51 protein-coding genes, 4 tRNA genes, 5 pseudogenes and 2 riboswitches (2 of these 62 only partly in view) are annotated in these 55919 nt (G+C 65.1%); of the genes and pseudogenes, 26 read left to right on the top strand and 34 right to left on the bottom strand.

Annotated features, from left to right (window positions below; genetic code table 11):
- The 11 genes and pseudogenes from rpoC to A7A08_RS00530 form a co-directional block, all read right to left on the bottom strand.
- A pseudogene (rpoC, locus tag A7A08_RS00580) lies at window positions 1-1067 on the bottom strand (DNA-directed RNA polymerase subunit beta') (it extends 3147 nt beyond the left edge of the window).
- Between the two features lie 116 nt (window positions 1068-1183).
- Window positions 1184-5322: pseudogene (gene rpoB, locus A7A08_RS00575) on the bottom strand (DNA-directed RNA polymerase subunit beta).
- Window positions 5323-5472: 150 nt separating this feature from the next.
- The gene (gene rplL / locus A7A08_RS00570) at window positions 5473-5853 is read right to left on the bottom strand and encodes a 50S ribosomal protein L7/L12 (protein WP_069093627.1); all 381 of its coding nucleotides are present in this window, start codon (window positions 5851-5853) and stop codon (window positions 5473-5475) included.
- Between the two features lie 62 nt (window positions 5854-5915).
- Window positions 5916-6434, bottom strand: coding sequence for a 50S ribosomal protein L10 (gene rplJ / locus A7A08_RS00565; RefSeq protein WP_069093626.1), 519 nt, complete (start codon window positions 6432-6434; stop codon window positions 5916-5918).
- A gap of 380 nt (window positions 6435-6814) precedes the next feature.
- Window positions 6815-7512, bottom strand: a pseudogene (gene rplA / locus A7A08_RS00560) (50S ribosomal protein L1).
- Window positions 7513-7517: 5 nt separating this feature from the next.
- A complete protein-coding gene (gene rplK, locus A7A08_RS00555; RefSeq protein WP_069093624.1) occupies window positions 7518-7943 on the bottom strand; it encodes a 50S ribosomal protein L11 in 426 nt (141 codons plus the stop codon).
- 47 nt (window positions 7944-7990) lie between these two features.
- A complete protein-coding gene (gene nusG, locus A7A08_RS00550; protein ID WP_069093623.1) occupies window positions 7991-8521 on the bottom strand; it encodes a transcription termination/antitermination protein NusG in 531 nt (176 codons plus the stop codon).
- A gap of 7 nt (window positions 8522-8528) precedes the next feature.
- Complete coding sequence (gene secE, locus A7A08_RS00545; RefSeq protein ID WP_069093622.1) at window positions 8529-8726, bottom strand: preprotein translocase subunit SecE; 198 nt, start codon at window positions 8724-8726, stop codon at window positions 8529-8531.
- A gap of 178 nt (window positions 8727-8904) precedes the next feature.
- A tRNA-Trp gene (locus tag A7A08_RS00540) sits at window positions 8905-8981 on the bottom strand.
- A gap of 146 nt (window positions 8982-9127) precedes the next feature.
- Window positions 9128-9201 (bottom strand) — tRNA-Gly (locus A7A08_RS00535).
- Window positions 9202-9223: 22 nt separating this feature from the next.
- Window positions 9224-9308, bottom strand: a tRNA-Tyr gene (locus tag A7A08_RS00530).
- A gap of 297 nt (window positions 9309-9605) precedes the next feature.
- On the opposite strand from A7A08_RS00530, the gene rlmB reads away from it, so the two are divergent.
- Window positions 9606-10445, top strand: a complete 840-nt coding sequence (gene rlmB / locus A7A08_RS00525) for a 23S rRNA (guanosine(2251)-2'-O)-methyltransferase RlmB (RefSeq protein ID WP_069093621.1) — start codon at window positions 9606-9608, stop codon at window positions 10443-10445.
- A 50-nt stretch (window positions 10446-10495) separates the two neighbouring features.
- On the opposite strand, the gene A7A08_RS16090 is transcribed toward rlmB, so the two are convergent.
- Both A7A08_RS16090 and A7A08_RS00515 read right to left on the bottom strand, forming a co-directional pair.
- On the bottom strand, window positions 10496-10885 hold the full coding sequence (locus tag A7A08_RS16090) for a hypothetical protein (protein ID WP_169822878.1): 390 nt from the start codon (window positions 10883-10885) through the stop codon (window positions 10496-10498).
- 178 nt (window positions 10886-11063) lie between these two features.
- Window positions 11064-11405, bottom strand: a complete 342-nt coding sequence (locus A7A08_RS00515; protein ID WP_069093619.1) for a hypothetical protein — start codon at window positions 11403-11405, stop codon at window positions 11064-11066.
- A gap of 253 nt (window positions 11406-11658) precedes the next feature.
- Here A7A08_RS00515 and A7A08_RS15805 point away from each other — a divergent pair, with 253 nt between their 5' ends.
- The 3 genes from A7A08_RS15805 (at window position 11659) to A7A08_RS00500 (ending at window position 13621) form a co-directional block, all read left to right on the top strand.
- Window positions 11659-11946, top strand: coding sequence for an ElaB/YgaM/YqjD family protein (locus A7A08_RS15805; RefSeq protein WP_069093618.1), 288 nt, complete (start codon window positions 11659-11661; stop codon window positions 11944-11946).
- 11 nt (window positions 11947-11957) lie between these two features.
- Window positions 11958-12380: a hypothetical protein gene (locus A7A08_RS00505; protein ID WP_069093617.1), complete on the top strand. Its 423-nt coding sequence runs from the start codon at window positions 11958-11960 to the stop codon at window positions 12378-12380.
- Between the two features lie 206 nt (window positions 12381-12586).
- Complete coding sequence (locus tag A7A08_RS00500; RefSeq protein ID WP_141693784.1) at window positions 12587-13621, top strand: outer membrane protein; 1035 nt, start codon at window positions 12587-12589, stop codon at window positions 13619-13621.
- A gap of 26 nt (window positions 13622-13647) precedes the next feature.
- On the opposite strand, the gene A7A08_RS16085 is transcribed toward A7A08_RS00500, so the two are convergent.
- Complete coding sequence (locus tag A7A08_RS16085; protein ID WP_245290797.1) at window positions 13648-13875, bottom strand: invasion associated locus B family protein; 228 nt, start codon at window positions 13873-13875, stop codon at window positions 13648-13650.
- Between the two features lie 8 nt (window positions 13876-13883).
- Window positions 13884-14147, bottom strand: a complete 264-nt coding sequence (locus A7A08_RS00490) for an invasion associated locus B family protein (protein WP_069093614.1) — start codon at window positions 14145-14147, stop codon at window positions 13884-13886.
- Between the two features lie 537 nt (window positions 14148-14684).
- On the opposite strand from A7A08_RS00490, the gene A7A08_RS00485 reads away from it, so the two are divergent.
- Window positions 14685-14760, top strand: a tRNA-Thr gene (locus A7A08_RS00485).
- A 28-nt stretch (window positions 14761-14788) separates the two neighbouring features.
- Here the strand turns inward: A7A08_RS00485 and cobF are convergent.
- Window positions 14789-15571, bottom strand: coding sequence for a precorrin-6A synthase (deacetylating) (gene cobF, locus A7A08_RS00480; protein WP_069093613.1), 783 nt, complete (start codon window positions 15569-15571; stop codon window positions 14789-14791).
- 175 nt (window positions 15572-15746) lie between these two features.
- Between cobF and cobT the strand changes: the two genes are divergently transcribed.
- The 3 genes and pseudogenes from cobT to cobS form a co-directional block, all read left to right on the top strand.
- Window positions 15747-16805: a nicotinate-nucleotide--dimethylbenzimidazole phosphoribosyltransferase gene (cobT, locus tag A7A08_RS00475; protein ID WP_069093612.1), complete on the top strand. Its 1059-nt coding sequence runs from the start codon at window positions 15747-15749 to the stop codon at window positions 16803-16805.
- Window positions 16799-17410 carry a histidine phosphatase family protein gene (locus tag A7A08_RS00470; RefSeq protein ID WP_069093611.1) on the top strand — a complete coding sequence of 204 codons (612 nt, stop codon included), beginning with the start codon at window positions 16799-16801 and terminating at the stop codon, window positions 17408-17410. The genes cobT and A7A08_RS00470 overlap by 7 nt, the downstream gene beginning before the upstream one ends.
- A gap of 41 nt (window positions 17411-17451) precedes the next feature.
- Window positions 17452-18195 (top strand): annotated as a pseudogene (cobS, locus tag A7A08_RS00465) (adenosylcobinamide-GDP ribazoletransferase); the annotation flags it as partial.
- 39 nt (window positions 18196-18234) lie between these two features.
- On the opposite strand, the gene A7A08_RS17235 reads toward cobS, so the two are convergent.
- Window positions 18235-19125, bottom strand: coding sequence for a DUF1289 domain-containing protein (locus A7A08_RS17235; RefSeq protein ID WP_083226334.1), 891 nt, complete (start codon window positions 19123-19125; stop codon window positions 18235-18237).
- A gap of 57 nt (window positions 19126-19182) precedes the next feature.
- Window positions 19183-20217, bottom strand: a complete 1035-nt coding sequence (cobD, locus tag A7A08_RS00455; RefSeq protein ID WP_069093608.1) for a threonine-phosphate decarboxylase CobD — start codon at window positions 20215-20217, stop codon at window positions 19183-19185.
- Between the two features lie 39 nt (window positions 20218-20256).
- Here cobD and cbiB point away from each other — a divergent pair, with 39 nt between their 5' ends.
- A complete protein-coding gene (cbiB, locus tag A7A08_RS00450) occupies window positions 20257-21231 on the top strand; it encodes an adenosylcobinamide-phosphate synthase CbiB (RefSeq protein ID WP_069093607.1) in 975 nt (324 codons plus the stop codon).
- Here cbiB and A7A08_RS00445 read toward each other — a convergent pair.
- From A7A08_RS00445 to cobU, 3 genes are read right to left on the bottom strand one after another with little or no spacing between them, the layout of a single operon-like run.
- Window positions 21221-22696 carry a cobyric acid synthase gene (locus tag A7A08_RS00445; protein ID WP_069093606.1) on the bottom strand — a complete coding sequence of 492 codons (1476 nt, stop codon included), beginning with the start codon at window positions 22694-22696 and terminating at the stop codon, window positions 21221-21223. The genes cbiB and A7A08_RS00445 overlap by 11 nt on opposite strands.
- A gap of 16 nt (window positions 22697-22712) precedes the next feature.
- Window positions 22713-23324 (bottom strand): cob(I)yrinic acid a,c-diamide adenosyltransferase, encoded by a 612-nt coding sequence (gene cobO, locus A7A08_RS00440; RefSeq protein WP_069093605.1) that lies wholly within the window; start codon window positions 23322-23324, stop codon window positions 22713-22715.
- The gene (gene cobU / locus A7A08_RS00435; protein WP_069093604.1) at window positions 23321-23863 is read right to left on the bottom strand and encodes a bifunctional adenosylcobinamide kinase/adenosylcobinamide-phosphate guanylyltransferase; all 543 of its coding nucleotides are present in this window, start codon (window positions 23861-23863) and stop codon (window positions 23321-23323) included. The genes cobO and cobU overlap by 4 nt, the downstream gene beginning before the upstream one ends.
- A 53-nt stretch (window positions 23864-23916) precedes the next feature.
- A riboswitch (cobalamin riboswitch) is annotated at window positions 23917-24110 on the top strand.
- 35 nt (window positions 24111-24145) lie between these two features.
- Between cobU and A7A08_RS00430 the strand changes: the two genes are divergently transcribed.
- The 8 genes and pseudogenes from A7A08_RS00430 (at window position 24146) to cobJ (ending at window position 33130) form a co-directional block, all read left to right on the top strand.
- The gene (locus tag A7A08_RS00430; protein ID WP_069093603.1) at window positions 24146-24343 is read left to right on the top strand and encodes a CbtB domain-containing protein; all 198 of its coding nucleotides are present in this window, start codon (window positions 24146-24148) and stop codon (window positions 24341-24343) included.
- Window positions 24344-24352: 9 nt separating this feature from the next.
- Window positions 24353-25119, top strand: a pseudogene (locus A7A08_RS00425) (CbtA family protein).
- 48 nt (window positions 25120-25167) lie between these two features.
- On the top strand, window positions 25168-26205 hold the full coding sequence (gene cobW, locus A7A08_RS00420) for a cobalamin biosynthesis protein CobW (protein WP_069093602.1): 1038 nt from the start codon (window positions 25168-25170) through the stop codon (window positions 26203-26205).
- A 10-nt stretch (window positions 26206-26215) separates the two neighbouring features.
- Window positions 26216-29650 carry a cobaltochelatase subunit CobN gene (cobN, locus tag A7A08_RS00415; RefSeq protein WP_069093601.1) on the top strand — a complete coding sequence of 1145 codons (3435 nt, stop codon included), beginning with the start codon at window positions 26216-26218 and terminating at the stop codon, window positions 29648-29650.
- Window positions 29647-30954 (top strand): precorrin-3B synthase, encoded by a 1308-nt coding sequence (cobG, locus tag A7A08_RS00410; RefSeq protein ID WP_069093600.1) that lies wholly within the window; start codon window positions 29647-29649, stop codon window positions 30952-30954. Before cobN ends, cobG begins: the two co-directional genes overlap by 4 nt.
- A 12-nt stretch (window positions 30955-30966) precedes the next feature.
- The gene (locus tag A7A08_RS00405; RefSeq protein WP_069093599.1) at window positions 30967-31599 is read left to right on the top strand and encodes a precorrin-8X methylmutase; all 633 of its coding nucleotides are present in this window, start codon (window positions 30967-30969) and stop codon (window positions 31597-31599) included.
- A complete protein-coding gene (locus A7A08_RS00400) occupies window positions 31596-32354 on the top strand; it encodes a precorrin-2 C(20)-methyltransferase (RefSeq protein ID WP_069093598.1) in 759 nt (252 codons plus the stop codon). Before A7A08_RS00405 ends, A7A08_RS00400 begins: the two co-directional genes overlap by 4 nt.
- 11 nt (window positions 32355-32365) lie before the next feature.
- Window positions 32366-33130 carry a precorrin-3B C(17)-methyltransferase gene (cobJ, locus tag A7A08_RS00395; protein ID WP_069094244.1) on the top strand — a complete coding sequence of 255 codons (765 nt, stop codon included), beginning with the start codon at window positions 32366-32368 and terminating at the stop codon, window positions 33128-33130.
- Here cobJ and A7A08_RS00390 read toward each other — a convergent pair.
- Window positions 33097-33870, bottom strand: a complete 774-nt coding sequence (locus A7A08_RS00390; protein WP_069094245.1) for a cobalt-precorrin-6A reductase — start codon at window positions 33868-33870, stop codon at window positions 33097-33099. The two genes, cobJ and A7A08_RS00390, sit on opposite strands and share 34 nt — an antisense overlap.
- On the opposite strand from A7A08_RS00390, the gene cbiE reads away from it, so the two are divergent.
- Genes cbiE through A7A08_RS00365 form a run of 5 tightly spaced genes read left to right on the top strand, consistent with a single transcriptional unit; the run spans window position 33869 to window position 38427 of the window.
- Complete coding sequence (gene cbiE, locus A7A08_RS00385; RefSeq protein WP_245290764.1) at window positions 33869-35131, top strand: precorrin-6y C5,15-methyltransferase (decarboxylating) subunit CbiE; 1263 nt, start codon at window positions 33869-33871, stop codon at window positions 35129-35131. The genes A7A08_RS00390 and cbiE overlap by 2 nt on opposite strands.
- On the top strand, window positions 35128-35511 hold the full coding sequence (locus A7A08_RS00380; protein ID WP_069093596.1) for a cobalamin biosynthesis protein: 384 nt from the start codon (window positions 35128-35130) through the stop codon (window positions 35509-35511). The genes cbiE and A7A08_RS00380 overlap by 4 nt, the downstream gene beginning before the upstream one ends.
- The gene (cobM, locus tag A7A08_RS00375; RefSeq protein ID WP_069093595.1) at window positions 35508-36272 is read left to right on the top strand and encodes a precorrin-4 C(11)-methyltransferase; all 765 of its coding nucleotides are present in this window, start codon (window positions 35508-35510) and stop codon (window positions 36270-36272) included. The genes A7A08_RS00380 and cobM overlap by 4 nt, the downstream gene beginning before the upstream one ends.
- On the top strand, window positions 36269-37084 hold the full coding sequence (gene cobA, locus A7A08_RS00370; protein ID WP_069093594.1) for a uroporphyrinogen-III C-methyltransferase: 816 nt from the start codon (window positions 36269-36271) through the stop codon (window positions 37082-37084). The genes cobM and cobA overlap by 4 nt, the downstream gene beginning before the upstream one ends.
- Window positions 37081-38427, top strand: a complete 1347-nt coding sequence (locus A7A08_RS00365) for a cobyrinic acid a,c-diamide synthase CobB (protein ID WP_069093593.1) — start codon at window positions 37081-37083, stop codon at window positions 38425-38427. Before cobA ends, A7A08_RS00365 begins: the two co-directional genes overlap by 4 nt.
- 19 nt (window positions 38428-38446) lie before the next feature.
- Here the strand turns inward: A7A08_RS00365 and A7A08_RS00360 are convergent, their stop codons facing one another.
- Window positions 38447-40762 (bottom strand): TonB-dependent receptor, encoded by a 2316-nt coding sequence (locus A7A08_RS00360; RefSeq protein WP_245290763.1) that lies wholly within the window; start codon window positions 40760-40762, stop codon window positions 38447-38449.
- Window positions 40763-40878: 116 nt separating this feature from the next.
- A riboswitch (cobalamin riboswitch) is annotated at window positions 40879-41071 on the bottom strand.
- A gap of 165 nt (window positions 41072-41236) precedes the next feature.
- Here A7A08_RS00360 and A7A08_RS00355 point away from each other — a divergent pair.
- Both A7A08_RS00355 and A7A08_RS00350 read left to right on the top strand, forming a co-directional pair.
- Window positions 41237-41614, top strand: a complete 378-nt coding sequence (locus A7A08_RS00355; protein WP_083226333.1) for a PRC-barrel domain-containing protein — start codon at window positions 41237-41239, stop codon at window positions 41612-41614.
- Window positions 41615-41805: 191 nt separating this feature from the next.
- The gene (locus A7A08_RS00350; RefSeq protein WP_069093591.1) at window positions 41806-42216 is read left to right on the top strand and encodes a hypothetical protein; all 411 of its coding nucleotides are present in this window, start codon (window positions 41806-41808) and stop codon (window positions 42214-42216) included.
- A 28-nt stretch (window positions 42217-42244) separates the two neighbouring features.
- Here the strand turns inward: A7A08_RS00350 and A7A08_RS00345 are convergent, their stop codons facing one another.
- From A7A08_RS00345 to A7A08_RS00320, 6 genes are all read right to left on the bottom strand, one after another.
- Window positions 42245-42604 (bottom strand): c-type cytochrome, encoded by a 360-nt coding sequence (locus A7A08_RS00345; protein WP_069093590.1) that lies wholly within the window; start codon window positions 42602-42604, stop codon window positions 42245-42247.
- A 12-nt stretch (window positions 42605-42616) separates the two neighbouring features.
- Window positions 42617-43063, bottom strand: coding sequence for a c-type cytochrome (locus A7A08_RS17510; RefSeq protein ID WP_425348973.1), 447 nt, complete (start codon window positions 43061-43063; stop codon window positions 42617-42619).
- Window positions 43064-43228: 165 nt separating this feature from the next.
- Window positions 43229-45733 carry an ATP-binding protein gene (locus tag A7A08_RS00335; RefSeq protein WP_083226332.1) on the bottom strand — a complete coding sequence of 835 codons (2505 nt, stop codon included), beginning with the start codon at window positions 45731-45733 and terminating at the stop codon, window positions 43229-43231.
- Window positions 45730-46767 carry an HlyD family secretion protein gene (locus A7A08_RS00330; protein ID WP_069093588.1) on the bottom strand — a complete coding sequence of 346 codons (1038 nt, stop codon included), beginning with the start codon at window positions 46765-46767 and terminating at the stop codon, window positions 45730-45732. The genes A7A08_RS00335 and A7A08_RS00330 overlap by 4 nt, the downstream gene beginning before the upstream one ends.
- Before the next feature lie 4 nt (window positions 46768-46771).
- Entirely contained in the window at window positions 46772-48061 is a 1290-nt protein-coding gene (locus A7A08_RS00325; RefSeq protein WP_069093587.1) for a glycosyltransferase family 2 protein, read from the bottom strand.
- The gene (locus A7A08_RS00320; protein WP_141693782.1) at window positions 48058-49830 is read right to left on the bottom strand and encodes a TackOD1 domain-containing metal-binding protein; all 1773 of its coding nucleotides are present in this window, start codon (window positions 49828-49830) and stop codon (window positions 48058-48060) included. Before A7A08_RS00320 ends, A7A08_RS00325 begins: the two co-directional genes overlap by 4 nt.
- 247 nt (window positions 49831-50077) lie before the next feature.
- Here A7A08_RS00320 and A7A08_RS00315 point away from each other — a divergent pair, with 247 nt between their 5' ends.
- On the top strand, window positions 50078-50371 hold the full coding sequence (locus A7A08_RS00315) for a hypothetical protein (protein ID WP_141693781.1): 294 nt from the start codon (window positions 50078-50080) through the stop codon (window positions 50369-50371).
- Window positions 50372-50437: 66 nt separating this feature from the next.
- Here the strand turns inward: A7A08_RS00315 and glsA are convergent, their stop codons facing one another.
- Together glsA and A7A08_RS00305 are read right to left on the bottom strand one after the other, a co-directional pair.
- Window positions 50438-52321 carry a glutaminase A gene (gene glsA / locus A7A08_RS00310; protein WP_083226331.1) on the bottom strand — a complete coding sequence of 628 codons (1884 nt, stop codon included), beginning with the start codon at window positions 52319-52321 and terminating at the stop codon, window positions 50438-50440.
- Window positions 52322-52444: 123 nt separating this feature from the next.
- The gene (locus A7A08_RS00305) at window positions 52445-53161 is read right to left on the bottom strand and encodes a metallophosphoesterase family protein (RefSeq protein WP_208430552.1); all 717 of its coding nucleotides are present in this window, start codon (window positions 53159-53161) and stop codon (window positions 52445-52447) included.
- Window positions 53162-53309: 148 nt separating this feature from the next.
- Between A7A08_RS00305 and A7A08_RS00300 the strand changes: the two genes are divergently transcribed.
- On the top strand, window positions 53310-53789 hold the full coding sequence (locus A7A08_RS00300; RefSeq protein WP_083226330.1) for a hypothetical protein: 480 nt from the start codon (window positions 53310-53312) through the stop codon (window positions 53787-53789).
- Between the two features lie 48 nt (window positions 53790-53837).
- Here A7A08_RS00300 and A7A08_RS00295 read toward each other — a convergent pair whose 3' ends face one another.
- The 3 genes in view from A7A08_RS00295 to A7A08_RS00285 are tightly spaced (each overlapping or abutting the next) and all read right to left on the bottom strand, a layout consistent with a single transcriptional unit that may run on beyond the window.
- Window positions 53838-54581 carry a TVP38/TMEM64 family protein gene (locus tag A7A08_RS00295; RefSeq protein ID WP_069093584.1) on the bottom strand — a complete coding sequence of 248 codons (744 nt, stop codon included), beginning with the start codon at window positions 54579-54581 and terminating at the stop codon, window positions 53838-53840.
- Window positions 54578-55309: a gamma-glutamyl-gamma-aminobutyrate hydrolase family protein gene (locus A7A08_RS00290; RefSeq protein WP_069093583.1), complete on the bottom strand. Its 732-nt coding sequence runs from the start codon at window positions 55307-55309 to the stop codon at window positions 54578-54580. Before A7A08_RS00290 ends, A7A08_RS00295 begins: the two co-directional genes overlap by 4 nt.
- Window positions 55306-55919: the 3' portion of an amidoligase family protein gene (locus A7A08_RS00285; protein ID WP_169822881.1), read on the bottom strand. The gene runs 295 nt beyond the window's last position; the window shows 614 of its 909 coding nt (coding positions 296-909); the start codon falls outside the window, past its right edge; the stop codon is at window positions 55306-55308. Before A7A08_RS00285 ends, A7A08_RS00290 begins: the two co-directional genes overlap by 4 nt.

Here is a 55919-nt window from a genome sequence, read left to right as displayed (position 1 = left end):
ACCGAACGGCCCGAGTAGTCGACGCGCTTGCCGAGCAGGTTCTGGCGGAAACGTCCCTGCTTGCCCTTCAGCATGTCGGCCAGCGACTTCAGCGGACGCTTGTTGGCGCCCGTGATGACGCGGCCGCGGCGGCCATTGTCGAACAGCGCATCGACGGCCTCCTGCAGCATGCGCTTCTCGTTCCGGATGATGATATCCGGAGCGCGCAGCTCCATGAGGCGCTTCAGGCGGTTGTTACGGTTGATGACGCGCCGGTAGAGATCGTTCAGGTCGGAGGTCGCGAAGCGGCCGCCATCCAGCGGAACCAGCGGACGCAGCTCCGGCGGAATCACCGGAATCTGGGTCATGATCATCCACTCGGGCCGGTTGCCCGACATGATGAAGGCCTCGACGACCTTCAGCCGCTTGGCGAGCTTCTTCGGTTTGAGCTCGGACGTGGTCTCCGCGATCTCCTCGCGGAGGTCCACGGCGATCTTCTCTAGATCGAGATCCTTCAGGAGGTCGCGAATCGCCTCCGCGCCGATCCCGGCCGTGAAACTGTCCTCGCCGAACTCGTCCTGGGCCTCCATGTACTGCTCTTCGGTGAGCAGCTCCATCGGCTTGAGCGTGGTCAGACCCGGCTCCAGCACGATGTAGTTCTCGAAATAGAGGACGCGCTCCAGATCCTTCAGCGTCATGTCGAGCAGCAGACCGATGCGCGACGGAAGCGACTTCAGGAACCAGATATGGGCGACGGGAGCTGCGAGCTCGATATGGCCCATGCGCTCGCGCCGAACCTTGGCGAGCGTCACCTCGACGCCGCACTTCTCGCAGATGACGCCCTTGTACTTCATCCGCTTGTACTTGCCGCACAAGCACTCGTAATCCTTCGTCGGACCGAAGATGCGCGCGCAGAACAGGCCGTCCCGCTCCGGCTTGAAGGTCCGGTAGTTGATCGTCTCAGGCTTCTTGATCTCGCCGTAGGACCAGGAGAGAATTTTCTCAGGGGACGAGATCCCGATCTGGATCTGGTCGAAATTCTGCTGCTGGGTCTGCGGGTTGAAGAGATTGACGATATCCTGATTCATGCTTTTGGTTCTCCCGAATGCCCTGGGGTTAAGGGCATTGCTGCGTCGCCGCCGACGTCGTCTCTCTAACAGTCACGCACCGTTCAACTACGCCTGAACGGCGAAAGGGCGCCCGGCTATTCCGCCGCCGGGCGCTGGGTAATCTGGGGCCGGTCCGAAGCCTCGTCCTGAGGCTTGGGCTGCACGAGATCCACATTGAGGCCGAGGGCCCGCATCTCCTTGATGAGAACGTTGAAGCTCTCCGGGATGCCGGCTTCGAACGTGTCGTCGCCGCGCACGATGGCCTCGTAGACCTTCGTACGGCCAGCCACGTCGTCGGACTTGACCGTAAGCATCTCCTGCAAGGTGTACGCTGCGCCATAAGCCTCCAGCGCCCACACCTCCATTTCGCCGAAGCGCTGACCGCCGAACTGCGCCTTGCCGCCCAGCGGCTGCTGGGTGACCAAGCTGTACGGTCCGATGGACCGGGCGTGGATCTTGTCGTCGACCAGGTGGTGGAGCTTCAACATATAGATGTAGCCCACCGTGACCTTACGTTCAAATTCCTCGCCCGAACGGCCGTCATAGAGGGTCACCTGTCCGGAGCCGTCGAGACCCGCCTGCTCCAGCAGCGCGGTCACGTCGCTCTCATGGGCCCCGTCGAACACCGGCGTCCCGACCGGAACGCCCGGCCGCAGCAGCTCGGCCGCTTCCACGATGTCGTCGTCGTCCAGCGCCGCCAGCTTCTGGTCGTCGCCGTAGATCTCCTTCATCGTGTCCTTGAGCGGCTTCACCTTCTGGGACTCGTGATAGTCGTCCAGGGCCTGGCCGATCTTGTGACCCAGGCCGCGGCACGCCCAGCCGAGATGGGTCTCGAGAATCTGACCCACATTCATTCGGCTCGGCACACCCAGCGGGTTGAGCACGATATCGACCGGCGTGCCGTCCTCAAGGTAAGGCATGTCCTCGACGGGCAGGATCTGCGAGATCACGCCCTTGTTGCCGTGACGGCCAGCCATCTTATCGCCCGGCTGGATCTTCCGCTTCACCGCGACGAAGACCTTGACCATCTTCATCACGCCAGGCGGGAGCTCGTCGCCGCGCTGCAGCTTATCGACCTTGTCCACGAAGCGCTGCTCGAGACGCTTGCGCGCCTCGTCATACTGCCGGCGGAGGCCTTCGACCTCCTCCATGGCCTTCTCGTTCTTCAGCGCGACTTCCCACCACTGGTGCTGCTCGACATCGTCGAGCATGGCCTCGGTGATCTTGGCGTCCTTGGCGAAGCCCTTCGGACCCTTGGCGACCTGCTTGTGCAGCAGCACGTCGCGCAGACGGCCGAACACGTTGCGGTCGAGGATCGCCAGTTCGTCGTCGCGGTCCTTGGCGAGACGCTCGATCTCTTCGCGCTCGATCGCCATGGCGCGCTCGTCCTTCTCCACGCCGTGGCGGTTGAAGACGCGCACCTCGACCACCGTGCCGGACACGCCGGGCGGCAGCTTCAGGGACGTATCGCGGACGCGGACGCCTTCTCGCCGAAGATGGCGCGCAGAAGCTTCTCTTCCGGCGTCATCGGGCTCTCGCCCTTCGGCGTGATCTTGCCGACCAGAATGTCGCCCGGATGCACCTCGGCGCCGATATAGACGATACCGGCCTCGTCGAGATTGCGAAGTGCCTCCTCGGAGACGTTCGGAATGTCGCGGGTGATCTCCTCCGGCCCGAGCTTCGTGTCGCGGGCCATCACCTCGAACTCTTCCAGATGGATCGAGGTGAAGACGTCCTCGCGCACCGTGCGCTCGGAGATCAGGATGGAGTCCTCGAAGTTGTAGCCCATCCAAGGCATGAACGCGACGAGCACGTTCCGGCCCAGAGCCAGCTCGCCCAGATCCGTCGAGGGACCGTCGGCGATGATGGTGCCCTTCCCGACCTGCTCGCCCACGCGCACCAGAGGCCGCTGGTTGATGCAGGTGTTCTGGTTTGAGCGCTGGAACTTCCGCAGATTGTAGATGTCGACGCCCGACTTGGACGGATCGGTCTCTTCCGTCGCCCGGATGACGATACGGGTGGCATCCACCTGATCGATCACGCCGGCGCGGCGGGCCGCGATGGCCGCACCCGAATCCCGCGCGACGACCGCTTCCATGCCGGTGCCGACGAACGGCGCTTCCGCCGTGATCAGCGGCACGGCCTGACGCTGCATGTTGGAGCCCATCAGCGCACGGTTCGCGTCGTCGTTCTCGAGGAACGGAATAAGTGCCGCGGCGACAGACACCAGCTGCTTCGGAGACACGTCGATCAGGTCCACCTGCTCCGACGGAGTCAGCTCCACGTCGCCCGCGTGACGCGTGGTCACCAGCTCGTTGGCGAAGGTGCCGTCCTCGTTCAGGTCGGCGTTCGCCTGGGCGATGATGTACCGGGCCTCTTCCATGGCGGAGAGATAGACGACCTCGTCGGTCACCTTGCCGTTATCGACCTTGCGATACGGGCTCTCGATGAAGCCGTACTTGTTCACCCGCGCGAACGTGGCGAGCGAGTTGATGAGGCCGATATTCGGACCTTCCGGCGTCTCGATCGGGCAGATGCGGCCGTAATGGGTCGGATGCACGTCGCGCACCTCGAAGCCGGCGCGCTCGCGGGTCAGACCGCCCGGGCCAAGCGCCGACAGGCGCCGCTTGTGGGTGATCTCCGACAGCGGGTTGGTCTGGTCCATGAACTGGGACAGCTGCGAGGAGCCGAAGAACTCGCGCACCGCGGCAGCCGCGGGCTTCGCGTTGATCAGATCCTGCGGCATCACCGTGTCGATATCGACGGAGCTCATGCGCTCCTTGATGGCGCGCTCCATGCGCAGCAGACCCAGACGGTACTGGTTCTCCATCAGCTCGCCGACCGAACGCACGCGCCGGTTGCCGAGATGGTCGATATCGTCGATTTCGCCACGCCCGTCGCGCAGGCCCACCAGGGTCTTGATGACCGCGAGGATGTCTTCCTTGCGGAGCGTGCGGACCGTATCCGGACACTCCAGATCCAGGCGCATGTTCATCTTCACGCGGCCCACCGCGGAAAGATCGTAGCGCTCGGCATCGAAGAACAGGCCTTCGAACAGGGTCTTGGCGGCTTCCGGCGTGGGCGGCTCGCCCGGACGCATCACGCGATAGATATCGAGCAGCGCCTCTTCCGGGTTGGAGTTCTTGTCGGCCGCCAGGGTGTTGCGGATGAACCCGCCGATGTTGACGTGGTCGATGTCGAGGATCGGAATCTCCTTCATGCCCTGGTCCTTCAGGGTCTGAAGCAGCTTCTCGTCGATCTCCTCGCCGGCCTCGCCGTAGATCTCGCCGGTCTCGGTGTTGAGAACCTCTTCTGCCAGATAGCGGCCGTAGAGCTCCTCATCCGTGATCTGGAGCTCCTTGAGCCCCTCCTCGGCCAGCTTGTTGGCCAGGCGCGCCGTGATCTTGCGGCCGGCCTCCACCGCGACCTTGCCCGTCTTGGCGTCGATCAGGTCGGTCATCGGCTTGATGCCGCGCATGCGGTCGGGACGGAACGGCATCTTCCAGCCGTCCTTGGTCGCCTTGAACTGGATCGTGTCGTAGAAGGTGGAGAGGATCTCCTCGCCTTCCAGCCCCAGCGCATAAAGCAGCGTCGTCACCGGCAGCTTGCGGCGACGGTCGATGCGAACGTGCACGATGTCCTTGGCGTCGAACTCGAAGTCCAGCCAGGAACCGCGATAAGGAATGATGCGGGCAGCGAAGAGCAGCTTGCCCGACGAATGGGTCTTGCCCCGGTCGTGATCGAAGAAGACGCCCGGCGAACGATGCATCTGTGAAACAATCACGCGCTCGGTGCCGTTGATCACGAACGTGCCGTTCGAGGTCATGAACGGCATGTCGCCCATATAGACGTCCTGCTCCTTGATGTCCTTGACGGACCGGGCCCCGGTCTCCTCGTTGACATCGAACACGATCAGACGAAGCGTCACCTTGAGCGGCGCGGCGAAGGTCATGTCGCGCTGCTGGCACTCGTCCACGTCGTATTTGGGCTGCTCGAAGGCGTAGCCGACGAATTCGAGCTGCGCCCGATCGCCGAAATCCTTGATGGGGAAGACGGAGCGGAACACCGCTTCCAGCCCCTCGTCGGCCCGGCCGCCTTCGGGCTCGTCGACCATCAGAAACTGATCGTATGATTGCTTCTGAACCTCGATGAGGTTCGGCATTTCGGCCACTTCGTTGATGCGGCCGAACATTTTTCTCAAGCGCTTATGACCATTCGTCAGCTTCTGGGCCATGAAGTCCTCTTCCCTTAAGCTCGCAAAGACGGCTCGCCGGAACCCCCGCAACGGTGGCGGAGGCTCAGGTGAGTCGTCTCAAAAACATTCATTTCGATGGGTTGACCGGGCGAGCACATATGGCGCTCGCCCGGACGGGTTTCAACCCAACTATTTGAGCTCGACTGTCGCACCCGCGTCTTCGAGCTTCTTCTTGATCTCCTCGGCTTCGGCCTTCGGAGCGCCTTCCTTCACCGGCTTGGGCGCACCCTCGACCAGATCCTTGGCTTCCTTCAGACCAAGACCCGTGATGGCACGGACCTCCTTGATCACGTTGATCTTCTGGGCGCCGGCCGCGGTCAGGACGACGTCGAACTCGTCCTTCTCCTCAGCCGCAGCAGCTTCGCCGCCGCCGCCAGCGGCAACGCCCGCAACTGCGACCGGCGCAGCGGCGGAAACGCCCCACTTCTCTTCCAGCATCTTGGCCAGGTCGGCGGCCTCGAGCACGGTCAGCTCGGACAGCTGGTCAGCAATCTTTTCCAAATCAGCCATAACTCTTGTCCTTGTCGGTTCGAATCTCGATCAGTGTTTCAAGTCGCCTTTGCGTAACGGCATCAAGCGGCTTCACCTTTCTGCGCATATGCGCTGAGAACCCGGGCCATCTTGCCGGCCGGTGCATTGACCACCTGGGCGATCTTGGTGCCAGGTGCCTGCACGAGGCCGACCAGCTTGCCGCGAAGCTCGTCGAGCGAAGGCAGAGAGGCGAGCGAGTCCACGCCCTGGGGATCCAGCGCCGTGGCGCCCATCGTGCCGCCCAGGATCACGAACTTGTCGTGGGCCTTGGCGAACTTGACGGCCACTTTCGGCGCCGCCACCGGATCGTCGGAATAGGCGATGCAGGTCGGACCCTGCATCAGTTCCGTGATCGCCGTGGCGTCGGTTCCTTCGAGCGCAAGCTTGACCAGCCTGTTCTTCGCCACCTTGACCGTGCCCCCTGCTTCGCGCATTTGGCGACGCAGAGCGGTCATGTCGGCGACGGACAAGCCGGAGTAGTGAGCCACGACGACCACGCCTGTATTGGCGAAGACATCGTGAAGCGCCGTTACGACTTCGCGCTTCTCAGCTCTATCCACTGCTCACTCCGTAATTTAGCCGAAGGCCTAAAACCTTCAGCCGCTTCACACCTGCCGCCTGGAAAACGCAAAAAGCGGCCCATGCAAAGAAGCCGCCCCGCTCTTCCAAGCGACGCTCCAATGCCTGTCCGCTTTACGCCCAAGATGGACGTTGAAGCCGTTTCCGAGGTTCAAACCGATCTCCCGGCGCGCCGGAGACAATCCGCACGCGCCATAGAACCGTTCGTTTCCCCGTCTCATGCAGGCCCTTGAGGTCTCCAAACCGAGCACTCAAGCTCTTAAGCGGTCACCCGCACCTGCAATCTCGGACAGGTTTGGCCCGCCTCGATCAATCGAGCGACGGGCCACTCCCGGGGCCGAAGCCCCGAAACTCAAATCTCTTACGCGCTACCGGCCTTCGACGTCTCAACCTTGACGCCCGGCCCCATGGTCGACGTCACGGCGATCCGCTTCAGGAACGTGCCCTTGGCACCCGTCGCTTCGCCTTGATCACCGCGTCGATGAACGCCTGGATATTCTCCTGCAGGGCCGACTCGGTGAAGCTCGCCTTGCCGACGCCGGCATGCACGATGCCCGCCTTCTCGACGCGGAACTCCACGGCGCCGCCCTTGGCGGCCGCGACGGCCTCGGCGACATCGGTTGTCACCGTGCCGACCTTCGGGTTCGGCATCAGGCCACGCGGGCCGAGCACCTTACCGAGACGGCCGACGAGCGGCATCATGTCCGGCGTGGCGATGCAGCGGTCGAAATTGATATTGCCCTTCTGCACCTCCTCGACGAGGTCTTCGGCACCGACCACATCCGCACCGGCGGCCTTGGCCTCGTCGGCCTTGTCGCCTTTCGCGAAGACGCCGACGCGAAGCGTGCGGCCGGACCCGTTGGGCAGCTGGCAGACGCCGCGCACCATCTGGTCCGCATGGCGCGGATCGACACCGAGATTCATCGCCACCTCGACGGTCTCGTCGAACTTGGCCTTGGCGCGGTCCTTGATCATCTTGACCGCTTCTTCAAGCGAATAGGTCGCCTCGCGGTCGATGTTCTCGCTCGCCGCGCGGTAGCGTTTGCCGGGCTTGCTCATTCTTCCTACTCCACCGTGAGACCCATCGAGCGGGCGGACCCCTCGACGATCTTCATCGCTTGTTCAACGCTGTTGGCGTTGAGATCCTTCATCTTCGCTTCGGCGATCTCCCGAAGCTGATCCTGATTCACCTTGCCGGCGCTCTCCTGCCCGGGAGCCTTCGAGCCCTTGCCGATCTTCGCCGCCTTCTTCAGGAGATAGGACGCCGGCGGCGTCTTCGTCTCGAAGGTGAAGGAGCGGTCGGCATAGACCGTGATAACTGTCGGCAGGGGCGAGCCCGGCTCGCTGTCCTGGGTCGCTGCGTTGAACTGCTTGCAGAACTCCGCGATATTCACGCCGCGCTGACCCAGCGCAGGGCCGATCGGCGGGGCGGGGTTCGCCTGTCCCGCGGGGACCTGCAGCTTGATGTAGCCATCGATCTTCTTTGCCATCTTCGTCTCTTTCTACGCTTGTCCTACGCGGACCGCCCGCTGCGGCCCTAGAGCTTCTCGACTTGCCCGTATTCCAGCTCGACCGGCGTCGCGCGCCCAAAGATCGAAACCGCAACCTTGAGCCGCGCGCGCTCCTCGTCGACCTCTTCCACCAAACCGTTGAACGAGGCGAACGGCCCATCGGCCACCCGCACCTGCTCGCCGATCTCGAAGCTGACCGACGGCTTCGGCCGGTCCACACCCTCCTGCACCTGCTGCAGGATACGGGTCGCTTCCGCCTCGCTGATCGGCACCGGCTTATTGTCCGTGCCGAGGAAGCCCGTCACCTTCGGCGTGTTCTTGATCAGATGGTAGGTCTCGTCGGTGAGCTCCATCTTGACCAGCACATAGCCCGGGAAGAACTTCCGCTCCGAGGCCACCTTCCGGCCGCGGCGGACTTCAACCACTTCTTCCATCGGCACCAGCACCTGCTCGAACTTCTCTTCGAGCCCGGAGGACACCGCGTGTTCCTTGATAGACTCCGCGACCTTCCGCTCGAAATTCGAGTAGGCGTGAACGATGTACCAGCGCATTGCCATATCAGCTCTACGCTCCAAGTCCGAGGATGAAGCTGACAGCCGTGCCCATGACATAATCGGCGGCAAGGAAGAACAGCGACGCCAGGATCGACATGATCACCACCATGATCGTGGTGATGATGGTCTCCCGCCGCGTGGGCCAGGTGACCTTCGAAACCTCGGTCCGCACTTCCTGCAGAAACTCGAATGGGTTCGTTCTCGCCATCGCCTCAAAATGCTTTCTCAGCGCCTGCCCTAAATCGTGCGGGCTGCGCCGCTTCTCGTTTCCAAACCAGGCGGGGCTCTGCGGATAACCGTCCCGGAGCTCTCCGGCTTCGCTCTTCGGCCTCCCCGGCCTTAAGCTCTCGTCTTCAGAGTCCTGTCTTCAGGGTCCTGCCTTGCCGTGGCAGGAGTGGAGGGACTCGAACCCCCAACCCCCGGTTTTGGAGACCGGTGCTCTAGCCAGTTGAGCTACACTCCTATTGGCATCAACGCCAAGCTCTCGCCGCCTCGCTGTCTCGCCCGTTCTACCGTCTCAAACCGCTCCGATGGCTGCGCCGCCGCTGATTGAAAGCGCGTCCGCCAGCCTCTTAGCTTCCGACCTCTGCCACCGGCGCTCCGGAAAGTTGGAGCGGGTGAAGGGAATCGAACCCTCATCGTCAGCTTGGAAGGCTGCTGCTCTACCATTGAGCTACACCCGCACGCGCCGACTCAAGGAAGGGTTGGTGGAGGGGGTTGGATTCGAACCAACGTAGGCATAGCCAACGGGTTTACAGCCCGTCCCCTTTAGCCACTCGGGCACCCCTCCTTAAGACGAATTGTCGGAGTTATGTCTAACCAAGCAAAAAGGCCCCGCCGCTAGCCCGCAGGGTCCGTCAAAGACCTTGGTTTATGGAAAGCTGGGACCCGCCTGTCAACTCCAAATCCGTCCGGCGGGACGTGTTTTGGCAAGAATTTCCAGCCATGTCACCCCCAGAGCCCCCTCTCGGCGCCTGATCCAACCGCCTGTAATCCGCCGACGGTGACGAGCCGTCTTGGCTTCCGCTACGAGATAGGGCATCCCCTAGGGGAGATTCGCCCTCAGCACCAGCCAAAGCCGATTGCAATGCCGCCGCCCCCCTCGAAAACACCCAAGCGCACCCGCAGAGATGGGGCTCAGGCGAGATTCGCTGGCGGAAAGCGCCCGCGCCCCGGCGGCCGGGGCGGACCACGCCGGGACACCGGTGCCGACGGTCCCCACTGGCTTTACGGGCTTCACGCCGTCGAGGCTGCGCTTCGCAACGATAGGCGTGAAGTCCATCGTGCACTCGCCACGCCTAACGCCGCAAAAAAGCTGGAAGACTCCCTGGCCGCCCGAGACCTCAAGATCGAAACGGTCGCCCCGAAGCACCTCGACAAGCTTCTGGGACCCGACCAGGTGCATCAGGGAATCGCCATCGAAGTGGCCCCCCTGCCCGCCCTCGACCTCGGCGACCTGCCGGACTGCTCGGTCGTGCTCATTCTCGATCAGGTGACGGATCCCCACAATGTCGGGGCTCTACTCCGCTCGGCCGCTGCCTTTGGCGCCGGTGCGCTCATCATGCAGGAGCGCCACAGCGCGCCGCTGAACGCCACACTGGCCAAGACCGCCAGTGGCGCCCTGGACCTGGTGCCCGTGATATTGGTGCGGAACCTCGCGCAAGCCATGGAGGCTCTGAAGGAGCGCGGCTACTGGCTGGTCGGGTTCGCCGAAGAAGGCGCTGACGCCCTTGAGACGACCGCTCCGCGCCACCCCCTGGGCATCGTGCTCGGCGCCGAAGGCCGCGGCCTGCGTGAGCTCACGCGGAAGACCTGCGATCAGCTCTGCCGCATCACCACAAGGGATTCGCTGGCGAGTCTCAACGTCTCCAATGCAGGCGCCATCGCTCTGCACTGGGCGGCATCACAGGCTGAGACTAAGAGTTAGGAAGAGAATTCAGGAATGAGGAAGAGGCGCTAAGCCCCTCCCCCAGTTCCTCAAAACAGCTTCAGCCTAGTTGCAGAAGCGGCGGCCGAAAGCGTCGTACCAGCAATCCTGGCGGAAATAGCCGCAGGACCGGACACCCAGACCGCAGCCCACGGAGCATTCGCCGTATAGCCGCCCGCATAGAGCGGATAGCGGTAGGATGTGTAGCAATTGCCCCCGCAACGGCGGGACCGGCGGAGCGGAATGGGATTGGGCTGCGGAACGGCGTAGACCACCTCAGGCGGCGCAACCGGAACCGGCTCCACCACCACCGGGGCCGGGACGACCGCCACACGGGCGCAGCGCGCCTTCCAGCAGCCGGCTTCGGCCTGATTGCCCAGCGGCAGGGTAACCCCGAAGGCCAGCGCAAGCACCGCAGCGAGACTCAATACAAACTTCATCTTGCGGACTCCAACGAGAACGCCATCCCGCTTGAGCAAGGTCATCCTGCCGGCGAATGGCGCGCGAAGTCTGCAACAGCACCCGTATCGAGCGCGTTAACGCGCGGAATTTAAGACGTAAATCGGGTCTGAACCGCTGATCCGGATTGACACGTCGGCCGAACGAGAGGCCTGGACGCTACTTCAATCCTCCGGGCGCCGGTGCGTACTGACCAGCAGGCCGTTCCGGATAGTGGAAATACGGCATGCAGCGGGCATAATCGTGAGATCCCTGATAGGGACGGTAATACCACCAGTAGCGTCCTTCGACGCAGTAGAGTTCCTGGGGCTGCTGGCGGCGATGCCAGAACAGGACCGGCTCGACCAGCCCCGCATCCGCGCCTTGAACAGCGTGCTGAACCGGCCCGACGACTGCCGCCGGAACGCCTGCTTCCGAAATGCTGGGCGACGCCAGCCAAGCCAAGCCGACAGCTGCGGCGGCCAAGAGACGCCGCCATCCCTGAATGCGATTGCCTTGCATCGATTTCCCCTGCTCCGATGCGATCTCGAATTTGGCGGCAGCTTATCGCAAGAGAGGCGTGCCGTCGCCCGAAATGATCGGAATATCAGCCGCTTTCATCGGGCGTAAAGACGCAACCCGCTATCATGCCCGACACTGCACGCCGATCGGTCCCCTCGACCGAGACGAGAGTGCGGCGATTCTATGGAACTGCGGGCCCGGCGGCAAGTTAACCGGGTACCACGCCGATATTTCGAGAGAAGGAAATTTACGCATGTCCACTGATGATCTTCGCTCTGGCACAAAGAAAACAGCGACCAGCGCCGGCGCCAACCCGTCCGAGGCCGAGAGCATGGCCGATCACGTCGCTTCGATCCGCGATGAGATCGACGGCCTGAAGCACACCGTGACCGACATCGCCAACCGCCAGATGGGGCGCGCCCAGGACATGGCTCGCGAGAAAGCCTACGAGGCTGAAGACGCGATCCGCAAAAATCCGCTTCAGGCGGTCGCCATCGCGGCTGGGCTCGGCTTCCTCTTCGGCGTGTTCACCCGCCGCTAGGACAGGCTTTCATGTTTGGAAAAATACTTGGACTGGTCTCCAGTCTGCAGATCGGAGCGCGCATCAAGGAGAAGGCCGAGGCCATCAAGCGGCAGGCCATCGTCGCCGTCATCGGCGTCGTTTTTCTCCTCTTCGCGTTTATCTTCGGTCTGCTGGCCGGGTACCACGCACTTATTGAAATTGCCGAATTCTCGCCTCTCGAAGCCGCAGGCATCGTTGCGGGCGGGATGTTGCTCCTGGCTTGCTTCATCCTTGCCGCCATCCCCCTTTTCGGGGAGCGGCCGAGCAAGCCGAAACCTCAAATGATGGTCGAGGCCGGGACCCAGACCCTGGAGATGGCTGAGCAGAGCTTGAATCAGGCCATGCGGCGGACCAGCCCCATAACGCTGCTCGCAGTCGCGTTTGCGGCGGGACTTCTCGCAAGCAGACGCTAGCCACCGGCGTCTATTTGCCGATTCCTGTCGCGCGACCCGCCCTCAGAGGGGGCGCGCAGCAAAGATCGAACAGCCCGGCGGGGATCTCCCCAATGCCGGGCTGTTTCATATCGAACCGCCTCTTAAGCGGCTGTTAACCATCCGATCCCCACTCTTGGCGACACCAAGACGCGCATCGCGACTCGCCCTTGAACCGTGGGGAAAAGATGAGACTGGACCTTCGTCACCTCTTATTGGGATTGGCCTTCGGCATGGCCTATGGCGCGATAGCCGTGCCTGCCCAAGCCCAGACCTATGGCGGCGTGGTCCCGATCTATCAGGGCGGCGCGAACCCGATCCAGCCCGAGGTCTACATCCCCCCGCCCCCGACACCTGAGCCGAATTTTCAGATGGGAATGCGGTTCTGGGCGAGCGAAGGCAGCACGAAATACAGCATCGATTCGGCCCGCGTGAACCCCGCGTTGGGAAGCCCGACCTCCGTCCTTGATTATGACGGAATGCAGGGCCGGACGCTCGAATACACCCTGCGGGCCGAGAACCCGAGCCAATGGTTCTTCAAAGGCTTCGCCGGCGGTGGCTGGCTGAGCGGCGGCAGCCTCGACGACGAGGACTACTTCGCCGGTCAGGTGAAGTTCTCCGATACCTACAGCAGTATCGAAGATTCCAGCATGCTCTACGGCACCGCCGATATCGGCAAGCGTTTCACGGTTTCGACCGCCGGCCCGCAGGTCGATGTCAGCCCCTTCGTCGGCTTCAACTACTGGGGCGAGACGGCCGATGCTTACGGTGCGCGCTGCAACGGCGGCACCCTCTGCCCGGCCGGGACGAATCTCGTTGCCCCGGGGTCACGCGTGATCCGCAACGAAGCGAACTGGTACTCGCTGCGCCTGGGCACTGAAGTGAAAGCGAAGTTCTTCGATCGGGTCACCCTGATCGGCGAGTTCGCGCTGCTGCCCATTGCCGGAATCTACAACGAAGACAGCCACCTCTACCGCGCCGACCTCGGCCCCGTGCCGAACATCCAGGGCAGAGGCACCGGCTGGGGCTACCAGGTCGAGGCGGCGGCTCAGGTGGATATCACCGAGAACTGGGCGCTGACCGGCGGCTTCCGGTACTGGTACGCTGAAACCAACGGCACCCAGAAGTTCGTGGCCAGCGAGACCGACGTGGATCTGAACGACTTCACCAGCGAGCGGGTCGGCGTGTACGGCGATGTGACCTACAAGTTCTTCACCTACTAGGTCAGCACCGGCCGCTTCGGCGAAAGCTACTCCATCAGCTCGGCGGAGCGCTTCCGCGCCTCGTCGAAACCTTTGAGCGAGATGGTGAGCTTCACCGGCTCGCTGCTGGAGCCGTTCTCGGCATTGATGCTGAGCGTCTCGGCTGAAGAGAGCTTGGCGATCTGGCCCGCGTCCAACGTGACCGGCGCCACACAGCCTGCCTCGACGCAGGTGGTGAAGCCCACCGGCTCGCCGAGCTGATCCTTGTCGTCCACTTTCAACGTCAGCCCTTGGCCAAGCGCAGCCCGAACGGCGCGAGGATCACGCCCTCGATCCCGTCCCCTTCCGGGCGAAGCTCCATGCTGAGAAGCCGCTGGCCGGTCTGCTTGTTGCCGAGCGCCTGGCTGAACACGCAGCGCTTGCCCTCCGCCTGAACCGAGCACCCGACCGTCCAGTCCTCATGGGTTTCCGTCAGGGACGACGCACCGCCCGGCAAGCTCACATTCGGCTTCACCGGCGTGGCGATCGACTGGGCTTGCACCGGCATCGCAGCGCCTGCCGCCAAGCCGAGCCCTCCGGCCAGAAAAACCGATTTAGCTGCAGCGCGCAGCCCACCGAAACGACGATTCTCTTGCCCACTCACCTGGCGCATCACTCAATCCTTCCATCCTCTTGAAACGACTCTGTTCTTCCCCGTTTGCGGCGAGATTCCCGTCTGCCGCAGACATTGTCCCAAGAGCCCAAGACCAGCCGAACTTCGATCCTCATCCCAAGATCCCTCGCCCGAAAGGGCAAGTCTTCCGCGACATAGCGCGGATGGCCAGCCCAACGGAAGCCCGCATGGCGCCTAGAGGCAGCAAAAATCGATGCCAACGCAAGGAAAAGCATATCTGACCGTGAAAACGCCGCGCGCAGACGCTCGCAGCAGCTGGGCTTTGGGCGGACACCCCAGGGCAAACGCAAGGGCACCTTGCGCCTTCCCGCTTGAAGCCACCCGCCTCCCCGGCTATCCAAGGTGCGTCGGACCGCGTCGCGCTCCTTCGCGGCATAGGACGTTTCGGTTCGACAGAAGCGCCATCCAAATGCCGGCTTAGCTCAGTTGGTAGAGCGGCTGATTTGTAATCAGTAGGTCGGGGGTTCGAATCCTCCAGCCGGCACCATTTTCTCGGCGCATCGAGGCCGCCCTGATCACAGAAGACCGCGGTCGCGGGATTGCGCGGCGGCGCCCTGCCGGATCAGATAGATATCCATGATCCAGCCTTTGCGGTCTCGGCAGGCGGCGCGCAGGCGCTTGATTTCGGCGAGCACCTTCGGGACGGGACCGGACATCAGCACCTCGTCCTCGCTGCCGAGATACGCCCCCCACCAGATCCGGCAATCGCGGCCCTCCAGCGCGTCGAGCCCCGCGCCGCCATCCAGCATGACGACGATGGTACCGTCCGGCGGGAAACGTTCGGCCAGCTTCCTGCCGGTCGTGATCAGCACCGCTTCGCCGATCTCGTTGAGAGGGATGCGGTGGGCGGCGGCCAGAGCGTGAAGGCTGCTGACCCCGGGGATGACCGCATGCTCGAAGGCGAGCCCCTCCTCATCCCGCATGCGATCGAGAATCCGCAAGGTGCTGTCGTAGAGGGAGGGATCGCCCCAGACGAGAAGCGCCGCGGTTTCGTCCTCGCCCACATCCTCGCGAACGAGACGCGAGAACGCCGCCGCCTTCGCCCCATGCCAATCGTCGACGCCATGCTTGTAGCCGGCTGACGCATCGCGCTTGGGGCTTTCGGCCTCCACCCAGCGCGGAGGGTTATCTTCGCAGAACCTGGTGACGATCTCCTTCCGAAGATCGGTCAGGTCCGACTTCTCCGCACCCTTGTCGAGCACCAGCACCACATCGGCCCGCTGCAGGGCCTCGATGCCCTGCACGGTCATATGATTCGGATTGCCGGTCCCGATGCCGATCACGAAAAGCTTCTTCACGCCTTCTCCTCGCCGGTGCTGTTCGCGCCTGCAAATCCCGCCTGCAAATCCCGCTTCGGCTTCTCTTAGAGAGTGCAATGGCCCTGTTCAATCGGGACGGACCCAACGTGTCTCCTTGACGGCGGGCGCCCCCTTGTCATCCATTCCAGCCCTCAGCCGAGAGGAAGGACATCTGGTGAAAGACGCCGACTGGTTCCGCGACCCCTGCCCGCAACCCTCCAAAACACACGAAGAAGGGGCGGAAGCGCGCCAAACCTCCCTGACCAAGCCACCAGGCTCCCTAGGAGTACTAGAGCGCCTGGCCGTCCGCCTTGCCGGACTGCAGGGCACGGACCGGCCGAAGGCGGAGAACGTCGCTATCGTGCTCTTTGCCGGCGACCATGGAATCACGGCGCAGGGCGTCTCGCCGTACCCGTCGGATGTCACCGTTCAGATGCTCGGGAACTTCATCCAAGGGGGGGCGGCCATCTCCGTGCTCTCCCGGGAATTGAACGCTTCCCTCGAAGTTGTCGATGCGGGTTCCCTCGCCCCGGATGACCTTCCCGGCGTCGTCACCGACAAACCAAGAAGAGGCACAGGCGACTTCTCCGCCGAACCCGCCATGACCGCCGCGGAGCTGGCTTTCGCACTGGCCGCAGGCCGGCGCGCGGTCGAACGCGCAGCGAATGCCAAACCGGATGTGCTGGTGCTCGGGGAGATGGGCATCGGCAACACCACTTCGGCCGCGGCCATTACCGCTTCATTGCTGGATTTGCCACCCGTGGAGATCGTCGGCGCCGGCGCCGGACTCGATGACGAGGGCATCCGGCGCAAGGCCGCCACCATCGCCGATGCGTTGCAGCTCCATGGCCTGACAGGAGCCTTAGCCGACCCCTTGGCCGTGCTGCAGGCGGTCGGCGGGCTGGAGATCGCAGCGTTGGCCGGGGCCATGATCGCTGCCGCACAGGCCCGTATTCCGGTGCTGGTGGACGGCTTCATCGTCACCGCCGCGGCGCTGACCGCTGCGCGGATAAACCCCGCCTGCCGGGACTGGCTGATCTTCTCTCACCGCTCTTTCGAACGCGGTCACCAGATCGTGCTTCAGGCCCTCGAAGCCGAGCCCCTGCTCGATCTTCGCCTCCGCCTCGGCGAGGGCTCTGGCGCGGCCGTTGCGGTGCCGCTTCTCCGGCTCGCCTGCGCGCTTCATGCGGGCATGGCGACCTTCGAGGAGGCGAGCGTCTCGGGCCCGTGCTGATCGATCTCATCCGCCATGGCGCGACAGCGTCGCCCGGCCTGCTGCTGGGCCGGACCGACCCGCCGCTTTCGCCGACAGGCTGGGCTCAGTTCGCAGCCCAGACGGAGGCGCGGTCCTGGCCCCACATCGTGACCTCGCCGCTGCGCCGGGCGCGGGAGGCTGCCGAAAGCCTCGCGGCGGCGCGCGGGCTGAGCGCCCATATCGACGCCAACTGGGCCGAGATGGATGTTGGCGAATGGGACGGTCAGCCGATCGCGGCCCTCCGCGACGATCCCGACACCAAAACGCGGCTCGATGCCTTCTACGCGGACGACACCGCTCCCCCGCCTCCCGGCGGCGAAAGTTGGGAGGATCTGCGCCAACGGGTGGCAAGCGGCCTGGACGATCTTCTTGCGGCCGCGCCGCAATCGCAGGACGAGAGCGCCGCGGCCTTGGTCGTCACCCATGGCGGACCGATTCGAGCCGCCCTCGGCGTCACCTGCACCCTGCCCTTGGCCCATCTCTGGACCCTACGGGTCGCCTATGGCACACGGGTCAGCCTGCGCTTCGGCCGGGGTGACGACGGTCGATTCTGGGGCGAGATCGTAGAGATCGTGCAGCCGTGACGGAGATGCCATAATCGGCGACTCATGACAGACGGGGAACAATGATGCGCTGGCCGGAAGGAAACGACGCGTGGCGCGAAGCGGCTCGGGATCACTGGCGCCGCTTCTGCCATGCCGGCCAGTTTCTGACCCGCCTGCCCACGCCGCCAATTCGAGACTTCAGACAGGACGACCTTTCTCGCTCCGCCATCTGGTTTCCGGCGGTCGGGCTGATCATCGGTGTCCTGCTTGCCATCGCCGTCTGGCTCGGTGGACAGCTCTCGCCGTGGCTCGGCGGACTTTTCGGATTGATCCTCTGGGTCTGGGTGACCGGCGCCCTCCATCTCGACGGTCTTGGCGACGTGGCGGATGGGCTTGGCGCCGCTCACCGGGCGCCCCAACGCTTCTTGGAGGTGCTGCGCGACCCCCATATCGGCGCCTTCGGCGTCATCGCCATCGTGGTTCAGCTCATGGCGAAGCTGGTTCTGCTGGGCCTGCTCGCCGGCCCCGAGTTCCTTCCCGCCCTGCTCCTCGTCCCGGCCTGGGCCCGTTGGGGCCCGCTCATCTGGAGCCTGATGGTGCCGCCTCTCGCAGGCGGCACGGGCGAGCGCTTCTCCTGGTCCATCGATTGGCCCACCGTCGCCACTGAAGGAGTTGTTCTCGGCATCCTGAGCCTCTGGCTCGCGCCGTCGCTCCTGCTCGCCTTCATCATCGTGCCGGCGATCTCATTCTATTGGCTGAACCGGATCGGCGGCATCACCGGCGATTGCCTCGGCGCAAGCGTGGAGGTGACCGAGAGCCTCCTGCTGCTCGTCCTCTTCGTCGCGATCGCGACTAGACCTGCGCTAGGCGGCCGGTTCACCCGGATAGAAGATGGCGATGGGAGAAGCGTATTCGGGTATCTTCAGCGCCTCGGGCGCATCGTCGCCGGAGGCCAAAAACTCCGGCAGGAAATGCGTGTGCGGTCCGGCGGGCGAACGCTCATCCGGCGAGGGGATATCCGATAAGACCTCAATCCGTGCCAGGGCCGACTCCACGACTCGTGTCGGGCTGGCGCGGGTAATCTCCGCCCCCAGCGAGGCGAGCACGTCAGCCCAATCCTTGCCGACGGCGCCATCGAGTATCGAAACGAAATCTGGGTCGCCGGTCCGGATGCAGAAGCGGTGGCCTGACCGGCCGAGACCGAAATCGAACAGCTCTTCGCTCCTATTCTCCCCCGCGATGGCATCCTCGTCGGAACCAACCCGCGTGAACGATTCGGCAAGCGGGAGAACCGCCCGGCGCTTCGGCAGGCCGAGCACGACCGGTCCGTCGCCATCGAATGCGAAAGCGCGCAACTTCTCGTGCATGCGCAACCGGAAGCGCGCCCCCGGCACGGAAGCCGTCACGGTCTCGCCGTCGTGCAAGACCTCGGCGGGCTGATCGAAAGCCGGAAACTCCGCGGTCGCCCCCGGCACGCCGGTGACCCACGTCCCCTGCCCCTCGCGAATGGTTCGGGCAACCCAATCTGCAAATTCGCCGCCCATCAGAGGCAGCAGCCGGAGCCGCACCGAAAGCGCCTCGAGCCTCTGCGGCAGCTCGGCCCAGATTGCGTCCTGGCTTGTCGGATCGAGGCCGCCCCACGCACCGATCTCGTCGCCCGTCCGGCCACAGCCCAGGCAGAAGCCCGTGCGGTCGTCGAGCTGGCAAACGCCGATGCAGGGCGATAGCCGGGGCGCTTGGGTGATGACACTCATGAACGGCTCCCTACAAGATTGCAGCGCGGCTGTAACGGGTCGGGCCGCCGCATGAGCTCATGCATCATCCGACCAGGTGTGGAGTGCAGCTTGGAGACGCTGCCAGGCGGCCTCGTCTCCCGGCAGGCCGAACCGCAACCAGCGCGGATGCTCCGGAAACTGCCTCACATAGACACCCGCCTCACCCAGCGCCAGGGCAACATCTCCCGCTTTGTCATGGGCAATGAGCCGGAACAGCGGCGTGGCGCCCACGATCTCGCAGCCGAATCCAGTGAGCAACCCGTCCAGGCGGGAGCCGTCCTCCTTCAGGGTTTCCCGGATCTCATCGAGCCAAACGTCGTCGTTGAGAGCGGCGGTTCCCACCTGGAGCGCCGGCACAGGAACGGACCACGGCCCGAGATCGTCGCGCAGCCCTGCGGCGATATCCTCTGCGGCGACCGCAAAACCGAGCCGCACCCCGGGCAACCCGTACATTTTGCCGAAGGAGCGGAGAACGATGGACGAGCGGGGGAGCTGCGGAATGAGGCTCGCCTCGGCATCCATTGCGTCTGCGAAAGCCTCGTCGATCACGAGGAGGCCTCTGCGCTCCTCCAGCGCCGCGGCAATGCCGCGCAATTCCTCGACGGAAAACATCCGCCCCGTCGGGTTGTTGGGATTAACGATGACGACCGCCCTGGCCTCGCCGATCTCGGTGAGATCCCCCACCTCTCGAACCCGATGGCCTTCCCGCCGCCAGGCTTTCCCATGCTCGCTATAGGTCGGACCGAGCACGGCCACGTCACAGGACGGCAGAAGCCTCGGAACCCGCTGGATGAGCGTCTGAGTGCCCGGTGCGGCGACGAGCATTCCGCCGTTCGCAACGCCGTAGCGCCGGCAGGCCGCCTCGGTCAGCGCACGCTCATCTGACGCTTGCGGAAGACGCGCCCACGCTGCCGTATCGAAGTCCGGGACCGGATAGGCGTGGGGATTGATCCCCGTGGAAAGATCGATCCAGGGCGTCGGCGCGTTCGGAAAACGACTCCGCGCGGTGTCGAGATCGCCGCCGTGAAGGTCGCCTTCGTGCAGCGCAGGTTCCGGCGGCCGCACCGTCATGCTAACTCCTGCGTCCGCTCGACCGCTACCGGACCGTCCATGTTCGCGCTCCTTACCCTCTTCGCTCTCGCCTTCGATGCCGGCCTCGGCTACCCGGCCTGGCTGTTCGCGCGGATCGGCCATCCAGTGAGCTGGATCGGCTGGCTCATAACATGGTGCGAGCAGCGCTGGAACGGTCCCGACCGAAGCGCCGAAGCCAGGCGACTGGCGGGACTCGGCACCCTCCTCCTCTGTCTCACGGTGGTTCTGGCCGCAACCCTCTGCCTGGTCCTTGCACTGGATTGGCTGCTCCCGAGCCCGGTCGCTCTCGTTCTCTTGGGTCTCTTCGCGAGCAGCCTCATCGCCCAGCGGAGCCTCGACGACCACGTCGCCGCGGTGGCCGCCGCCCTGGACGGTGGATCCCTCCACGAGGCCCGCCGAGCCGTTTCCCGCATCGTCGGCCGTGATCCGCAAGGCCTCGACAGCCACGCCATCGCCCGTGCCGCCATCGAGAGCCTTGCTGAGAATTTCTCCGACGGCGTGACGGCCCCGGCCTTCTGGATGGTGATCGCCGGCCTGCCGGGCGCCGCCCTCTACAAGACCGTCAACACCGCCGACAGCATGATCGGGCATCGGAACGCGCGCTACGAATCCTTCGGCTGGGCATCGGCGCGGCTGGACGATCTAGCGAACCTGCCCGCCTCCCGCATCACGGCCGTTTCCCTGGCTGCCGCGGCGGCGCTGCTGCCCTGGGCGGATGGTGCCGGCGCGCTCCGCTCCGTCCGGCGCGATGCCGGTCGCCACCGTTCGCCCAATGCGGGCTGGCCGGAAGCCGCCATGGCCGGCGCGCTCGGATTGCGCCTGGCGGGCCCCCGTGTCTATGGCGGCAAGACGGTTGAAGATCACTGGATGGGCGACGGCCGGGCGGATGCAGATTCATCGGACGTCAGGCGTGCCCTGATCCTGTTCCGGACGGCTGCCCTGCTCCAGGCGACGGTGGTGGGTCTGCTGGCGCTTCTTCTCGTCAGCCTTTGAGGCGAGGCTCACGGGCGAGACTCAGGAGCGCATCGCAATCCACGTGTCGCTCCAGATGATCCGCCAGCGCGTCCAGCGCGGCGTCAATCTCCGCTTCGTAGCTGGCCGCCGACGGTCCGGCCCCCAGCCGCTCCAGCCAGGCGCCCCGCTGGCCATCGTCGGTGAACAGCCCATGCACATGGCATCCCTGCACATTGCCCGCCGGGTTCGAAGCCCCATCTTCCCGCCCGTCGGCGAACAGAAGCATGGGCCGTGCGCAGTCCGGTCCGCCCGTCCGGCCCACATGCATCTCGTAGCCTTTGAACGGCAGGCCCGACACGAAGGCCTTCCCGGTGACGTCGTGGAGGAGCTTCTCGCGCGTGAGCAGCGTCTTCACGTCGAGCAGGCCGAGGCCCTTTATGCTGCCCGGCTCGCCTTCGATCCCTTCAGGATCGGAGATCTTCCTGCCCAGCATCTGATAGCCGCCGCAAATGCCGAGCACTTGTCCGCCGCGGCGCAGATGAGCGGCGAGATCGATATCCCATCCCGTCTCCCGCAGCGCCCTCAGATCGGCGATGGTCGCCTTCGACCCCGGCAGGATCACCAAATCCGCATCGCCTGGAACAGGCGTGCCCGGATTGAGATAGACAAGATCGACCCCCGGCTCCTGGGCAAGCGGATCGAAATCGTCGAAGTTCGAAATCCGCGGATAGGCCAGCACCGCGATGCGAACCTTGTTCCCCTTGGCGCCGGCGGGCCGGGCCTTCACACCGAGCGCATCTTCCTCCGGGAGCCGCTGGGCGGCATGCAGGTACGGAATCAGCCCCAACGCCCGCCAGCCGGTGAGCTCTGCGATATGCGTCATACCGTCGGCGAAGAGCGCCGGGTCGCCCCGGAACTTGTTCACCAGGAAACCGGCGATCTGTTCGGCATCGGCCGGATCGATCACCGTCTTGGTGCCCACCAGGCTCGCGATTACCCCGCCACGGTCGATATCCCCGATCAGGACCACCGGCACATCCGCCGTGCGGGCGAAGCCCATATTGGCGATATCGTTGGCGCGGAGATTGACCTCCGCCGGGGAGCCCGCCCCCTCGACCAGAACGAGATCGGCGTCTGCGCCTAAGCGCTCGAAACTGTTCAGCACCGCCGCCATAAGCTTCGGCTTGAGGGACTGATAGGCGCTGGCCTTGGCGGTGCCCATGACCTTGCCCTGGACCACGACCTGAGCGCCGATATCGCTCTGGGGCTTCAGCAGCACCGGGTTCATATGAACGCTCAAGGGAAGTCCGGCGGCCCGCGCCTGGAGTGCCTGGGCCCGCCCGATCTCGCCACCGTCCGCCGTGACCGCAGCATTGTTCGACATGTTCTGGGGCTTGAATGGCGCGACCTTCAGTCCACGCCGCCGGAACACGCGGGAGAAGCCGGCCACGAGCAGCGACTTGCCGACATCGGACCCCGTGCCTTGGAACATGATGGCTTTCATCGGGACGCTGCCGCCATCAGAATTCGATGCCTTCCTGGGCCTTCACCCCGGCATCGAAATGATGCTTCACCGGCGTCATCTCCGTGACGAGATCCGCCGCTTCGATGAGCTCCGGCTTCGCGTTGCGCCCGGTGACGACGATGTGGAGATCGCCGCGCCGTGCCTGGAGGACCGGAAGCACTTTCGCCAGATCGAGATGGCCGTAGCGGAGCGAGATATTGAGCTCGTCGAGGATCAGCATCCGGATGGAGGGATCGTCCATGAGCTCCTGGGCCTTGCCCCACGCCCGTTCCGCCGCAGCCACATCGCGTTCCCGGTCCTGGGTCTCCCAGGTGAACCCCTCGCCCAGGGTGTGCCAGACCACCTGGTCGCCGAAGGCTTCGACGGCTTTCTTCTCGCCCGTGTCCCACGCGCCCTTGCCGAACTGAACGACCCCGATTCGCAGCCCGCGGCCGAGCGCGCGAAGGAGCAGGCCGAAAGCGGCGGTCGACTTCCCCTTGCCCTTGCCGGTGTTGACGATCAGCAGGCCCTTCTCGATCGTCTTGCCCGCCACCTCGGCGTCTTGAACCGCCTTGCGGTTGGCCATTTTCTGCTTGTGGCGCTCTGAATCTTGGGGCGTGTCACTCATCGTCTGCCTCCGGTCTCTTGCGGCTTCACGGTCAGGGGAATCCCCGCCGTCATTAGCACGACGCGATCCGCGCACGCCGCCACCCGCTGGTTGAGAATACCTTGCGCATCGCGGAAGCGGCGGCCGAGCGGTGTCTCCGGCACGATGCCGAGCCCCACCTCGTTGGATACGGCGATCACCGGCCCGCGTGCAGCCCCCAAGGCTCCCAGGAGCGCTTCGGTCTCGTTTTCGAGATCGCGCTCCGCGAGCATGGCATTGGTCAGCCAAAGGGTGAGACAGTCGATCAAGAGGGGGGCGTCGCCGGCCTCCTCAATGGCGGCCACCAGGTAGAGAGGCGCCTCCACCGTTCGCCATTCGGCACCGCGCCGGGCGCGATGGGCTTCCAGCCTCGTTTCCATCTCCTCATCCCGTGCCTCGGCCGTGGCCACATATCGCCAGGGCGGCGGGACCTGCCGCAGCAGATCCTCCGCATACCGGCTCTTGCCGGAGCGGGCACCGCCCAGAACGAGGGTCAATCGGGGAAGGCTAGAACGGGTCATGGCGAAGACAAATCCAGCGAAGGCAAATTCGGTTGACGGCCGCAGGAGCGACCCCTTATCAAGACTAGGACGGTTCCCCGCAAGGGATTGAAAGGGAATGCGGTGCTGCCCCGAGGCAAAGACCGCAGCTGCCCCCGCAACTGTAATCGGCGAGCGTCAGGCCATGACACCACTGGGAAGACCCGGGAAGGTGGCCGGATGCGAAGACCCGAGAGCCAGGAGACCTGCCGTTCCATGTGTTCGACACTGTGAGGCCCCGGAGGGGTGGCCAAGGAGGCAGTTATGACGACCCATATCGATAATTCCATCGCTCATTCCGTCACCACCAGCAGCGCTGACCGTGCCGGTGTGCTGACCGCTGCGATGGTGGCGCTGGCCCTCGGAATGTCCCTGGTCTTCACGACCGGGTTCGCCCATCCGAGCGCTCTTCACAACGCAGCTCACGACACCCGCCACGCGCTCGGCTTCCCCTGCCACTAGGGGGCCTACATGATTTCGCGCGTTCTTGCGGCGGGGCTGCTGGCTGGCCTCCTGGCCGGGCTTGCCATTGCGATTCTGCAGGCTTTCACCACCACCCCGCTCATTCTCGAGGCCGAGGGCTTCGAAGGCGGTCACGTCCACGATCATTCCCACGAGCACGGTCAGATCGCCCCGACAGCGCCCGCCCGCCTGAGCAACGCCGTCTTTGAGCCAAGCGACCATGCCGCTCTCATCCCGGTCCATTCCGAGGAAGGTGGCGGTATGTGGATGCCGGCCGACGGGTGGGAGCGCACCATCTTCACCGGCATCGCCACGATCGGTACAGCCATCGGCCTGGCCCTGGTGCTTCTGGCGGGAATGCTGTTTGTCGGCGACCGCATCACCGAGCGGTCGGCCGTCGCCTGGGCGGGGGCGGGCTTCGTCGCCACGGGGCTGGCACCCGCCATGGGTCTGCGCCCGAACTGCCCGGTATGCCGGCGGCGGATCTGGTCAGCCGCCAGTCCTGGTGGTTCGCCACCGCGCTGTGCACGGCTGGGGGGCTCTGGTTGATCCTGCGTTCCGAGCACGGCTGGGCAAAGGCGTTGGGCGTGGCCCTCTTGCTGGCCCCACATATCTGGGGCGCACCCCATCTTGACGGACCGGTCGATAGCGATGTGCCGGCCTATCTTGCGGCCGAGTTCACCGGCGCCTCCCTCGGCGTGCATGCCGCCCTCTGGGGCCTGACCGGATTTCTCGTCGGCTTTTGGTGGCCCAGGCTGGCGCCCGCCGACGCTTAGAGGCTGCCATCGCCCGCCGGGCGGAACACGATCGGATTTGGAGGCATCATGTCGAATCTCGCGAAGATTCCCTGCAGCATCGTCACCGGATTTCTCGGCGCGGGGAAGACCACCCTGCTCCGCCATGTGCTGGAGACCGCCGGAAAGCGACGCGTCGCCATACTGATCAACGAGTTCGGCGATGTCGGCATCGACCGCGACATCCTTGAAGGCTGCGGCATCGAGAACTGCTCGGAAGACAGCATCGTGGAGCTTTCCAACGGCTGCATCTGCTGCACCGTGGCGGACGATTTCGTTCCCGCCTTGGAAGGTCTCCTCGCCATGGCCGAGCCGCCGGAGCATATCGTCATCGAAACCTCCGGGCTCGCTCTTCCCAAGCCCCTCGTCCAAGCGTTCAACTGGCCGGCCATCGCGTCCCGCGTCACCGTCGACGGGGTGATTGCCGTGGTGGACGGCCCCGCCGTGGCCGCCGGCCGCTTTGCCGACGACACCGAGGCGCTGGCTGCCCAGCGCAGCGAGGACAGCTCCATCGATCACGAGAACCCGCTGGAGGAGGTCTATGAAGACCAGCTTCTCTGCGCGGACCTGATCGTTCTCAACAAGACCGACCTGATGGATGGAGAGGCACGGGCCAAGGTCGCCCGCGAGATCAAGGAGACCGTGCCCCGGGAAGTGAAGATCGTCGAGACCGAAGGGGCAAGAATCGATGCGGGCGTGCTTCTGGGGCTGGGCGCCGCGGCCGAGGCAGATCTCGCCGCCCGGCCGTCTCACCACGATGCCGAGGGCGAGCACGACCACGACGATTTCGAGAGCTTCGTGCTCGACCTCCCCCAGGTCTCACAGGCCGACGAGATGATCGCCCGCATTGCCGCCGTCACCGGCGACCACGACATTCTGCGGGTGAAGGGCTTTCTCGATATCGCAGGCAAGCCCATGCGGCTTCTGGTGCAGGGCGTGGGCGCGCGCATCCAACAGCAATTCGACCGGCCCTGGCGGGCAGACGAGGCGCGCCAAGGCCGCCTCGTCGTGATCGGCCAGAAGGGGCTGGACCAGGACGCAATCGCACGATCCATCGCCGGGGAGTAAGCTCTACCGCATGCATCTGCTCGCCACAGAGACTGCAACCCTCGACGAGGTCGAGACCGCCGTCGATCTGGAGCAAACCCCGGCGGACATCGTCGTGCTCTCCTTTTCTGACAGCGATCTCTCGGCCCTCGCCTCCGCGTGGTCCGCGGCGCACGATGAATTGCCTTCTCTTCGCCTGGCCAATTTGAAGCGTCTGCGCCATCCCATGTCGGTAGACGTCTATATCGAGACGGTGATCGCGGGCGCGCGGCTGGTCGTCATTCGCGGCATCGGCGGGCTCGACTACTGGCGCTACGGCTTCGAAAGCATCGCCAAAGTGGCCCGCGCCAAGGGCATCCACTTCGTGGCGCTTCCCGGCGACGACCGACCCGACCCGCGTCTCGCCGAGCTTTGCACGGCGCCGGAGAATGCGGTGGCCCGGTTCGACCGGTATTTCCGCGAAGGCGGCCCCGAGAATCTCGGCAACGCCCTGAGGCTGGCCGCGAACCTGCTCGGCCAGGAGATCGACGCTGCGGAACCGGTGGCGCTAGGCCCATCCATCGCCATGCACCGCGACGGCGCCATGGCCGATCCCGCATTGCTCACGGCCGATCCCGCAAAGCCGACCGCTCTCATCCTGTTTTACCGCGCCAACCTCATGGCGGCCGACGCGGCGCCCATCGCCCAGCTTATGACGGCTCTGGAAGGCCAGGGCCTGAACGCCCTCGCCCTTGCCGTCACCAGCCTGAAGGATCCGAACGCCGCCGACACGGTCGAGGAGTTGATAGCCCGGACCAAGCCTTCGGTGATCCTGAACGCCACCGCTTTCTCCGCGCGGCGCGAGGACGACACCACGGTGCTCGACGGCGCCGACGCCCCCGTTCTGCAGGTCGCCATGGCAGGCTCGACCCACGACGCCTGGACCGAAGCCGCCCGCGGCCTCTCTCCCAGCGACCTCGCCATGAACGTGGTCCTGCCGGAGCTCGACGGCCGGCTGTTCACCCGGACCATCTCCTTCAAGGAAGAGCGGGAAGCGGACGAGGCGCTGCAATACTCGGCCACCATGCACGCTCCGGTGCCGGACCGGATCGAGTATGTCGCAGCGCTCGCGTCTCGTTGGGCCAAGCTGCGCAACACGGCCGCGGCCGACCGGCGCCTTGCTCTGATGATCTCCGACTATCCCGCAAGAGGCGGCCGCACAGGCTATGCCTGCGGTCTCGACACCGCGGCGAGCGTGACGTCCATCGCGGAGATGCTCGCTGAAGCGGGCTACGACACGGCCGGCGCCGACTGGCCTGCCGAAGAGATCGTCCCGCTTCTGACGGCGGCAGAGCCCCAGGAAACGCTCAGGGTTTCGCTGGCCAGTTACCGCCAATGGATGGAACGGAATCCGGAGGCGGCAGGCCGGATCTCAGATGCCTGGGGCGCGCCGGAGGAGGATCCGCGCTTCGGCGGCGGCGAATTCAGCTTTCCTTGCCTGCGCGCCGGCAAGCTCACCATCGTGCTCCAACCCGATCGAGGATCGCTCACTGATCGCAAGCAAGGCTATCACGATCCCGATTGTCCGCCCCGCCACGGCTATGCCGCGCTCTATTTGGCGCTCCGCGAGGCCGAGAAGATCGACGCTCTGATCCATCTGGGCACCCACGGCACCCTCGAATGGCTGCCCGGCAACGCCATCGCCCTGTCCCGCGCCTGTCTGCCCGAAGCGGTGCTCGGCCCCCTGCCCGTCATCTATCCCTTCATCGTGAACAATCCCGGCGAGGCGGTGCAGGCCAAGCGCCGCATCTCCGCCGTGACCATCGGCCATCTCACTCCGCCGCTCAGCGAAGCCGGGCTGCACGGGGCGATGGCGGAGATGGAAGGGTTGATCGAGGAGTATATGGAGGCCGACGGCGTCGACCGCCGCCGGATGCCGCTGCTGGAAGCGGAGATTCTCGACGTCGCCTGGCGCACTGGTCTCGCAGAGGATTGCGGCCTCTCCCGCGACGACGTCCCCCGCGAAGCGATCGCCAAGCTCGACGCCCAGCTTTGCGACATCAAGGACCTCGCCATCCGTGACAGCCTCCACGTCTTCGGCCAGGCGCCGGAGACGGAAGCCGCGGCAAGGCTGGCCGATGCGACGCTGGCCTCCATGGGCTCGTCGGCTGAAAGCGTGACCAAGGACTGGCTGGAGAGGCTGATCGCCGAAAGCGCCGAAGCCGAGCGCCATGGCCTCCTCGCGGCCCTGGACGGCCGCCGGGTGCCGCCAGGTCCTGCAGGGGCGCCCACCCGCGGACGTCTCGATATTTTGCCCACGGGCCGCAACCTCACCACCATCGACCCGCGCGCGATCCCGACCCGCATCGCCACCACCATCGGGGCCCGCGCCGCGGACGATGTGATCCGGCGCCACCTTCAGGACCAGGGCGAATACCCTGGCGCTTTGATGCTCGATCTTTGGGCCTCCGCCTCCTTGCGGACCGGCGGCGACGACCTTGCCCAGGCCCTGGCCTATCTCGGCGTGCGCCCCCAATGGGATCCCCGCTCCAACCGCGTGACAGGCATCGAGGTCCTGCCCCTGGCGAAGCTCGACCGTCCGCGTATCGACGTCACCTTGCGCATCTCAGGTCTGTTCCGGGACATCTTTCCGGCACAGATCGCCCTGTTCGACATGGCTGTGCGGAAGGTCGCCGAGCGCGACGAGGAGGACGAATGGAACCCGCTCGCCGCCGCGCGGAAGAACGGCGAAAGCCTGTCGCGCATCTTTGGCGGGGCGCCTGGAAGCTATGGCGCCGGCATGACAGACAGAGCGCTGGATTCCGACTGGTCCACGCGCGCCGATCTCGCCGAAGCCTATCTGGCGGCCGGCAGCTACGCGTACGGTCCGGGTGAATCCCGCACCGCGGCGCGCCACGATTTCGCCGCCCGCATCGCCGGGACGGACGCCCTCGTCCATCCTCAGGATGATCGGGAGCGCGACCTGCTCGACGGCGACGGGATCGCCGATTTTGTCGGTGGCTTCGCAGCGGCCGCCGCCAGTCTCGGCGACAAATCCCCTGCCCTGTATCACCTCGACACGAGCAAGCCGGATACGCCGGTCACCCGGACCGTCTCGGAGGAGATCGCCCGCGTCGTGCGGGGCCGCCTCACCAATCCGCGCTGGATCGCCTGCATGCTGACCCACGGCCATCGCGGCGTCGCCGAGATGGCGCAAGCCGTGGACGCTCTTTATGCCTTCGCCGCCGGGACCGAATCCGTGCCGGGACATCTCTTCGACGAGGTGCATGAGGCCTTGATCGCCGACGCGGAGACCAGAACCGCCATCGCCCATGCGAACCCGGACGCCCTGGCAAGCATGCTCGATCGGCTGAACGATCTCCTGGCGCGCGGTCTTTGGAGCCCAAAGCGGAACGCCGTGCACCAAGAGCTCGGCGAGGCGCGCAGGCCCACGCGTGAGGGACCGCCCCGGGAGGCCGCCGAATGAGCGCAGCCCCCGCCAGGATCGATCCCCGAGAGGAAGCGCGCGCGAAGCCCGAACCGCGCGGCTGGTGCCCCGGCGCGCTGCGACCTATGGAAAGCGGCGACGGGCTGATCGTGCGGCTTCGTCCGCGTTGCGGCGCATTCACCCTCGCGGCGCTTCGCGTGATCGCCGGTCTGGCGCGCCGGTTCGGCAACGGGCAGATCGACCTGACCCGCCGCGCCAATCTCCAGCTCCGCGGCCTGCGCGAAGAGGATTTGCCCGCCCTTTGGGAAGCACTTGCCGCGGCAGACCTCCTGGATGACAGCGCGGAGGCCGAATCCGTCCGCAACGTGATGGTGGGGGCGCTCGGGGGCGTCGATCCGAGCGAAATCCTCGATCCGCGCCCGATCGCGCGGGCCCTCGAGGCTCGTCTCATCGGCGACCCGCAGCTCTGGCAGCTTCCTGGCAAGTTCGGCTTCAGCGTCGATGGCGGCGGCGCCTTCTCCATCGCCCACGAACGTGCCGACATCCGGCTCTGCGCCATCGTCCAGGATGGTAGCCCCCTGATCGCGATTGGCCTCGACCGGCGCGACGGCGTCGATTGGGCCGGCGTGACCGCGCCCGAAGAAGCTGCGGACATGGCGGCCGAGACCGCGCGGCTCTATTTGGAGATGTTGGGCGGAGCGCAAGGACGCCTTCGGGAGCGGCCCGCGGCCGATTACAGCCGCCTCCGCGATGCCCTCGCGAGACGCCTGCCGGCCCTGCAGAACGCTCCGGACATCGTTGCTCCGAGCCGCGCGCTGGGCTGCCTGTCTGACGGCGGAGATGCTTTCGCCTTCGCCATGGCGGCGCCATTCGGACGGATCGAGGCGGAAGCCTTGCAGCGGTTCACGGACGCCGCCGAGAAGCTGGCGGTTCCCGAAATACGGCTCTCGCCCTGGCGAACCCTCTACATCCCCTTGCCCGATCCCGCCGCGGCGGATGCCCTCGCCGGGATCGCCGCCGAGACCGGCTGCATCCTCGATGCGAACGATCCGCTCCTGGCGATCGATGCGTGCACCGGCGCACCCGGCTGCCGTCAGGGCTATATCGATACGAGGCAGATCGCCCGCGATCTCGCCCCTCACCTGCAGCGTCTAGGCATAGGCTCATGCCACGTCTCCGGTTGCGCCAAGGGCTGCGCGCGGTCTGCCCCCGCTGAACTCGTCGTGGTGGGGACCGACGATGGCTGCGGGCTGAACCGGTACGCCACGGCCGATGCCCCGCCCCGCGCCGTGGTGCCGCGGAGCGGGCTTTCGCGCTTGCCGCAGCTTCTCGAAACGCTCTAGGACCGCCGGACCATGGTCTCATCCCACGCCTATATCCGCGACGGCGCCGAAATCTACCGGAACTCCTTCGCCATCATCCGCAGCGAAGCGGACCTCTCGCGCTTCTCAGGCCAGGCCGAGAAGGTCGCGGTCCGCATCATCCATGCCACCGGCATGGTGGAGATCGCGCCGGAGATCGTCATGTCGCCGGATTTTGCCGACGCGGCCCGCAATGCCCTTCTCCGGGGCGCGCCGATCCTCTGTGATGCCCAGATGGTCGCCCATGGGGTCACGCGGAAGCGCCTACCCGCCGATAACGACGTGATCTGCACCCTCTCCGATCCTTCCGTGCCGGAGCTCGCCGAAGAGATGGGCACGACCCGCTCCGCCGCCGCCCTGGAGCTGTGGCGGCCGAAGCTGGAAGGCGCCGTCGTCGCCATCGGCAATGCCCCGACGGCGCTGTTCCGTCTCCTGGAGATGCTGGAGGACGGCGCGCCGAAACCCGCCGCCATCATCGGCGTGCCCGTGGGCTTCGTCGGCGCGGCGGAATCGAAAGAGGCCCTGGTCGAATATGGTCGCGTCCCCTCTCTCATCGTGACGGGCCGCAAGGGCGGGAGCGCCATCGCCGCCGCCGCCGTGAACGCACTTGCGAGCGAGGTGGAATGAGCGCCCTCGACGCCATCGCGGGCACGGCCCAACCAGGGACGCTCTACGGCATCGGGGTCGGCCCGGGCGACGTGCGCTATCTCACCTTGCGCGGCGCCGGCCTCCTGCGCTCCGTCGATGTCGTGGCCTATTTCTCTAAGCGCGGCCGGGCCGGCAATGCGCGGACCATCGTCGCCCCGCTCCTCGGCGAGACCTGCGCCGAGCTGAAGTTCGAATACCCCTACACCGACGAGATTGCCGTCGCCGACCCGACCTATCGCGACGCGATCTCCGGCTTCTACGGCGAGACCGCCCAGCAGATCGGTGAGGCGCTGGCCACCGGCCGCTCCGTTGGCTTGCTCGCCGAGGGCGATCCCTTCTTCTACAGCTCCTTCATGCATATGTGGCACCGGCTGGAAGGCGATTTCCCCGTCGAGGTCGTTCCCGGCGTGACCGGCATGTCGGGCTGCTGGACCCGCGCCAATGTCCCTATCACCTGGGGCGACGACATCCTCTCGGTGCTGCCGGGCACCCTCTCTGAAGAGGCGCTTGCCGAGCGTCTCGGCGCCTGCGACGCCGCCGTCATCATGAAGGTGGGCCGCAACTTGGCGAAGGTGCGCCGGGCGGTCACTGCTGCCGGCCTTCTGGACCGCGCGATCTATGTGGAGCGCGGCACCATGGAAGCCGAACGCATCGTCCCCTTGCGCGATCAGGCCGACCAGACCGGCCCGTATTTCGCGATGATCCTGATTCCCGGCAGGGGACGGCGGCTATGAACGGCGAAGATATGACCGGCAAGCTGACCATTGTGGGTCTGGGGCCCGGCGGACCGGAACTCACCACGCCTGCCGTGGCCGTGGCCGTGCGCAGAGCAACCGATCTGGTCGGCTACGACACCTATATGAAGCGGCTGCCCGCCCTGCGGCCGGACCAGACGGTGCATGCTTCCGACAATCGCTACGAGATCGACCGGGCGCGCCATGCCCTGTCCCTGGCCACCGCGGGCCGCGACGTCGTGGTCGTCTCCGGTGGCGATCCCGGAGTCTTTGCCATGGCCGCAGCCGTGTTCGAGGCGGTCGAGACGGGGGAGCCCGAATGGCGCGAACTCGCCATCGAAGTGCAGCCCGGGGTCTCGGCAATGCTGGCGGCCGCCGCCGAAGCCGGTGCGCCGCTCGGTGGCGATTTCTGCGCCATCTCCCTTTCCGACAATCTGAAATCCTGGGGCACCATCGAGTGGCGCCTGATCTCCGCGGCACAAGGCGACTTCGCTATCGCTCTTTATAATCCCGCTTCGACAGCCCGCCCGGACCAGCTCGGCAAGGCTTTCGCCCTGCTCCGCCAGCACAAATCCGGAGAAACGGTCGTGATCTTCGTGCGCGCCGCCGGCACGCCCGAGGCCAAGCTGACAATCAAGACCCTCGCCGAAGCCGACGGCACCGAAGCGGATATGCGGACCTTGGTGATCGTCGGTGCGGAAAGCACACGGGTGATCCCGCGTGTGGGCCGGGCCCCCTGGGTCTACACCCCGCGCTCCGAAGGGGCCGCGAGATGACCGGATATCTTCGCCTCCAGCCAATCGGCCGCCGCGTCGACGGTCTCGACCAGATAGCCGGCGGGCTTGTCTGGCCGCGCGATCATCACCACAGGGAGACCGAGCGTGCGCGCAGCCGCAAGCTTCGCCGCCGTCGCGGTTCCGCCGGCATTCTTGGAAACGATCGTCTCGACGCCTTCTCGACGGAACAACGCCACTTCATCGTCCTGGCTGAACGGGCCCCGTTGCAGCAGGATCTTCGTATCGGGGGGCAGGTCCCCCGGCTCCGGCGGCTCGATGGAGCGGATCAGATAGCGGTGCTGGGGCTCGGCCTTGAACGCCGCCACCTCCTGACGGCCGATGGTAAGCAGCACCCGCCGTGGCATCTCCCCCAACGCCAAAGCGGCGTCTCCGAGACTGTCTGCATCGATCCAAAGATCCCCAGCGCCCCGCGCCCAGGCCGGACGTACCAGGCTGAGCAGCGGAACGCCGGCGGCCTTCGCCGCAGCAACGGCATTCTCAGAAATCCGGGTGGAGAACGCGTGGGTGGCATCGACCAGCACCTCGATCCCCTCTCCCCTCATCCACCGGGCCATCCCATCGGCGCCGCCGAATCCGCCGATCCGGCACGGCACAGGCTGCGCTGCCGGAGACAGAGTTCGCCCCGCCAAGGACAGGGTCGGCGAGAACCGGTCGTCTCCCGCCAATCGCCTGGCGAGCGTGCTGGCCTCCGTCGTGCCGCCGAGAATGAGAAGTCGCATGGCCGTCTCTGAGTTGAACGAGAGCCTGTCAAACAGCATGCCCGGCCGCTGGCTGTCCATCGTCGGGATCGGCGAAGACGGTATCGAAGGCCTCTCGCCAATCGCGCGCCGGCTGATCGAGGATGCGAACCTGGTCGTGGGCGGTCGCCGCCACCTTGATCTGGCCGATACCTTGATCCGGGGAGACCGCCTCTCCTGGCCGAGCCCCATCGACGGCGCCTACGCCGATATTCTCGCCAGACGCGGCGAGGCCGTCGTCGTGCTCGCCTCGGGTGACCCGTTCCATTTCGGCATCGGCAAGCAGCTCGCAGCCCTCGTCGATCCCGACGAGATCGCCTGCGTGCCGCAGCCATCCGCCTTCTCTCTCGCCGCCGCGCGCATGGGGTGGGCGCTGCAGGACGTGACCACGCTCTCCCTGCACGGCCGTCCGCTGGATCGCATCATCCCAGCCCTCCAGCCCGGCGCTCGTGTTCTGGCTCTGACCTGGGACGAGACCACACCAGCAAAGCTTGCCGACCTCCTGAAAGCCCGCGAGATGGGACAAAGCCGCATCACGGTTCTGGAGAGGCTTGGCGGACCGAAGGAGCGCGCGCGCGCTGCCCTCGCGGAGAGCTTCGACCTCGACGACATCGATCCATTGAACATCGTCGCCGTCGAGGTCGTAGCCGAAGCCGGCGCACCCTTTATCGGTCTGGCGCCCGGCCTCGACGATGCCCTGTTCGAAAGCGACGGCCAGCTCACCAAGCGGGAGGTCCGGGCGGTGACCCTGTCATCCCTGGCCCCGCGCCGCGGCGAGCTGCTCTGGGATATCGGCCTCGGCTCCGGGTCCGTGGCCATCGAGTGGCTTCTCCGCGATCCCGCCATGCGCGCCATCGGCTTCGAGGAAGATCCCGAACGCGCGGCGCGGGCCGCACGGAATGCGGCGTCTCTCGGCGTCTCCCAACTTGAGATCGTCCAGGGCAAGGCGCCCAAAGCCTTGGAAGGTTTGCCGCCGCCCGACGCCGTATTCGTCGGCGGAGGCCTCAGCGACGGCGTGCTCGACGCAGTCTGGAGCGCATTGAAACCCGGCGGACGGCTCGTGGCCAACGCCGTGACCCTGGAAGGCGAACGAACGCTATTCGACGGCTTCGAGACCCATGGAGGATCGCTTTCACGCATCGATATCGCGCGTCTCGACCAGGTCGGCAGGCTGCACGGCTGGCGCCCCGCCATGCCCATCACCCACTGGCGGGTCGCGAAGCCGGAAGTGACGAAGCCATGATGGTCGCCGGATTCGGATACCGGAAGGACGTCGCGCTCGATGCGCTTGAGGAAGCGCTCGCCCTGGCCCTCTCCCACTGCGACATCGAACGGAGGCAGATAGACGCGATCGCCGCCGCGTCGGGCAAGCAGGATGAGGCCGCCGTTCGAGCCATCGCCGCCGAACTCTCCGTTCCGCTGATACCGGTCAATCAGGACGCTATGATCCAAGCCTCCGGCCGCACCTTGAGCCATTCCGACCGCGTCATGGCGGAAAAAGCTGTGCCGTCGGTCGCCGAGACCGTTGCGCTTGCGGCGGCCGGACCCGCATCGAAATTGTTGGGCCCGAAAGTATCCAGCCGAAGCGCGAGCTGCGCCATCGCCATCGGAGGGGGATCATGACCATCCATTTCGTCGGTGCGGGCCCCGGCGCGGCCGATCTCATCACGGTACGCGGACGCGACCTGATCGCCCGCTGCCCGGTCTGCCTCTACGCGGGGTCCCTGATCCCCGAGGCTTTGCTCGGCTTCTGCCCTGAGGGCGCGCGGATCGTGAACACGGCACCCATGTCGCTTGAAGAGATCGTCGCCGAATACAAACGCGCCGACGATGCAGGCGAGGATGTCGTGCGGCTCCATTCGGGAGATCTCTCGGTCTGGAGCGCTCTCGGCGAGCAGATCCGGCAACTCGAGAGCCTCGGCATCCCCTTTACCGTTACCCCCGGCGTGCCTGCCTTCGCCGCCGCCGCCGCTACCCTGCGCCAGGAGCTCACCTTGCCCGAAATCGCCCAGTCCGTGGTGCTCACCCGCACCCCGGGCCGCGCTTCCGCCATGCCGCCGAAAGAGACGCTTGAGAACTTTGCCGCAACCGGCGCGACCCTCGCGATCCACCTGTCCATCCAGGCGCTCGATGCGGTCGTCTCCGAGCTCGCGCCCCATTACGGCACCGACTGCCCCGCGGCCATCGTCTATCGCGCGAGCTGGCCGGACGAGAAAGTGATCCGTGGCACGCTGGGGACTTTGGCCGAGCAACTGGCCGCCCACGAGGAGATCGACCGGACGGTCCTGATCCTGGTCGGCCCGGTCCTCGACGCCCACGGCTTTCGCGACAGCGCGCTTTACGACGCCGGCTATCAGCGGCGCTATCGGGGGCGGCCGGCATGAAGCACGAGACGACCGTTCCCGGCCTGCCGTCGGACTTCCCGTCCTTTCCCGATTTCGCGCCTGGCGAGGTCTGGCTGGTCGGCGCAGGCCCCGGCGACCCGCGCCTTCTGACCCTCATGGCGCTGCATGCCCTGCGCGAGGCGGACACCATCATCCATGACGCTCTGATCGCGCCGGGCGCTCTCGGTCTCGCCTGCCCGGATGCAACCATCCGCAGCGTCGGAAAGCGGGGTGGGCAGCCCTCGCCCCAGCAGAGCGAGATCACCGAGCAGCTCATTGGCCTGGCAAGGCAAGGCAGGAAGGTGCTGCGCCTCAAGGGCGGCGATCCCTTCGTGTTCGGCCGCGGAGGCGAGGAGGCAAGCGCCCTGGCCGACGCAGGCATTCCCTTCCGGATCGTGCCCGGGCTGACATCGGGCCTGGCCGGCGCCGCCCTGGCCGGGATTCCCGCAACCACACGGGACACGAACCATGCCGTGATCCTGGCTACGGGTTACCGGGCCGAGGGGCATCCGGACGAGCAGGATTGGGAGGCCATCGCCAGGACAGGCCAGCCCGTCATCCTCTACATGGCGATGGCCCGGCTTGAGGGCATCGTGGCCGGGTTCCTGCGCGCCGACGCCGACCCGCAGCTTCCCGTGGCGATCGTTGCCTCGGCGACCCTCCCCGATGAGCGGATCGTGGAAACCTCTCTCTCCTCCGCCGTGGAAGACGTGCGGACCAATGAGATCGGCGCCCCGGCAATCGTCGTGATCGGCCACAACGCCAAGCTGGGCCAGACGCTGCGGGCTGCCCTGGTGGACGCCGTTCCATGAGCCGGCAGCCCATCGGCGACGGCCCGTCGGGCATCATCATCGCCGCGCCACGCTCGGGTTCCGGCAAGACGACCGTCAGCCTCGGTCTCTCCCGCGCCTTTCGAAACCAGGGCCTCTCCGTCCAGCCCTTCAAATGCGGGCCGGACTATATCGACCCCGCCTTCCTGACCGAGGCCGCGGGGCGTCCCGCCGTCAATCTCGACAGCTGGGGCATGCGTCCGGAGCTGCTCCGCCATTTGGCCTGCACCCTCGGAGCTCAGGCCGAGCTTTGCGTGGCCGAGGGCGTCATGGGGCTGTTCGATGGGGCGGGCGCGCAAGGCCAGGCCGGCTCGGGATCCACGGCGGACCTTGCCGCTCTCACCGGCTGGCCCGTCGTCCTGGTGCTAGACGTCTCCGCCCAGGCCGAGACGGCCGCAGCGGTTGCCCTGGGGTGCAGCACCTACCGGAACGATGTCGAGATCGCCGGCGTGATCCTCAATTCCGTCGGCAGTCCGCGCCACGAGCAGATGGTGCGCGCCGGTCTCGATGGCATCGGTATGCCCGTGCTGGGTGCCCTGACGCGCCGGAGCGGACTGACCTTGCCCGAACGCCATCTCGGCCTCGTCCAGGCCGGCGAAACGCAGCATCTCGATGAGACCCTCGACGCTCTCGCTGCCATGATGGCGGAATGCCTCCGCCTCGATGAGATCCACAGCCTCGCCCGCCCGCTGACGGGGTCTTCGGGTACGCCGGAGCGCGCGCCCCTGCGTCCGCCGGGACAGCGGATCGCCCTAGCCCAGGACCGTGCCTTTTCCTTCACCTACCCCCATCTCGTCGCCGAGTGGCGTGCGGCGGGGGCGGAGATCCTGCCCTTCTCTCCCCTGGCCGACGAAGCGCCCCATGACAACGCCGATGCGATCTGGCTGCCGGGCGGCTATCCCGAGCTTCACTGCGAAAGCCTCGCCACCGCAGAGACCTTCAAAGCGGGCATGCGGGAGGCGGCTTCCCGGGGCGCCGCCATCCATGGCGAGTGCGGCGGCTACATGGTGCTGGGGGAAACCCTGGAGGACGCCGACGGCACGACGCACCCGATGCTCGGGCTTCTCGGCCTGAAGACGTCCTTCGCGAGCCGCAAGCTTCATCTCGGATACCGAAAGGCCCGCCTCGACAGCGAGGCCCCGGCCCTGCCCGGCCGCACCTTGTTCGGCCACGAATTCCACTACGCCTCGATCCTTGCCCAGCCCGATACGCCGCTCGCGGAGATCGTCAATTCGGCCGGCGATCACGTCGAAGACACCGGTGCCCGCCGAGGCAGTGTCACCGGAGCCTTCTTTCACCTCATCGACAAGGAAGGCGCGGGCTGAGGCCCGCACCTCCGCTCGCTCAGAAGCCGATATTGTAGGTAAGCTCGAAGGTCCGCGGCTGACCCAGGCGCCACATATCCGTGTTGCCCGTCTGGGCGTAGACCTCGTCGAACAGGTTGAAGCCGCGCAGGCTGAGCACCGATTTCTCGGTGACCCGATAGTCGAGGATGGCGTTCACCACCGTATAGCTCGGCCGCTCATTCTGATTGGCGTAATCGCTATAGACGCTGCCGACATATTGCAGCCCCCCGCGCGCAGTCCATTTCGGGGCAAATGCCCAGCTCAGCCAAAGATTGGCCACCTGCTCCGGCACGTTTCGCGGCGTGTTGCCTGCATAAGAGACGACCGTCCCGCCCGACGACTGGGTGAAGTTGTCGTACTGGGCGTGCAGCAACGCGAGATTGCCGTCGGCCTGGATCGTGTCCGTCACCTTCACCGACAACGCGGCCTCGACGCCCTTGGAGGATTGCTCCCCGACCTGCACCGTCAGCGCCGGATTGAACGGATCGGTGGTGAGGAGATTGTCCTTCTCGATCCGGTAGCCGGCGAGGGTCAGCTCCGCCCGGTCGTTCCAGAAGCGCTGCTTGATGCCGGCTTCGATCTGCCGCCCGGTGGACAGCTCGAAATCGTCATAAGCGACGCTCATGGTGAGCAGGCTGGTGACCGGATCCGTGCCCGTCGAGTATTGCGCATAAAGCGCCGTGTTCTCGAACGGGTTCCAGACCGCGCCGACGCGCCAACTCACCGTGTCGAAGCTCTTGCCGAAGCTGTTGGTCGGGTTTCGGAGATCGATCTTCTCCACGTCCGGCGCGTCGTAGCGGAGCCCTGCCAGCAGCGAGACCGTATCCGTCAGATGCAGATGGTTCTCTGCGAAGACGGAGGCCTGGTTCAGCTTCGATTTGAAGCCCGGCGTCGTCGGATCGACCCGCAGGAACCGCCCGGGGGCGGGATTGTAGAGGTCGACCGTCGAGCTTCCCCCATAAGGCGAATTGTTGATGTGCTTGAAGTCGACATGGTTGACGTCGAAGCCGACCAGCACTTCGTTCTTCATGCCCATCAGGTTGTGCTTCAAGCTCGCATCGAACCGGTTTCCGATCTGCTCCTGCTCATGGAGGATCTCGATATAGACGTCACGGAAGACATCGTTTGAGACGGGCTGGTAGAGATAGCTCTCGGCATTCCGCCAATGGCGGTCCGAGGTCACGTAATAGGCCGTATTGCGAAACGTCAGGTTCTCGGTCGGCGTCCACTCGGCCTTCAGCTGGGTCCAGTTGTCCCGGAACTCCACCACGCTGTCATTGACGTTGTAGTTGTTGAACCGCGTGCCGCTCAGGATGCGCCCATCCACCAGCGGCGTGCCGAAATACCGGAGCGGCTCCTGATAGCCGTAATCGTTCGACAGGGTGATCTTCAGGTCCGGATTGACCTCGTAGAGGATCGAGCCGGCGATCATCAGATTCTTGAAGTCGCCGTTCTGATCCAGCCAGCCGTCTGTGTCCGTACCGGCGATGTTGAGCCGGTAGGCGACCTTGTCGCTGATGGCCCCGCCGCTATCCCAGGCCGCCCGCTTCTCGCCCTGGTCGCTGAACGAGATCTCACCGCGATTGATGCGTTCGAAGGTCGGTTTCTTCGGCACGACGTTGATGATGCCGCCGATAGCGCCTTCGCCGTAGAGCACCGAGGCCGGGCCGTGCAGCACCTCGATGCGCTCCGCGCTCCAGGTGTCGAACGGATAGGTCAGCGTTCCCGACCCGACATAGAATCGCGTGCCGTCGTAGAGGTTCATCACCGAATTGACGCCGTCGAAGCCGCGCGCGCTGTAGGACCCGCCGCCATTGCCCGGAGCGCCAAGCCACGTGATGCCCGGCGCATCCTGGGTCACCGCCTCATGGACCGTCTTCTGTCCACGCTCGACCATGGTCTCGTTGGAGATGATGTCGATGCTGGCCGGGGTCTCGAACGGGGTCAGCCCGAGACGGCTGCCGCTCTCGGCCTCGCTGTTCAGGTTGAGGCTGTCGGGCTGAAGCCCCGTCTCTCCGGTGGGTTTAACGGGACCGGCAGCGTCGACCGGGGTTGCCACCGGGATCGAGGCCGGTGCGGAAGATCGCCGGCTCCCATTGGCGCTGGGACGCGGCGCGGGCGCCTGATTCGGCGCCTCCACCACGATGGGATCGAGCTCGAAGGCATCGCCTCCCCCACCCGGCTCATCCTGGGCGAAGGCACCGCCGGAGGGCGCGCCGAGACCGACCACAGACAGACAAACGGTGGAAATTGAAACAACGGAAATCGTCTTCGCCGGACGGGCGAAGCGAGCAAGCCAATTTTTGGAAAACACGGGAATATCCTCGCGGTGATGAAGTCACGTCACCGCGAACGAGTCCCTCTCCCAGCGCTTGAAATGAACGCGCAATGGATCAGCACCAGTCGAGACACCCCGCCCAACTTGTTCGCGCATGACCGCGGCCGACGGCAGGTCTCCTGACTCGCGGGTCTTTGCCGCCTGCCGTCTTCCCAGGCGAAATGCCCAGTGACGTAATGGCAGGAAGCTCGCCGCTTACAGTTGCGGGGGCAGTCACGGAATTGAGCGAGGCTCGCACCGTGTTCCCTTTTGATCCCGATTGGGAACCGTCGCCGCAGACGTTAATTCGCTGTTCAGACCTGCGTCAAGAATTTGGACGGGCGGTGGCGGAAATATGGTCAACCTTCCCGGCGCAACAGGGATTTTTGGAAGCACAACAAAGAACTGCTGGAACGTGTGAGCGCCCTTACCCGTTGATCCTTCAACGATTTCTCGAAAGGAGGACCAACCATGAAACGCCCAATGATTGTCGCTTCGGCCGCCGCGCTGCTCCTGGCATCCGCCACGGCAGTGACCGCTGCCCAGACGCTCATCGAGGTCGAGGACGACACCACCCAGGTGGAAGCCTTCGGCAAGACCGTCGACCAGGTTGAGGATATGGACGTCATCGGCGCCGACGGTGAGACCATCGGCGAGGTCGAGGACGTGCTGGCGACGCCGGACGGCGAAGTCTCGGCTCTCTCGGTCGATGTCGGCGGCTATTTCGGAATCGGCGAGAGGGAAGTGATCCTCGGCATGGATGATGTGGAGTTCAAGGACAACAAGTTGAGCACCACCCTGACCAAGGACGAGATCGAGAAACTGCCGGACTGGAAGGATAAGTCCTAGGCGAACGCCTTGAGATGACGATTTCGGAGCGGTCCGGATTTCCGGGCCGCTCTTTTAATGTCTGCTCTGCTGCCCGCACCGACATGCCCGGCTCATAGTATCCCGCCTCGATGCCTGCGGTACCGGACCGGCCGCCCCGCTTTTCAAGCCTGACTGGTCTGCTATAAGACTTCTACAGGGGGGTTGAAGTCATGGCAGCACGGATCTTCTTCGTTTCTTTCGTCTTCGGCGCGTTGACGGTGGTCATCGCCTCCGCCGCACCAGATCCCGCCCGGGCCCAGGACGACGGTTACTCGTTCGAAGACTTCATGGCCGAAGTCGAGGAGGGCAAGAAGGATCAGGCGCTCTGCCGCGACGACGAAGGCGGCACGTCCCCTCAAGTGAGGATCGACGCCTGCACCCGCCTGATCGAGGACGCCCCTTACGAAAACGATTTGGTTGGCACCTACTACGTGAACCGGGCCATGGCGGGCGGCGATCCCGACCAAAACTGCGCAGACGTGCGCAAGGGCATCCAGGTGATCGAGGACTCCAAGTCCACCATCTACGGCGAGGACTATCTCTCCGCCGCCGGGCGCCTCGAAGAATCGATCTGCGATTAACCGGGCAGCGCCAAGTACCGGCGCAGGCCTACTCGGCCGCGCCGGGCGCAGGCTTCGCCTCGCCCTTATCCAGGCTGCCGATATAGGCCACCAGATCGCTGATCTCCTGCCGCGTGAGCGAAAGGGACGGCATGGGCGGGTGAGGATCGGCGAGGAAACCCGTCAGCATATCGACGCTGTCGCCGTATTTCTTCGAGATCGCCAGGAAGGTCGGCGTGCCCACGGCCGGCGCCGATTCCTGCTTCGGACCCACCAGATGACAGGTGGAGCACCACTGCTCCGCGATCTGCTTTCCGCTGACCGCGATGCCCGCGGCTGACGCAGGCGCGGTCCATAGAAGTCCCGCCAGAGCAATCGTCACGAGAGAAACGCAGAATCGATATGCCATGGCTGGGCCTCGCTACAACGTCTTCAGATAGCTTATGAGGGCATTGACCTGGGGCGCGGTGAGCTCGAACGCGGGCATGTCCGGATGGCCCGTGACGATGCCCTCCGCCAGGCTTTCCGCCAGGGATTCGACTGGGTAGAGCTTGTGCAGTTCCCGAAAGGGCGGCGCCATGGGCTCGGGGCTGGCGCCGGCGTCGCCGACCGCGTGACAGCGGCCGCAATTGGCCTCCGCGATGGCCTGGCCGCGTTCGACGGGATCTTCCGCCGGTTCGGGATCGGCAGGCGCCACAGGCTTCTCGGCCGGCACCTTGGCCGCTTCCGGCACGCTCGTCCCCGATTGCTCCGCCGCCGGCGTCGCTTGCGGCGTCTCCATCGCCGGAGAGTCGCTATCTGCGTCCGCGGCGCCGGCCGAAGCCGGCCACAGCGCGCAAACCAAAGCGAAAGCCGAAAGCCACCGCATGCCACACCTCGATGTCAGGTCCCATTCGGCGCTCCGCCCTCAACCGCGGCAAAGCACCCGATTCGCTCGAATCGTAGACCTCTGCCCGAGGCGCACGCAACCGGCCATTCGAAGCGGAACGGAATAATCGACTGAAGGTGAGGGAAGAATCGGGAGGCCGCGACCCTAAGCCGCCCGCATTCTCTGCAGGCGCTCAGAGGCCTCGTCGCCAGCCTCTTTCAACCGCGCAAGAGCCGGATCCACCGCCCCGGTGCTGTCGCAAGCCTGCTCCAAATCGTTCGCCAGACCCGAGACGCGCATGAAGCCCAGCATCCCGGCGACCGACTTCAGCTTGTGAGCCGCCTTAGCGAGCGCGTCGTGATCTTCGCCGTTGACGTAGAGGTCGGCCAGCATCGCCTCGAAGGTGGACACATGCTTCTCCACCCGATCCTTGCCCAGCAGCGCGCTCAGCTCGGCGAAGGTCTGCTCGTCGAATTGCGTCGGCTCGTTGCTATCGGTCGTCTCCATCGCTTTCTTCTCCTTGCGTTGGGGCCGCTTCGGGCTCCATTTCTCGATTGTCCGTAGCAGATCCTGTTTGGCGAACGGCTTGGCGACATGATCGTCCATGCCGGCCTCCTTGAAGCGCCGGACCTGTTCGGAAAGCACGTTGGCCGTCATGGCGATGATGGGGAGCGTCGCGAAACGGCCCCCGAGGGCCCGGATCGTCTCCGTCGCGGTGATGCCGTCCATGCGCGGCATCTGCACATCCATCAGCACGAGATCGAAGCGCTTGTTCTGCACCGCTTCGATCGCCTCGACCCCGTCGCCGGCAACGGCAACGCGGTGACCCTCTTTCTCCAGATAGGCTGCGGCGATCTCCTGGTTCATGGGCAGATCTTCCACCAGCAGGATATCCAGAGGCCGCGTCTTCGCCCTCCGCTCGGGCAGCGCAGGCGCGGGCGGCGCCTCCGACGCCGGCAACGGCAGGCGGAACCAGAAGGTGGACCCCTCGCCCGGCACGCTGCTCACCCCGATCTCGCCGCCCATTAGCTCCACCAGCCGTTTGCAGATGGCGAGTCCGAGACCCGTGCCGCCGTAGCGGCGGTGCACGGAACTGTCCACTTGGGAGAAGCGCCGGAAGAGCTTGTCGCGCTTATCCTCCGGAATGCCGATGCCCGTGTCGGCGATATAAAAACCGATCGTCTCGCCGGCATCGGTCTTGCCCTCCCTGGCAATCCGCAACGACACCGAACCCTCATCGGTAAACTTCACGGCGTTGTTCAGGAGGTTCAGGAGCACCTGCCCAATGCGCTTCTCGTCCCCCGACAGCCACGCCGGCACGTCCTCTTCGATCTCCATCTTGAGCGTCAGCCCTTTGCCTTCGGCGCTGCCGTGGAGGATGGAGATCATGTGATCCGCCAAGGACGAGATGGCGAAGGGATGAGGCGCGATGTCGATCCTGCCGGCCTCGATCTTGGAGAAATCGAGGATGTCGTTGACGATGGTGAGGAGCGAATGCGCCGCGTTCTGGGAGAGCAGCAGCCGGCGGCGCGCCTCCCGCGAGATCTTCTCGCCATCGAGCACCAGCCCGGTGAAGCCGATGATGGAATTGAGCGGCGTGCGGATCTCGTGGCTCATGGACGCGAGGAAGTCGGTCTTGGCCTCACTCGCCTTCCGCGCGCCGATCAGCGCGGCCTGGGTCTCCTGTTGGGATTTGGCGAGCGATTCCGCCGCGTCCTCGGCGGATTGGAGAGCCTCGAAGAGCCGCGCCTGCAGCTTCTTCCTCTGATCAAGAACCGCCGCGACCACGAGACTTTCCAATGCGGTGGTTGCGACGAAGATTTGCAGCACGACGAGCGTGGCACGCATGTCGCCATGGGACAGCAACAGCGGACCGAAGCCGCTATTGGTCGCGATATAGGCGGCAACCGCCGTCATCAGGATGCCTAGCGCTGCGCCGAGGAATCCAAGCTGGAAGACCGCGAAGAGAAGCGCCGGAAACGCAAAGAACAGGAACGGAAAGCTCTTCTGCCAGAACACCAGGGTCAGGGCGGCCGCCATCACCGCCACGACTACCCCGAGCCTCCAGAGCATCCTCCGCGTCAGGAGCGCTTCGAAATCGGCCTTGTGCACCGTCATCACGATCGGCGTGACGATCAGAAGACCCAGGGCGTCGGCCGGATACCAGATCCAGAAGATCTCTCTGAAGTTGCCCCCGTCCACGAGGCTGAGCCAGCCCGCCGCCAGCACACCGGAAACGACCGGGGCGAAGGTCAGCGAGACGATGCAGAAAGCCGTAAGCACCCGCGGCCGAGAGAAATCCAGAGGCTCACGCAATGCCAACAACGGAAACGTGCAGAGAATGATCTCGATCAGATTGCAGAGCGGCAGTCCTATCGTGATCAGCCACGGGTCGTTGAGCGCGACATTGGCTGCCATGTTCCCGAGAACTCCCGCAGCGGCAATCCCCGCTCGCTCCGAGAACGGGCGGCCCGCGGCACAAGACCGGAGCAGGATGGCCGCCAGCAATCCGTTGGCGACCCAGATCGAGGCGACGCGCCCTTCAGTCAGGGTAAGCCCGATGCCCAGCAGGCACGCGCCGAAGATGAGGACGAAAACCAACCCATACCGCCACCACCGCAAGGGCACGGCAGCCGGCTGCTGCCCTGGATATGCCGCAGCTCCGCTCATCGGACCTCATCCCAGCGCGACGCCAGCCATTCGCGCCCATCGCAAATCAGCCAGCAGCCGCGCACGCTGACCTTCTGGGCGACCGCGAACTCCCCACCGTCGACCGCGATGCGCACGAGCCGACCGCGATCCCGCGGCTTGAAGAGATTCTGGAACTCCGGCGGCAACGCATCCGCGACGCCGAGCACGGCCTCGATACGCCCTTCCACGGTGCGGGAGCCGCTGCTCACGCGCACCCTCTCGCCCGGCTCCACTTCGAACAGGTAGTCGCTGGAGAGGTAGGCGAGCACGTAGGTCTCGGAGCCGTAGAGCGTCAGGAGGTCGTCGCCGAAATTGACCGCCTGCCCTTGGGTCGGAACCTTCGGCCCCACGGTTCCGTCCCGGCTGGCGACGATCACGCCATTGGCATAGATCGTCTTCAGGCTGTTCAGTGCCCCAATCGCCCGCTTGGAGGATTCCACGACATTCGGAAGCTGGGTCTCGTACAGCTTCCGCTGGCTCTGCAGCTCCGCCAGCTTCTGCGAGGCGTCGAACTTGTTCTCCACCGCGTCGTTCATGCGCAGGTTGGAGACCAGCCCCTTGTCTTCCAGCGCATCGAAATCGTCCAGCGTGGCGGCGCTCTCCTGCAAATGCCGCTCGGCAAGCGGAAGCAGCGTCTTCACGACCCCGAACTTGATCTGCAGCTGCGCATTCTTCTCGATGAGATCCGCCGCTTTCAGGGTGAGTTCGGCAATGTCCCGCACCATCTGGGCCGATTCCATGCGCACCAGCACCGCGCCCTTCTTCACCTCCTGGCCCTCGGTGACTTCGACCTTAACCACCTGGCCGGGATAAGTGGCAGCAACCACATCGCGATCGGTTAGCAGGATGCCTTCGGCACGCAGGAAGACCATGTCGCCGAACAGGTAGTTGAGGATGACGAGGCCGAGCATCGCGAGGAGAGCGAGATAAATGCGCCGCCCCCAGGAGGCGGATTCCACCCGCTGCTCGCTCACCAGCTTGTCGACGCTTGGGCGCTTATGGATTTTCAGCATGACGTCACCACGGGCGCACCGCGCGCACTTTGGCCGGCACGTAGTTGTCGCGCCGGGAGCCGAACAGGAAGAGTTCCTCGAAATAGGCGTAGAGCCGCACGAAGCGCATGAAATAGCCGGTGTAGATCGAGTAGGCCGGCATATAGACGGCGTTCTGAGCGAAGACCGGCCGGCCGGTCACCAAATCGGCGAAGGCCAGCAGAATGAAGTCGCCCACCATCATGGCGAGCTGCATGGCGATCAGGATCGGGATGGCGACAGAGCCGTACTCGCCGAACAGCCAGATCAGATAGACCGGAAAGATCACCGCGGCGGCGACGCTGAAGATGAGGAAATCCCACTGGTGGAACGCTTCGAGCAGGCGGAAACCCGACCAGGACGGAAGCAGCAGCCGGCGATGCTTGCGATAGCGGATCCAGACCGAGTCCCGTTCCCAGCGCAGGCGCTGGCGGATCAGAGTCCAGGTCTTCACAGGCACGTCCGTGTAGCAGATGGCCTCGCCTGCGAAGACGACCCGCCAGCCGTTCTCCCGCAGGCGGATGGTGATGTCGAGATCCTCGCCGCCGCCCACATCGAATCCCGCGACGTCGTCGAGGGCATCGCGGCGGAAGGCGCTGAACGCGCCGGACATGCAGACCACCTGCTCCGTGGCGTTGCCCACCAGCTTCCCGATGGAGATGGTCAGCAGATACTCGATGGCCTGCATCTTGGAAGTGAGGCTCGCATCGCCGTTGCGCGGCACGATATCGCCCGAGACGCCACCGACCGTCGGATCCGCGAACGGTTCCACGATATTGGCGAGCGCGAAGCGGTCGTAGGAACAATCCGCATCGGCATTCACGATGATATCGCCCCGGCTCGCAGCAATCGCGAGATTCATGGCGGCGGACTTGCCGCCGCGGATGTCCGTCGAGAGCGCCCGGGTCAGAAGGCCTTCCCGCACCAGCCGGGCGGATATCTCCGCCATCTCGTCTCGGGAGCCATCGCTCACCACGATGATCTCCAGGGCAGGCAAAGACTGTTCGTGGAGCGAGCGCACGCAACGCTCGATCACGTCCGCCTCGTTATGGCCCGCCACGATCACGGTGACGTTGCGCCGGTCGAAGGAGGCGACGCGAGACGCAGCGCGGCGCGGTGACGGCAGCAGCCAAACCGCCAGAGGAGCGACGCTCACTGAGATGAAGGCGATGCCGTATCGCGGCAGCTCGAACAGCAGGAAATACCAGAACACCGCGAAGACGCTCTGACCGCTTTGCCCGGTAATGATGGAAAGGCCGAATTCGATATCGCTCATGACGCGGCGACGATCTCCTGTCGCGGCACCAGCCGGTATTCGGGACGCAGGGATTCGACCAGCGTCTCCTCGGAATGAGCGAACGCTCTGGTCAGAAAGGCTTCTAGGCTCGCAGCATCGTCATCGGCGAGCACGAGATAATCGCGCCGCTCGCCGGGCACGACCCGGCCGTAATCGGCGAGCAGATTGCCGACATTCTCCAGGAACAGCCGCCGCAGCTTGGCGAACAAGGGGTAGCCGCTCCGGGCCACGATGCCGTCCTCGGCGCCGTAGAGAACCTCCACCACCTGGAACATTTCCTGGCCGACATTCGGGTCCAGTCCGAGGCTGTGCAGGCTGCTCAGAAGCTCCTCCGGCAGCGCAATCGCCCTATCGCCGGCCGGCTCGCCAAGGGCCTTGTCATGAGCCTTGTCATGCACTCTGCCATTGGCGATCTGCGGCGCCTCGCGGCGCATGGGCCGGGCATCCCCCGTCAGCCGCTCGCGCGCCTTGGCCGTGAGCGAATAGGCATAGACGTCCTGCCGGGCGATCGCTTCCGCATCGCTATGGGTGTCGCAATCCATGCACACAAAACCGACCGCGGGCTCCGAATTCCAGGCGCCGCAGGATCCGCAGACGAACACTTTCCCGGGCCTGTCGTAATCGTGACCGTAATGGCGGAGCGCGCTCTTGCATTTGGGGCAGATGAGCTGGGCGCCGGAGCGGAACGCTTCTTCCGGCGCCTGATGGGCGCAGCGGAAATGATGGATCAGCTCGCTCTCCTCGATATCGGCGGAACGGCAGGCCGGGCATTCCTCGCGCACCGAGAGGCGCTTCGATTGGCAGGCGCCGCAGACATAGAACCGGTCGGCGAACCGGCGCGACAGCAGCCCCTGGGTGACGAGATCCTCCGCCGCTGCAACCGCGTTCTGGGGAAAGCAGCCGGGATAGCTGACGCAGGAGGGATGGGACGGATCGTGGGAAGGCGCGAAATCCCGCTCCGAGACATAGAGATAAGCGAGGAGCTGATCCTTGAGATTTTCGGCGGTCTCGTAGCGCGTCTCCAGGCGGCTCCGGTTGCGCACGAATCTCGCCACCGTGTCGGCCGTGTCGCTCCAATCCTCTGGCGACGCCGCATTCAACGCCGCGTCGGAGACCAGCCGTGCCCGGCCCGTGAGATCGACTACCGGCAACACGTGGTTGCCGTCCTTCAAGCGAAGTTGCTCCAGCTCTCCTGCCCCAGTCTCCTTGGTGAGAACGATGCAATCCGCGTCCCCCGCTTGGGCGGGTTCGAAGAACAGGCTGAGCGCCATGGCCTGTTCGCGGGTCGGCTGCGGCACGGTGATCGCCCGGGGCGCGGTCTTAAATCCCCGCTGCTGCCACAAGCTGCGGGCCAGGGCCGCCAGGCGCCCGCGATCGGTCTCTCCCACGACCCGCTCGACATACCGCGCGATTTGGGTGGGCGAGACCGGCTTCTCGAGGACGTCGTAAAAGGCATCCTCGGCGCCGTCCTGCGCTTTGAGCTCGTCGACGCTGCCCGTGAGCGCCACCAGCCGGGGCACATGGGTCTCCGCCGTCAGGGACTGCAGCAGCCGGGCGGAGGTCAGCCCATCGATATCCGGCATCTGATAGTCGATCAGCGCCAGGTCGTAGTTGTTCTGCTTGATGAGATCGATCGCCGAAAGGCAGCTTTCGGCCTGATCGACGGCGAATCCTTTCGCGCTCAGCGCAGCGCTGACCACGTCCGTCATCAACGGATCGTCATCGATCACCAAAATCCGGCTGGACACGCAAGCACTCCAAAACTTCCCTGTCTTTTTTGGAAAGTTAGAATGACAACCTTGCGATTCCGCTAAACCGTCGCGTGTAATTGAAAGCGAAAAGGCCCTTAAAAGACGCTTCTAACCCGCGATTTCACCCTTAACGGTTGCAAACGCTCGTTGCCCAGCAGGCCCGTTCGGACCGCGTCAGCGCGCCTCGGAACTCCCGGATCAGCGATTTCGTTTAAGCCCACCGAACCGATAGAAAGGTGAAGTCATGACCCGATTGTCCAAGCTGACCTCGATATCCGCCGTGGCCACCCTGCTGCTGGCGAGCGCCGCGGCGCTGCCCGTGGCGTCGACCGCCTCGGCCGCCGACGTAGAAATCGGACCTGGCGGCGTCGACGTCGATGCGGGAGACCGTCACGATCACGATCGCTACGATCACTACGACGAAGCCGAAGAGCACCATCATCACTACGACCACGACCGCAGCGATTACCATCACGACCGGGATCGCGACGACGGCGTGAACATTCGTGTGCCCGGCGCCAACATCAATGTCGACTAGCGTCGTCCGACCTGAATCGATCTTTCAAAAAAGCACGCCAACGGGCTGAGCAAGCGCGGAGATCGGCTATTCGAGAGCCCGGATCTCCGCGTTGGCGTGGCGGAGCCGCTCGGAGAAATCCCGGGTCAGATTGCCCAGGATCGTGATCATGATGTTCGGGTGGTCTTCCGCCAGCTCGTGTAGCGCTTCGACCGCCAGCCCGTAGCAGACCACGCGCTCGTCGGCCACGATAGTGGCGGAACGCGTACCCCCGTCCAGCAGCGCCATCTCTCCGAAAGTCAGGCCGGGTCCGATAGACGCAACGCGGCGCATCCGCTGTCGCCCGTGGGCGGACACGCCGATCTGCACGCTGGCCGTTCCACGCGCCACCACGAAGAACAATCGCGCCGCATCACCCTCCCGGATAATCACCTCTCCACGCTCGAAGATCAGCGGCCGAAGCAGCCCCTCGATCATCCGGCATTCGCTAGGATCCAGCCCTTTGAAAATCTCCAGCTCGGAAAGGGCGAACTTCGCCTCCGACCGGCTGGGGGCGAGCGTGTCGAGAAGCTGGTCTTCGCACCACTCCAGGGCGGCGTCCGCATCCTCGAACAGGAGCAACTCGTCACCCGCCATCGCCTCGCGAAGCTGCACAAGCAAGGGCTTCAGGGGGCCGTCTTCCGCAATCTCGCAGAACATCAGCTTCGGTCCGCCATCCGCCATGTATGAAGCGGCCCGCGCGATCAGCCGGCAGGCGGAATCGTCGGCCAGATGCACGCGCCGGAAATCGACGATCATATAGTCGGCACCGGGGGACAGCTCCGTGAGGCGCCGGAGGAGAATCTCCGTCGAGCCGAAGAACAATCCGCCCTGCACTTCGACCGCCACGATCCTGTCGCCGCCATCGGAAAGCACTTTGCGCTGTTCGGGCGCCCGAAGGCGATTGGAGCGGACCTTGTCGCCGCGATAGTCGCGCCGCACCACATTCCGGACGTTGGTGCGATTATGGAAGGCGTGCAGCTCGAACTCCGACGAGATCGCCTGGCAGACCTTAACCCCTCTCACGCTGTTGCCGTGGCCGTCGATGGCCGGCGCATAGACACTGACACCGACCTGCCCCGGTATGACCGCGAGGATGCCGCCGGAGACACCGCTTTTCGCCGGCATGCCGACCTCGTAGGACCACTGGCCGGCGTAGTTGTACATGCCGCAACTGTTCATGACCGTGAGCACATCGCGCACATATTCGGGCGCTATGATCTGGTCGCCGGTCAGCGGATTCGTACCGTCATTGGCCAGGGTTGCCGCCATGATCGAGAGGTCGCGGCACGTCACATTGATCGAGCACTGGCGGAAATAGAGATCGAGCACATCTTCGGGGTCGCGCTCGATCATTCCCGTATTCAGCATCATGTAGGCGATGGCGCGGTTGCGGTGGCCGGTCGCCTTCTCGGACTGGAAGACCGCCTCGTTGATATCGAGCGGCCGACCCGCGAACCGCGAGAAGAGCTCGCCCATATTGGCGATCCGCTCGTCCTGGGTGTCGCCGCCCATGAGCTCCGCAACGGCGATCGCGCCGGCATTCACCATCGGGTTGAAGGGACGGTTCTCGGATTCGTCGAGCACGATCGAGTTGAACGCCTCCCCTGTCGGCTCCACCCCCACATGCCGCAACACGGCCTCCCGGCCGAAGCGCTGCAGAGCGTAGCCATACATGAAGGGCTTGGAGACCGATTGGATGGTGAAGGTCTGAAAGGCGTCGCCGACGGAATAAGTTTCGCCGTCGACGGTCGACAACGCGATCCCGAAGGCGCGCGGGTCGGCCTTGCTCAGCTCCGGAATGTAATCGGCGACCGAGCCGCCCTCGACATCCGCGAACCGGGCCAGCAACTCGCTCAGATAGTCGTGGATGGGCGCAATCGCTGCCCCATCGCCCGCCTGGCTGCCAACGGGAATGAATGCTGGATCCACTCGCTTGCCCTGCCTTCGCTACGGGCCTCCCCGCCGACAGATTGCCAATCTTCCCAGTTTTGTCGAGACATTTGGCAAGACCGAATCTCGTGGCAAGACCGAATCTCGTGGCGGGACCGGACTCTATCGGCGGCTTTCGAGAAATGTCCTTTCGTTACCGGAGAGAACCACGGCGCTCAGCCTACCCCAGATGAACCCGCCCGTATCGATGCCGATCCGATTGGGCAGGTCGGCGACCGCCCTAACGGGCGTATGGCCGTGCACCACGACTTTTCCGAAATCCTCGTCCGTGCCGAGAAACGGCTCACGGATCCAAAGCAGATCGAAGCGGTCTTGCCGGTCGAGCGGAACCCCGGGGCGCACGCCCGCGTGGCAGAAGAAATAGTCGCCGCGGGCCGCAAACAGCTGGAGATCCCTATAGAAATCCAGATGGGCCGCTGGCATGGCCTTGAGAAGACGATCCCGCGCCGCCTCCGGATGACGCGGCAGATCCTCGGGCGCGATCCCGTAAGAGCGCAGCGTCTCTTCCCCGCCATTCATGGCCCATTGCAGCCCTTCGGCGGGCTTTTCCAGAAACTTGAGCAGCATCTCCTCGTGATTGCCCATGAGGAAGCTGGCCGGCGCAGGGAGGCTGGAGGAGATCACCCGGTCGATCACCGCCTTGGAGTCCGGCCCCCGATCGATCAGATCGCCAAGAAAGATCAGCTCCGCGCGCTGATTGGGATGCGCCGCGATGTCTTCTGCGATCGTCTCAAGGAGCGGGTCGAGGAGATCCAGGCAGCCATGCACGTCTCCGATGGCGTAGATTCGATTGTCTTCGGGCAGCTTCATATCCGACATGAAATCTATGCAGCTATTTTATTGAATGCCAACGCCCCCTAGGCATCCGACCCATCTCCTTATAGAGAAACGGATGGAAACCGCGCCCCACAACCGGCCGGGCAAGGCCTGAAGGCTGGCGAGAGGAAACGTGAAAGAGGAGACTCCGATGAAGTTCGTGCCTGCTGCACTTCTTACCGTCTTGATTGCTCTGGGCGGCATCTTCGCCCACCCCGCCGGTGTTTATGCTCAGGAGAGCGACCCTGCGGCTCCCGCTGGAGAGCCCGCCGCCGACGAAGCCGGCAAGCTGAGCATGGAGCTGAACAAGCTCGAGACGCAAGGCAATGCGTGCCGGACCTACCTCGTCTTCAAGAACGAGACGGGCAGCAGTTTCAAGACCTTGAAGCTCGACCTGGTGGTCTTCGGGGCCGATGGCATCGTCTCGAAACGCCTCGCCGTCGAGGCCGCGCCGCTCGCCGCAGATAAGACCAGCCTCAAGGTCTTCGATATCGGCGACGTGACTTGTGACAAGGTTGGTCAGCTTCTGCTCAACGATGTGACCGCCTGCGCCGACGAGAACGGCGAGATCGACGAATGCATCGCCAAGCTGGATCTCAAATCCCGCGGCGACGTCGAGTTCACCAAGTAATCTGACCGCCGAAGCGTTCTTCGAGCGGATTTTCCCAGGACACGGGGCTCAGGCGCCCGGCTCCGCCGGCGCGCCGTCCCCCTTCCGCCGCCTGTATGCCGCGACCGCCTTCCACACGAAAGGCAGCGCGACGACGCAGGCGAGCGCGCCGATCGCGATGGCGATCTGGCTGGAATCCATTTCCATCAGCCCGTCGCCAAAAAAGGCCAGCAGCAGCGTATAGGGGAGCAGCCCCCCGAAGCTTCCGGCCAGAAAGCGCCATAGCTTGAGCGGCGTCACGCCGGCGACATAGCTCACCCCGTCGAGATTGAGGCCGGGCAGCAGGCGGCAATAGAGCACGGCGAGCATAAGCCGGTTCTGGCTCGCGTCGGGCGCGAGCAGCCATGACCCCACCTTGGTGCCCTGCAGCGCGGCGATCCAGCCCCGCTCCTCAACGAAGTCGCGGCCCAGGGCACGTCCGATCAGGAAGCCGATGGCAGCGCCGAGCTCCGCGCCGATCAGCACGTAGACTGTGCCCAGCACCGCGCCATAGGCCGCGCCCGCGGCGATCACCACCACCGAGCTCGGCACCACGGCAAGGATGGCGGCCAGGCATCGCAGGCCGATGATGGCGATCGGGCCCCAGATCCCGATGCTGTCGAGCAGCGCCTTGATCTGATCTTCGGTCGGGAGCGTGATCTCCGTGCGCAGCAGATAGGCGCCGGCCGCAAGCAGGAGAAAGACGCCGGCAGCGATCCAGAGCTTGTAGCGGGAGAACGGCGTGGCCTGGGACTCACCCTCGGCGCCGCTCATGCCCCCTTCCCTTCGGACAGTTCGACGCTGGCCCGGCCCGAGGCGAACACGACCTCTCCAAGCGCGAAAGCCTTCGCGCTCTCCACCAGCGCGCGGAATAACCGCTGCTGGGCCTTGGCGTAGAACAACAGCTCTGGATGCCACTGCACCCCGACCAGGAACCGGTTCGTCTCGCCTTCGACGGCCTGAACGATCCCGACCTGATCGCGGCCGACCACCTTCAGCCCGTCACCGAGCTTGTCGATCGATTGGTGATGCAGGGCGTTCACCTTGCAGGGCGAGCATTTCAGGATCGCGTCCAATCGGCTTCCTTCCAGAACCAGCACCTGCTTCTTCGGCAGCACCGTGCGCATCTTCGGCGCTTCCTCGTACACCTCGTGTATATCGGTATGGAGCGTGCCCCCCAGCGCGATGTTGATGGCCTGCGCGCCCCGGCAGATGCCCAGGATCGGTTTATCGGTCGGCAGGATCTCCTTCAGGAGGTCGAACTCCAGCTGATCCCGGACCGGGTCTATACGAACATCCGGCAGCATGTCGCCGCCATAGAACTCCGCACCGATATCGTCGCCGCCGCCGATGATGAAGCCATCGAGATCCTCCGTCGGCGTGCCGCGGCCCGCCACCAGCCGCACAGCCTTCGCGCCGGCGCGCCACAGCGCCAGGCGGTGCATGAGGAAGCTACGCCAGCCGCCCCTCGCCGAGCTTGTCACGCCAATTCTCGGTTTCATGCTCCGATTATCCCAGCAATCTTGTCAGACCACGCCTCCTCGCTGCCCTCATGGGCGAGATAGGCCCGCCCGGCCTCCTTCAGCCGTTCCGGATCGCCGGCCAGTCGCTCCACCGTCACCCAGCGATTCCACTCCCCCGCGAAGCTCCAGCCCGGATCGCCCAGCTTCGCATCCGGCAGGCGGTAATGGAATGTCGGGCGGCCGTTGATCTTTTCGTTCGGCAATCTGGCTCGCACCCGCCCCTCATCGAGATGGGCGAACAGCGGCAGCATATCGAGATCGCGATTGCGGGTCGGATTGTGCGCCAAATAGTCGTCGATCACGCGCGCCAGCTCGGGCTCGTAGGAAGGGTCGGCGAGTAGCCGCACATAATCGCAACCATAGGGTTCTGCGAACCGTAGGAGCCTGCGCGTCGGATCGGGATCGATGCTCCGCCAGAGCCACGGGCTGAGAAGCGCGAAGGCCTTCAGGATCGGCAGGATGCCCCCAGCGGTCAGCGACGGCGCCTCGGGATTGAGGTGCAAACCGAAGGCGAAGAAGACGCTCGTCTCCGTGCCGCTCGCTCCGCTCTCCGCCATACGCCGCAAGAGCTTGCTGATCTTCCCTAGCC

This window comes from Methyloligella halotolerans, from assembly GCF_001708935.1.
GTDB lineage: Bacteria > Pseudomonadota > Alphaproteobacteria > Rhizobiales > Methyloligellaceae > Methyloligella > Methyloligella halotolerans.
The sequence above is the reverse complement of the archived record's forward strand: the minus strand, read 5'-3'. Positions and strand labels throughout refer to the sequence as shown.

Bases quoted from the DNA above. Each gene is read 5' to 3' on its own strand.
- rplL (WP_069093627.1), bottom strand. From the start codon at position 5,853: ATGGCTGATTTGGAAAAGATTGCTGACCAGCTGTCCGAGCTGACCGTG.
- rplK (WP_069093624.1), bottom strand. From the start codon at position 7,943: ATGGCAAAGAAGATCGATGGCTACATCAAGCTGCAGGTCCCCGCGGGA.
- nusG (WP_069093623.1), bottom strand. From the start codon at position 8,521: ATGGCAATGCGCTGGTACATCGTTCACGCCTACTCGAATTTCGAGCGG.
- secE (WP_069093622.1), bottom strand. From the start codon at position 8,726: ATGGCGAGAACGAACCCATTCGAGTTTCTGCAGGAAGTGCGGACCGAG.
- rlmB (WP_069093621.1), top strand. From the start codon at position 9,606: ATGCCGCCGCCCCCCTCGAAAACACCCAAGCGCACCCGCAGAGATGGG.
- A7A08_RS16090 (WP_169822878.1), bottom strand. From the start codon at position 10,885: ATGAAGTTTGTATTGAGTCTCGCTGCGGTGCTTGCGCTGGCCTTCGGG.
- A7A08_RS00515 (WP_069093619.1), bottom strand. From the start codon at position 11,405: ATGCAAGGCAATCGCATTCAGGGATGGCGGCGTCTCTTGGCCGCCGCA.
- A7A08_RS15805 (WP_069093618.1), top strand. From the start codon at position 11,659: ATGTCCACTGATGATCTTCGCTCTGGCACAAAGAAAACAGCGACCAGC.
- A7A08_RS00505 (WP_069093617.1), top strand. From the start codon at position 11,958: ATGTTTGGAAAAATACTTGGACTGGTCTCCAGTCTGCAGATCGGAGCG.
- A7A08_RS00500 (WP_141693784.1), top strand. From the start codon at position 12,587: ATGAGACTGGACCTTCGTCACCTCTTATTGGGATTGGCCTTCGGCATG.
- A7A08_RS00490 (WP_069093614.1), bottom strand. From the start codon at position 14,147: ATGCCGGTGCAAGCCCAGTCGATCGCCACGCCGGTGAAGCCGAATGTG.
- A7A08_RS17235 (WP_083226334.1), bottom strand. From the start codon at position 19,125: ATGAGTGTCATCACCCAAGCGCCCCGGCTATCGCCCTGCATCGGCGTT.
- cobD (WP_069093608.1), bottom strand. From the start codon at position 20,217: ATGACGGTGCGGCCGCCGGAACCTGCGCTGCACGAAGGCGACCTTCAC.
- cbiB (WP_069093607.1), top strand. From the start codon at position 20,257: ATGTTCGCGCTCCTTACCCTCTTCGCTCTCGCCTTCGATGCCGGCCTC.
- A7A08_RS00445 (WP_069093606.1), bottom strand. From the start codon at position 22,696: ATGAAAGCCATCATGTTCCAAGGCACGGGGTCCGATGTCGGCAAGTCG.
- cobO (WP_069093605.1), bottom strand. From the start codon at position 23,324: ATGAGTGACACGCCCCAAGATTCAGAGCGCCACAAGCAGAAAATGGCC.
- cobU (WP_069093604.1), bottom strand. From the start codon at position 23,863: ATGACCCGTTCTAGCCTTCCCCGATTGACCCTCGTTCTGGGCGGTGCC.
- A7A08_RS00430 (WP_069093603.1), top strand. From the start codon at position 24,146: ATGACGACCCATATCGATAATTCCATCGCTCATTCCGTCACCACCAGC.
- cobW (WP_069093602.1), top strand. From the start codon at position 25,168: ATGTCGAATCTCGCGAAGATTCCCTGCAGCATCGTCACCGGATTTCTC.
- cobN (WP_069093601.1), top strand. From the start codon at position 26,216: ATGCATCTGCTCGCCACAGAGACTGCAACCCTCGACGAGGTCGAGACC.
- cobG (WP_069093600.1), top strand. From the start codon at position 29,647: ATGAGCGCAGCCCCCGCCAGGATCGATCCCCGAGAGGAAGCGCGCGCG.
- A7A08_RS00405 (WP_069093599.1), top strand. From the start codon at position 30,967: ATGGTCTCATCCCACGCCTATATCCGCGACGGCGCCGAAATCTACCGG.
- A7A08_RS00400 (WP_069093598.1), top strand. From the start codon at position 31,596: ATGAGCGCCCTCGACGCCATCGCGGGCACGGCCCAACCAGGGACGCTC.
- cobJ (WP_069094244.1), top strand. From the start codon at position 32,366: ATGACCGGCAAGCTGACCATTGTGGGTCTGGGGCCCGGCGGACCGGAA.
- cbiE (WP_245290764.1), top strand. From the start codon at position 33,869: ATGGCCGTCTCTGAGTTGAACGAGAGCCTGTCAAACAGCATGCCCGGC.
- A7A08_RS00390 (WP_069094245.1), bottom strand. From the start codon at position 33,870: ATGCGACTTCTCATTCTCGGCGGCACGACGGAGGCCAGCACGCTCGCC.
- A7A08_RS00380 (WP_069093596.1), top strand. From the start codon at position 35,128: ATGATGGTCGCCGGATTCGGATACCGGAAGGACGTCGCGCTCGATGCG.
- cobM (WP_069093595.1), top strand. From the start codon at position 35,508: ATGACCATCCATTTCGTCGGTGCGGGCCCCGGCGCGGCCGATCTCATC.
- cobA (WP_069093594.1), top strand. From the start codon at position 36,269: ATGAAGCACGAGACGACCGTTCCCGGCCTGCCGTCGGACTTCCCGTCC.
- A7A08_RS00365 (WP_069093593.1), top strand. From the start codon at position 37,081: ATGAGCCGGCAGCCCATCGGCGACGGCCCGTCGGGCATCATCATCGCC.
- A7A08_RS00355 (WP_083226333.1), top strand. From the start codon at position 41,237: ATGAAACGCCCAATGATTGTCGCTTCGGCCGCCGCGCTGCTCCTGGCA.
- A7A08_RS00350 (WP_069093591.1), top strand. From the start codon at position 41,806: ATGGCAGCACGGATCTTCTTCGTTTCTTTCGTCTTCGGCGCGTTGACG.
- A7A08_RS00345 (WP_069093590.1), bottom strand. From the start codon at position 42,604: ATGGCATATCGATTCTGCGTTTCTCTCGTGACGATTGCTCTGGCGGGA.
- A7A08_RS17510 (WP_425348973.1), bottom strand. From the start codon at position 43,063: ATGCGGTGGCTTTCGGCTTTCGCTTTGGTTTGCGCGCTGTGGCCGGCT.
- A7A08_RS00335 (WP_083226332.1), bottom strand. From the start codon at position 45,733: ATGAGCGGAGCTGCGGCATATCCAGGGCAGCAGCCGGCTGCCGTGCCC.
- A7A08_RS00330 (WP_069093588.1), bottom strand. From the start codon at position 46,767: ATGCTGAAAATCCATAAGCGCCCAAGCGTCGACAAGCTGGTGAGCGAG.
- A7A08_RS00325 (WP_069093587.1), bottom strand. From the start codon at position 48,061: ATGAGCGATATCGAATTCGGCCTTTCCATCATTACCGGGCAAAGCGGT.
- A7A08_RS00315 (WP_141693781.1), top strand. From the start codon at position 50,078: ATGACCCGATTGTCCAAGCTGACCTCGATATCCGCCGTGGCCACCCTG.
- A7A08_RS00305 (WP_208430552.1), bottom strand. From the start codon at position 53,161: ATGTCGGATATGAAGCTGCCCGAAGACAATCGAATCTACGCCATCGGA.
- A7A08_RS00300 (WP_083226330.1), top strand. From the start codon at position 53,310: ATGAAGTTCGTGCCTGCTGCACTTCTTACCGTCTTGATTGCTCTGGGC.
- A7A08_RS00295 (WP_069093584.1), bottom strand. From the start codon at position 54,581: ATGAGCGGCGCCGAGGGTGAGTCCCAGGCCACGCCGTTCTCCCGCTAC.
- A7A08_RS00290 (WP_069093583.1), bottom strand. From the start codon at position 55,309: ATGAAACCGAGAATTGGCGTGACAAGCTCGGCGAGGGGCGGCTGGCGT.